At 45.5% G+C, this 56,609-nt stretch carries 58 protein-coding genes, 1 tRNA gene and 1 pseudogene; 30 read left to right on the top strand and 30 right to left on the bottom strand.

Features of this window, described 5'->3' with window-relative positions:
- The first annotated feature begins 91 nt into the window (after window positions 1-91).
- The 8 genes from K4039_RS16380 (at window position 92) to K4039_RS16345 (ending at window position 8,506) form a co-directional block, all read left to right on the top strand.
- Window positions 92-874, top strand: coding sequence for an ABC transporter ATP-binding protein (locus tag K4039_RS16380; RefSeq protein ID WP_265236579.1), 783 nt, complete (start codon window positions 92-94; stop codon window positions 872-874).
- Between the two features lie 121 nt (window positions 875-995).
- Entirely contained in the window at window positions 996-1,370 is a 375-nt protein-coding gene (locus tag K4039_RS16375; protein WP_265236578.1) for a four helix bundle protein, read from the top strand.
- 160 nt (window positions 1,371-1,530) lie between these two features.
- Window positions 1,531-3,057: an MlaD family protein gene (locus tag K4039_RS16370; RefSeq protein WP_265236576.1), complete on the top strand. Its 1,527-nt coding sequence runs from the start codon at window positions 1,531-1,533 to the stop codon at window positions 3,055-3,057.
- A 295-nt stretch (window positions 3,058-3,352) separates the two neighbouring features.
- On the top strand, window positions 3,353-4,108 hold the full coding sequence (locus K4039_RS16365) for a Uma2 family endonuclease (RefSeq protein ID WP_265236575.1): 756 nt from the start codon (window positions 3,353-3,355) through the stop codon (window positions 4,106-4,108).
- 40 nt (window positions 4,109-4,148) lie between these two features.
- The gene (locus K4039_RS16360; protein ID WP_265236574.1) at window positions 4,149-4,736 is read left to right on the top strand and encodes a Uma2 family endonuclease; all 588 of its coding nucleotides are present in this window, start codon (window positions 4,149-4,151) and stop codon (window positions 4,734-4,736) included.
- 87 nt (window positions 4,737-4,823) lie between these two features.
- The gene (locus K4039_RS16355) at window positions 4,824-5,534 is read left to right on the top strand and encodes a Uma2 family endonuclease (RefSeq protein WP_265236572.1); all 711 of its coding nucleotides are present in this window, start codon (window positions 4,824-4,826) and stop codon (window positions 5,532-5,534) included.
- Window positions 5,535-5,744: 210 nt separating this feature from the next.
- Window positions 5,745-6,140 (top strand): tetratricopeptide repeat protein, encoded by a 396-nt coding sequence (locus K4039_RS16350; protein ID WP_265236571.1) that lies wholly within the window; start codon window positions 5,745-5,747, stop codon window positions 6,138-6,140.
- Window positions 6,141-6,181: 41 nt separating this feature from the next.
- A complete protein-coding gene (locus tag K4039_RS16345) occupies window positions 6,182-8,506 on the top strand; it encodes a glycosyltransferase (RefSeq protein ID WP_265236569.1) in 2,325 nt (774 codons plus the stop codon).
- Between the two features lie 60 nt (window positions 8,507-8,566).
- Here the strand turns inward: K4039_RS16345 and K4039_RS16340 are convergent, their stop codons facing one another.
- From K4039_RS16340 to K4039_RS16325, 4 genes are all read right to left on the bottom strand, one after another.
- Window positions 8,567-10,798, bottom strand: a complete 2,232-nt coding sequence (locus K4039_RS16340; RefSeq protein ID WP_265236567.1) for an O-linked N-acetylglucosamine transferase, SPINDLY family protein — start codon at window positions 10,796-10,798, stop codon at window positions 8,567-8,569.
- A gap of 98 nt (window positions 10,799-10,896) precedes the next feature.
- Window positions 10,897-11,430, bottom strand: coding sequence for a type IV pilin-like G/H family protein (locus K4039_RS16335; protein ID WP_265236565.1), 534 nt, complete (start codon window positions 11,428-11,430; stop codon window positions 10,897-10,899).
- A gap of 113 nt (window positions 11,431-11,543) precedes the next feature.
- Window positions 11,544-12,860: a class I SAM-dependent methyltransferase gene (locus K4039_RS16330; RefSeq protein WP_265236563.1), complete on the bottom strand. Its 1,317-nt coding sequence runs from the start codon at window positions 12,858-12,860 to the stop codon at window positions 11,544-11,546.
- Between the two features lie 213 nt (window positions 12,861-13,073).
- The gene (locus K4039_RS16325) at window positions 13,074-13,319 is read right to left on the bottom strand and encodes a hypothetical protein (RefSeq protein WP_265236562.1); all 246 of its coding nucleotides are present in this window, start codon (window positions 13,317-13,319) and stop codon (window positions 13,074-13,076) included.
- 47 nt (window positions 13,320-13,366) lie between these two features.
- Here K4039_RS16325 and K4039_RS16320 point away from each other — a divergent pair, with 47 nt between their 5' ends.
- Window positions 13,367-15,490: a glycosyltransferase family 41 protein gene (locus K4039_RS16320; protein ID WP_265236561.1), complete on the top strand. Its 2,124-nt coding sequence runs from the start codon at window positions 13,367-13,369 to the stop codon at window positions 15,488-15,490.
- A 206-nt stretch (window positions 15,491-15,696) separates the two neighbouring features.
- On the opposite strand, the gene K4039_RS16315 is transcribed toward K4039_RS16320, so the two are convergent.
- The 3 genes from K4039_RS16315 to K4039_RS16305 form a co-directional block, all read right to left on the bottom strand.
- Window positions 15,697-16,302: a Uma2 family endonuclease gene (locus K4039_RS16315; RefSeq protein WP_265236559.1), complete on the bottom strand. Its 606-nt coding sequence runs from the start codon at window positions 16,300-16,302 to the stop codon at window positions 15,697-15,699.
- A gap of 184 nt (window positions 16,303-16,486) precedes the next feature.
- Window positions 16,487-17,074 (bottom strand): Uma2 family endonuclease, encoded by a 588-nt coding sequence (locus K4039_RS16310; protein ID WP_321161619.1) that lies wholly within the window; start codon window positions 17,072-17,074, stop codon window positions 16,487-16,489.
- Between the two features lie 147 nt (window positions 17,075-17,221).
- Entirely contained in the window at window positions 17,222-17,344 is a 123-nt protein-coding gene (locus K4039_RS16305; protein ID WP_265236557.1) for a hypothetical protein, read from the bottom strand.
- Window positions 17,345-17,525: 181 nt separating this feature from the next.
- Here K4039_RS16305 and K4039_RS16300 point away from each other — a divergent pair, with 181 nt between their 5' ends.
- Together K4039_RS16300 and K4039_RS16295 are read left to right on the top strand one after the other, a co-directional pair.
- The gene (locus tag K4039_RS16300; RefSeq protein ID WP_265236556.1) at window positions 17,526-18,143 is read left to right on the top strand and encodes a Uma2 family endonuclease; all 618 of its coding nucleotides are present in this window, start codon (window positions 17,526-17,528) and stop codon (window positions 18,141-18,143) included.
- Window positions 18,144-18,266: 123 nt separating this feature from the next.
- Window positions 18,267-19,439: an AI-2E family transporter gene (locus K4039_RS16295; RefSeq protein WP_265236555.1), complete on the top strand. Its 1,173-nt coding sequence runs from the start codon at window positions 18,267-18,269 to the stop codon at window positions 19,437-19,439.
- A gap of 131 nt (window positions 19,440-19,570) precedes the next feature.
- Here the strand turns inward: K4039_RS16295 and K4039_RS16290 are convergent, their stop codons facing one another.
- Window positions 19,571-20,197 (bottom strand): Uma2 family endonuclease, encoded by a 627-nt coding sequence (locus K4039_RS16290; protein WP_265236554.1) that lies wholly within the window; start codon window positions 20,195-20,197, stop codon window positions 19,571-19,573.
- A gap of 137 nt (window positions 20,198-20,334) precedes the next feature.
- Between K4039_RS16290 and K4039_RS16285 the strand changes: the two genes are divergently transcribed.
- Window positions 20,335-21,510, top strand: a complete 1,176-nt coding sequence (locus K4039_RS16285) for a homocysteine biosynthesis protein (protein WP_265236553.1) — start codon at window positions 20,335-20,337, stop codon at window positions 21,508-21,510.
- A gap of 78 nt (window positions 21,511-21,588) precedes the next feature.
- Here K4039_RS16285 and K4039_RS16280 read toward each other — a convergent pair whose 3' ends face one another.
- Together K4039_RS16280 and K4039_RS16275 are read right to left on the bottom strand one after the other, a co-directional pair.
- Window positions 21,589-22,860: a hypothetical protein gene (locus K4039_RS16280; protein WP_265236552.1), complete on the bottom strand. Its 1,272-nt coding sequence runs from the start codon at window positions 22,858-22,860 to the stop codon at window positions 21,589-21,591.
- 39 nt (window positions 22,861-22,899) lie between these two features.
- Complete coding sequence (locus tag K4039_RS16275; RefSeq protein WP_265236550.1) at window positions 22,900-23,142, bottom strand: hypothetical protein; 243 nt, start codon at window positions 23,140-23,142, stop codon at window positions 22,900-22,902.
- Window positions 23,143-23,577: 435 nt separating this feature from the next.
- Between K4039_RS16275 and K4039_RS16270 the strand changes: the two genes are divergently transcribed.
- Both K4039_RS16270 and K4039_RS16265 read left to right on the top strand, forming a co-directional pair.
- Window positions 23,578-24,510, top strand: coding sequence for a tetratricopeptide repeat protein (locus K4039_RS16270; protein ID WP_265236548.1), 933 nt, complete (start codon window positions 23,578-23,580; stop codon window positions 24,508-24,510).
- 261 nt (window positions 24,511-24,771) lie between these two features.
- The gene (locus K4039_RS16265; RefSeq protein WP_265236547.1) at window positions 24,772-25,656 is read left to right on the top strand and encodes a Uma2 family endonuclease; all 885 of its coding nucleotides are present in this window, start codon (window positions 24,772-24,774) and stop codon (window positions 25,654-25,656) included.
- A 22-nt stretch (window positions 25,657-25,678) separates the two neighbouring features.
- Here the strand turns inward: K4039_RS16265 and K4039_RS16260 are convergent, their stop codons facing one another.
- The 5 genes from K4039_RS16260 to K4039_RS16240 form a co-directional block, all read right to left on the bottom strand.
- Complete coding sequence (locus tag K4039_RS16260; protein WP_265236545.1) at window positions 25,679-25,885, bottom strand: hypothetical protein; 207 nt, start codon at window positions 25,883-25,885, stop codon at window positions 25,679-25,681.
- The gene (locus K4039_RS16255) at window positions 25,882-26,226 is read right to left on the bottom strand and encodes a hypothetical protein (RefSeq protein WP_265236544.1); all 345 of its coding nucleotides are present in this window, start codon (window positions 26,224-26,226) and stop codon (window positions 25,882-25,884) included. The genes K4039_RS16260 and K4039_RS16255 overlap by 4 nt, the downstream gene beginning before the upstream one ends.
- Complete coding sequence (locus K4039_RS16250; RefSeq protein WP_265236542.1) at window positions 26,219-26,464, bottom strand: hypothetical protein; 246 nt, start codon at window positions 26,462-26,464, stop codon at window positions 26,219-26,221. The genes K4039_RS16255 and K4039_RS16250 overlap by 8 nt, the downstream gene beginning before the upstream one ends.
- A 157-nt stretch (window positions 26,465-26,621) precedes the next feature.
- The gene (locus K4039_RS16245; protein ID WP_265236584.1) at window positions 26,622-28,349 is read right to left on the bottom strand and encodes a succinate dehydrogenase/fumarate reductase flavoprotein subunit; all 1,728 of its coding nucleotides are present in this window, start codon (window positions 28,347-28,349) and stop codon (window positions 26,622-26,624) included.
- Window positions 28,350-28,476: 127 nt separating this feature from the next.
- Window positions 28,477-28,791, bottom strand: a complete 315-nt coding sequence (locus K4039_RS16240; RefSeq protein WP_265236540.1) for a hypothetical protein — start codon at window positions 28,789-28,791, stop codon at window positions 28,477-28,479.
- A 411-nt stretch (window positions 28,792-29,202) separates the two neighbouring features.
- Between K4039_RS16240 and K4039_RS16235 the strand changes: the two genes are divergently transcribed.
- The 3 genes from K4039_RS16235 to K4039_RS16225 all read left to right on the top strand — a co-directional run bounded on the left by K4039_RS16235 (window position 29,203) and on the right by K4039_RS16225 (window position 31,001).
- Window positions 29,203-29,928 carry a 1-acyl-sn-glycerol-3-phosphate acyltransferase gene (locus K4039_RS16235; RefSeq protein WP_265236538.1) on the top strand — a complete coding sequence of 242 codons (726 nt, stop codon included), beginning with the start codon at window positions 29,203-29,205 and terminating at the stop codon, window positions 29,926-29,928.
- Window positions 29,919-30,050 (top strand): hypothetical protein, encoded by a 132-nt coding sequence (locus K4039_RS16230; RefSeq protein WP_265236536.1) that lies wholly within the window; start codon window positions 29,919-29,921, stop codon window positions 30,048-30,050. Before K4039_RS16235 ends, K4039_RS16230 begins: the two co-directional genes overlap by 10 nt.
- A 138-nt stretch (window positions 30,051-30,188) precedes the next feature.
- Window positions 30,189-31,001: an alpha/beta fold hydrolase gene (locus K4039_RS16225; protein WP_265236534.1), complete on the top strand. Its 813-nt coding sequence runs from the start codon at window positions 30,189-30,191 to the stop codon at window positions 30,999-31,001.
- Between the two features lie 193 nt (window positions 31,002-31,194).
- Here the strand turns inward: K4039_RS16225 and K4039_RS16220 are convergent, their stop codons facing one another.
- The 3 genes from K4039_RS16220 to K4039_RS16210 form a co-directional block, all read right to left on the bottom strand.
- Window positions 31,195-31,770 carry a DUF2996 domain-containing protein gene (locus K4039_RS16220; RefSeq protein ID WP_265236532.1) on the bottom strand — a complete coding sequence of 192 codons (576 nt, stop codon included), beginning with the start codon at window positions 31,768-31,770 and terminating at the stop codon, window positions 31,195-31,197.
- Between the two features lie 140 nt (window positions 31,771-31,910).
- On the bottom strand, window positions 31,911-32,798 hold the full coding sequence (locus K4039_RS16215) for a hypothetical protein (protein ID WP_265236530.1): 888 nt from the start codon (window positions 32,796-32,798) through the stop codon (window positions 31,911-31,913).
- 136 nt (window positions 32,799-32,934) lie between these two features.
- Complete coding sequence (locus tag K4039_RS16210) at window positions 32,935-33,489, bottom strand: hypothetical protein (RefSeq protein WP_265236528.1); 555 nt, start codon at window positions 33,487-33,489, stop codon at window positions 32,935-32,937.
- A gap of 36 nt (window positions 33,490-33,525) precedes the next feature.
- On the opposite strand from K4039_RS16210, the gene K4039_RS16205 reads away from it, so the two are divergent.
- Window positions 33,526-33,759 carry a hypothetical protein gene (locus K4039_RS16205; protein WP_265236527.1) on the top strand — a complete coding sequence of 78 codons (234 nt, stop codon included), beginning with the start codon at window positions 33,526-33,528 and terminating at the stop codon, window positions 33,757-33,759.
- Window positions 33,760-33,825: 66 nt separating this feature from the next.
- Here the strand turns inward: K4039_RS16205 and K4039_RS16200 are convergent, their stop codons facing one another.
- From K4039_RS16200 to nadA, 5 genes are all read right to left on the bottom strand, one after another.
- Complete coding sequence (locus K4039_RS16200) at window positions 33,826-33,942, bottom strand: photosystem I reaction center subunit VIII (RefSeq protein WP_194063327.1); 117 nt, start codon at window positions 33,940-33,942, stop codon at window positions 33,826-33,828.
- A gap of 57 nt (window positions 33,943-33,999) precedes the next feature.
- Window positions 34,000-34,509: a photosystem I reaction center protein subunit XI gene (locus K4039_RS16195; RefSeq protein WP_265236524.1), complete on the bottom strand. Its 510-nt coding sequence runs from the start codon at window positions 34,507-34,509 to the stop codon at window positions 34,000-34,002.
- 114 nt (window positions 34,510-34,623) lie between these two features.
- The gene (locus K4039_RS16190; RefSeq protein ID WP_265236522.1) at window positions 34,624-35,340 is read right to left on the bottom strand and encodes a TIGR04283 family arsenosugar biosynthesis glycosyltransferase; all 717 of its coding nucleotides are present in this window, start codon (window positions 35,338-35,340) and stop codon (window positions 34,624-34,626) included.
- Window positions 35,341-35,789: 449 nt separating this feature from the next.
- Window positions 35,790-36,407: a TIGR04282 family arsenosugar biosynthesis glycosyltransferase gene (locus K4039_RS16185; protein WP_265236520.1), complete on the bottom strand. Its 618-nt coding sequence runs from the start codon at window positions 36,405-36,407 to the stop codon at window positions 35,790-35,792.
- 324 nt (window positions 36,408-36,731) lie between these two features.
- Window positions 36,732-37,700, bottom strand: a complete 969-nt coding sequence (nadA, locus tag K4039_RS16180) for a quinolinate synthase NadA (RefSeq protein ID WP_265236518.1) — start codon at window positions 37,698-37,700, stop codon at window positions 36,732-36,734.
- Between the two features lie 218 nt (window positions 37,701-37,918).
- Here nadA and K4039_RS16175 point away from each other — a divergent pair, with 218 nt between their 5' ends.
- Window positions 37,919-38,833, top strand: coding sequence for a TIGR04168 family protein (locus K4039_RS16175; RefSeq protein ID WP_265236516.1), 915 nt, complete (start codon window positions 37,919-37,921; stop codon window positions 38,831-38,833).
- Between the two features lie 34 nt (window positions 38,834-38,867).
- Window positions 38,868-38,952: transfer RNA gene (locus K4039_RS16170), tRNA-Ser, on the top strand.
- A gap of 94 nt (window positions 38,953-39,046) precedes the next feature.
- Here K4039_RS16170 and K4039_RS16165 read toward each other — a convergent pair.
- Entirely contained in the window at window positions 39,047-39,361 is a 315-nt protein-coding gene (locus tag K4039_RS16165; RefSeq protein WP_265236514.1) for a translation initiation factor, read from the bottom strand.
- Window positions 39,362-39,462: 101 nt separating this feature from the next.
- Entirely contained in the window at window positions 39,463-39,966 is a 504-nt protein-coding gene (locus K4039_RS16160; RefSeq protein ID WP_265236512.1) for a hypothetical protein, read from the bottom strand.
- Window positions 39,967-40,678: 712 nt separating this feature from the next.
- Between K4039_RS16160 and K4039_RS16155 the strand changes: the two genes are divergently transcribed.
- From K4039_RS16155 to K4039_RS16145, 3 genes are all read left to right on the top strand, one after another.
- Complete coding sequence (locus K4039_RS16155; RefSeq protein ID WP_265236510.1) at window positions 40,679-41,197, top strand: pentapeptide repeat-containing protein; 519 nt, start codon at window positions 40,679-40,681, stop codon at window positions 41,195-41,197.
- 267 nt (window positions 41,198-41,464) lie between these two features.
- On the top strand, window positions 41,465-42,076 hold the full coding sequence (locus tag K4039_RS16150) for a DNA-3-methyladenine glycosylase (RefSeq protein WP_265236508.1): 612 nt from the start codon (window positions 41,465-41,467) through the stop codon (window positions 42,074-42,076).
- A 50-nt stretch (window positions 42,077-42,126) separates the two neighbouring features.
- Window positions 42,127-42,426 carry a hypothetical protein gene (locus K4039_RS16145; protein ID WP_265236506.1) on the top strand — a complete coding sequence of 100 codons (300 nt, stop codon included), beginning with the start codon at window positions 42,127-42,129 and terminating at the stop codon, window positions 42,424-42,426.
- Between the two features lie 120 nt (window positions 42,427-42,546).
- Here K4039_RS16145 and K4039_RS16140 read toward each other — a convergent pair whose 3' ends face one another.
- Window positions 42,547-44,043, bottom strand: coding sequence for a glycosyl hydrolase family 57 (locus tag K4039_RS16140; RefSeq protein WP_265236583.1), 1,497 nt, complete (start codon window positions 44,041-44,043; stop codon window positions 42,547-42,549).
- Window positions 44,044-44,540: 497 nt separating this feature from the next.
- Between K4039_RS16140 and glgA the strand changes: the two genes are divergently transcribed.
- From glgA to K4039_RS16125, 3 genes are all read left to right on the top strand, one after another.
- Window positions 44,541-46,016: a glycogen synthase GlgA gene (gene glgA / locus K4039_RS16135; RefSeq protein WP_265236505.1), complete on the top strand. Its 1,476-nt coding sequence runs from the start codon at window positions 44,541-44,543 to the stop codon at window positions 46,014-46,016.
- 145 nt (window positions 46,017-46,161) lie between these two features.
- Entirely contained in the window at window positions 46,162-46,290 is a 129-nt protein-coding gene (locus K4039_RS16130; protein WP_265236503.1) for a hypothetical protein, read from the top strand.
- 1 nt (window position 46,291) lies between these two features.
- Window positions 46,292-46,663, top strand: a complete 372-nt coding sequence (locus tag K4039_RS16125; protein ID WP_265236501.1) for a DUF4342 domain-containing protein — start codon at window positions 46,292-46,294, stop codon at window positions 46,661-46,663.
- 218 nt (window positions 46,664-46,881) lie between these two features.
- On the opposite strand, the gene K4039_RS16120 is transcribed toward K4039_RS16125, so the two are convergent.
- The 3 genes from K4039_RS16120 to K4039_RS16110 all read right to left on the bottom strand — a co-directional run bounded on the left by K4039_RS16120 (window position 46,882) and on the right by K4039_RS16110 (window position 49,031).
- On the bottom strand, window positions 46,882-48,204 hold the full coding sequence (locus K4039_RS16120) for a serine hydrolase (RefSeq protein WP_265236499.1): 1,323 nt from the start codon (window positions 48,202-48,204) through the stop codon (window positions 46,882-46,884).
- A gap of 272 nt (window positions 48,205-48,476) precedes the next feature.
- Entirely contained in the window at window positions 48,477-48,827 is a 351-nt protein-coding gene (locus tag K4039_RS16115; protein ID WP_265236497.1) for a hypothetical protein, read from the bottom strand.
- Window positions 48,828-48,857: 30 nt separating this feature from the next.
- Window positions 48,858-49,031 carry a hypothetical protein gene (locus tag K4039_RS16110; protein ID WP_265236495.1) on the bottom strand — a complete coding sequence of 58 codons (174 nt, stop codon included), beginning with the start codon at window positions 49,029-49,031 and terminating at the stop codon, window positions 48,858-48,860.
- A 278-nt stretch (window positions 49,032-49,309) separates the two neighbouring features.
- Here K4039_RS16110 and K4039_RS16105 point away from each other — a divergent pair, with 278 nt between their 5' ends.
- Together K4039_RS16105 and K4039_RS16100 are read left to right on the top strand one after the other, a co-directional pair.
- A complete protein-coding gene (locus K4039_RS16105; protein ID WP_265236493.1) occupies window positions 49,310-51,175 on the top strand; it encodes an AAA-like domain-containing protein in 1,866 nt (621 codons plus the stop codon).
- A gap of 301 nt (window positions 51,176-51,476) precedes the next feature.
- On the top strand, window positions 51,477-52,079 hold the full coding sequence (locus tag K4039_RS16100) for a Uma2 family endonuclease (protein ID WP_265236491.1): 603 nt from the start codon (window positions 51,477-51,479) through the stop codon (window positions 52,077-52,079).
- 56 nt (window positions 52,080-52,135) lie between these two features.
- Here the strand turns inward: K4039_RS16100 and K4039_RS16095 are convergent, their stop codons facing one another.
- Complete coding sequence (locus tag K4039_RS16095; protein WP_265236490.1) at window positions 52,136-52,909, bottom strand: 5-formyltetrahydrofolate cyclo-ligase; 774 nt, start codon at window positions 52,907-52,909, stop codon at window positions 52,136-52,138.
- Window positions 52,910-53,108: 199 nt separating this feature from the next.
- On the opposite strand from K4039_RS16095, the gene K4039_RS16090 reads away from it, so the two are divergent.
- Entirely contained in the window at window positions 53,109-55,793 is a 2,685-nt protein-coding gene (locus K4039_RS16090; protein WP_265236489.1) for an AAA-like domain-containing protein, read from the top strand.
- A gap of 416 nt (window positions 55,794-56,209) precedes the next feature.
- Window positions 56,210-56,609: pseudogene (locus K4039_RS16085) on the top strand (IS4 family transposase); the annotation flags it as partial.

Here is a 56,609-nt window from a genome sequence, read left to right as displayed (position 1 = left end):
ATTCTGGCAGTCAATTTAAGTCATTAGTTATCAGTCATGAGTCATTAATGATTAGCTAGACTGATGACTGACAACATAATAGTCGCATTTTATGGCTGAGCCGCTAATCGAACTCAAGGGAGTAAGTAAGTCCTTCGGGGAGAACCCGATCCTCGATCGAGTGGATCTGAGGATTTATCGAGGAGAGGCCCTGGCAATTATTGGCCCTTCCGGGACGGGGAAATCTACGATTTTGCGGATAATCGCGGGTTTGTTGGCCCCGGATGCCGGTGAGGTTTTCGTTCAGGGACAGCGACGGGTCGGATGGGTGGACGACGTGACAGATCCGATCGGGATTGGGATGGTGTTTCAGCAAGCGGCTTTGTTTGATTCGCTGACGGTGGAGGAGAATGTCGGTTTTTTACTTTACCAGCATTCTAAGCTGCCGCGCCGCCGGATTCGGGAATTGGTCGAAGAGAAGTTACAGATGGTGGGTTTGCCGGGTATTGGCGAACGCTATCCGGCGCAGTTGTCTGGCGGAATGCGGAAGCGGGTAAGTTTTGCCCGCGCCATCATGGCGAATCCCGATAATGCGAGGGATAATCCAGAGGTTTTGTTGTACGACGAACCGACGGCGGGTTTAGATCCCATCGCCTCGACGGTAATTGAAGATTTAATCCGCGACTTGCAGGTGGCCCAAGGTGTTTGCAGCACTTATGCGATCGTCACTCACCAAGAGAGTACCATTCGCCGCACTGCCGATCGCATCGTGTTTCTCTATCGAGGAAAAGTGCAGTGGGAGGGAACTGTCAGCGATATTGCATCAACAGATAATTTGTTAATTAAACAATTTTTTAGCGGCAGCGTTACCGGCCCGATTCAAGTGATTGGATAGTCAGTTGGCAGTTGGCAGTTGATAGTTGGCAGTTGGCAGTTGGCCGTTGATAGTTGGCAGTTGTCAGTTGGCAGTTGGCCGTTGGTAGTGGTTAATTGTTTGTATTATTGGGAGATAAAATATGTCACAAACAAATTTTCAGAGGTTAGATGTTTATAAATTATCCGAAAAATTAGCTGATGAAATTTGGAATATAGTTATAAAATGGGATGCACTAGCAAAAGATACTGTCGGGAAGCAAATTATTCGCTCTGCTGATAGTATTGGTGCTAATATTGCTGAAGGAGATGGTCGAGGCAGCTATCAGGATCATCGGCGATTTATCAAAATTGCCAGAGGTTCTTTATCTGAAACAAAGCACTGGTTGAGACGGGCTTATACTAGGGAACTACTAACAAGTACGCAAGTAGAAACACTCAAGCCAATTATTGACGAACTGTCGCCCAGGCTAAACGCCTATCTAAAATCTATAGGCAACACATCACAAAAAAATTAAAAACTGCCAACTATCAACTATCAACTGCCAACGATCAACTGCCAACTATCAACTATCAACTGCCAACTATCAACTATCAACTGCCAACTATCAACTATCAACTATCAACTGCCAACTATCAACTGCCAACTGCCAACTATCAATTGCTAAAGGAGGCAATATGCGATCGCGAACTATGAGGGAAGGTTCTGTCGGGTTCTTGATTTTAGTAGGAATCGGCTTATTTGGCGGCTTAGTGCTCTGGCTGCGGGGCGTGCAGCTAGGCAACCGCAGCTACAAATTCGCCGTAGAATTTGCCAGCGCCCAGGGAATGCAAATAGGCACCCCCGTCAGGTATCGCGGGGTTGCAGTCGGTAAAATTACCACACTAAAACCCAGTTCCAACGGCGTAGACGTGACGCTGGAGATTGCCCCCGGTACTTTAGTTATGCCGCGCGATGTTACGATCGAAGCGAATAAATCGGGTTTAATTGGCGAATCGTCGATCGACATTAGCCCCAACTCAATTTTGCCAGATTCCTTACTTACCGCCAATCCCTTTAGTGCCGACTGTCCCCCAGAAATTATCTGCAAAAATTCGCGCTTAAAAGGTCAAGCTGGAGTCAGTCTAGACGAACTAATTCGCTCCACAGTCCGCCTAGCTAATTTATACACCGACCCCGCGCTCTTCAACAATATTAAATCAATTGCAGAGAATACAGTCAGTACAGCTAAAGGTGCAGCTAAACTCACTCAAGATTTATCAAGTTTAACTCAGACTGCCAAAACAGAAATCAAAACATTGAATAAATCTGTAACGGGAGATGTTGGTAAATTAAGTGAGTCGGTAAAAACCGAATTGGCAACCTTAAATCAATCCTTGAAAGGGGAAGCTAACAGTTTAAATCAATCTTTGAAAGGGGAGGCAACCAGTTTAAATAAATCATTAAAAGGAGAAGTAAGCAGTTTAAATCAATCGCTCAAGGGGGAAATATCAGGAGTCGCCGCAGATGTTTCTAAAGTAGCAGCCACAGCGGACACTTCCACAAAAGCCGTATCCGCAGCCGCGATAAATTCAGCCAATTCAGTAACTCAAGCAGCCAATAAAATTACATTAACAGCCAACGAAGTCAATTCATTAGTAACAACCAACCGCGCCAGCTTAGTCTCAACCCTGAATAACATCAATCAAAGCAGCCAAGAATTGCGGGTAGCCGTCAGCGGTTTAAGTCCAACAATTAATCGCATCAACCAAGGACAATTGCTCAATAATTTAGAGATTTTATCAGCAAATGCTGCCCAAGCTTCTGGTAATTTGCGAGATTTATCCAACCAGGTAAACAATCCCGCAACTTTGCTATTATTGCAGCAAACTCTAGATTCTGCACGAGCTACATTTCAAAACGTGCAGAAAATAACTTCTGACGTTGATGAAGTGACCGGAGATCCGGCTTTCCGCAACAACATTCGCAGGTTATTCAACGGATTGGGAGGCTTATTGGGTTCGACAGAACAACTGCGGCAACAAGTTAAAGTCGCTCAAACATTAGCTCCGATTTCTGAAAAAATAAATGCGAGAACAACTGCGATAACTCAATCAGTCAAGCCGAGATTTCCCAGTTTGCACAAACAAGACAAATTGCCTATTATACCTCCTGATCAAGCTGTAAAATCAGCAGAACCAGTTGCTTCTGAAAATACTCCTTGAGACATGATACAATTGAATAATCACAATCATTACAAGATTCGTGATTTTCTTTATTTATACCAAAAAAAATCAATTCAACAATATTGGTAGTGTCGCCAGAGAGCGTATCCTAAAAAAGACATAAAATCTTATAGCGACGCACCAGTAACAATTTTTGAGGAAACAAACTCAACTAAGAGTGTTGTAGCAACGATTTTTTAAATTGGTATTAGCAACTTGCACATTGCGAACTCCGGGATTAAAGTTTCTGTTCAAATTCTATCAAAAAAAGCCTTTTAGCCGAAACAAAAAAACAATGACGCAAACATTATCGAAACCTGCCGAAACCAAAACCAAGTATAATATCACTTGGGAAAAGTTGCCAGACGACTTTCAATTACCGGATGATCCCGTGGAAAACATCGACCAACCACTTTTAGCCGCCGCCCTAGGAGAAGCCTTGGATCTCGCAGGATTTATCATCGCTTCGATGCTGATAGCTTCCAATTTTGGACTCTGTGCGAAAGTTAACGACAAAACAGTAGTAAAAGCACCAGATTGGGTGTACGTTCCCTCGGTATTGCCAGCAGAACCAGGAGAAGTTCGCCGCAGTTATACGCGGAATGCTGAGGGAGAAGTACCCGCAGTAGTGATGGAGTTTTTATCGGATAATAACGGCAGTGAATATTCCATAAAACCAACGTATCCTTACGGAAAATGGCGGTTTTATGAACGCTTTTTGCAAGTGCCAGTTTATGTAATTTTTGAGCCTAAATTTGGAGTATTGGAAGTGTACAGACTCTCAGAATCGGGAGAGTACGAACTGCAAGAACCGGATGCTAATCAGCGATTTTGGATAGAATCAATGGGTTTATTTTTGGGGGTTTGGGAAGGTAAAAAATCTCAGAGAACGGGTTATTGGTTGCGCTGGTGGGATGCCAATGGCAATTTGTTGCTGTGGGGTGTCGAACGGGTGGAACAGGAACATCAACGGGCCGAAGAGGAACGCCAACGAGCCGATCGCCTAATGGCATACTTGATCAGTCAGGGTATCGATCCTGATGCCATTTGAAGGTCGATTTTTGATTTTTGATTGAGAATTAAGGAGCGCCATGACTGCAACAACATTAGCAGAGAAATTAGATCAACCGTTGCTATTTCCAGGGTTAAGTTGGGAACAATTCAAAACTTTAGAACCGATGCTGGATATTCCAGGAGTTCGGCTGTCATTTTTAGATGGGATACTGGAGATTCAGAAAATGCCTGGAAGAAAACACGAAACAGCCAAGGGACGTATCGGTGCGTTGGTAGAAACTTACATGATGGCGGCAGGAATCGATTTCACCCCTACGGAGTCTCTGACTTTAGAAAATGAATCGCGATTGGTGAAGTGTGAAGTAGATAAGTCTTACGAATTGGGCGTTGACAGAGAACGTCCAGATTTAGCGATCGAAGTAGTCGTTACTAGGGGCGGAATTGATAAGCTAGAGGCTTACAAACGGCTGCGAATCCCCGAAGTCTGGTTTTGGCAAAACAGCCGACTGTCTTTATATGCTCTGGGACAGGAAGGATACGAACCGATTGCGAGTTCCCAATTGCTCCCAGAACTCGATATTGCTTTACTTGTCAGGTGTGTTAATATAACCAGTCATGTTGAGGCAATTAAGGAATTCAAAATGGCGATCGATCTCAATTCTTAGTCAAAAATATTGAGTAACTGTGACATCATTGAAGAATTGGTAGCAAAAAGGTCTATAATAGAACTACAACTCACAGGAAGCACGACCATGAGAACAGTCGTTCCCACCCTCAAATCATCTGAAATTATCTACCCCAGTGCGGATGGAAAACCCGTGGCAGAAACTTACGACCACCTTTATGCAATTCTAACCACTTTAGAAGTCCTCAAGCAATACCTGAGCGGACAGCGCGCTACCGTTTTGGCTAACCAGTTTTTATATTACGCTGAAGGTTTCCCAAAATTGCGTACTGCACCGGATGTTATGGTAATTTATGATGTGGAACCGGGAGGCAGAGATAATTATAAAATCTGGTTAGAAGGGCAAGTTCCGAAGGTAGTTTTTGAAATTACTTCACCGAGTACGCAGTCGGAAGATAAAGTTACGAAAAAAGACTTGTACGAAAGTTTAGAAGTTCAGGAATATTGGTTGTTTGACCCCAAAGGACAATGGATACCCGAAAAATTGCGGGGATATCGACTGTGGGAAGATGGCTATCAATTAATTACTGACAGTCGCAGTGAAGTGCTGCAATTGCGTTTGGAAATAGAGGGAAAACTCATCGGTTTTTATCGGGAGGATAATGGAGAAAAATTACTGATTCCTGATGAATTAGCCTCGGCATTAGAAGCGCAACGCCAGCGCGCCGAAACTGAACGCCTGCGCGCCGAAGCTGAAAGTCAGCGGGCTGCTGAACTCGAATCTTTGCTAGCGCGTTATCGAGATCAGTTTGGCGAATTGCCTGATGGTAACAGCTAAAAAATCAGCGGCCGATCGCACTTCATCGATCTCGATCGCCCGCGTGCTATTCTTAGCTAAATATTCTTGACAAATCTCAGCTTTTTTGTTTTATCTCGAATTGCTGTCAAATTTTAAATGGGAGGGGCGATCGTTTTGCGATCGAACTTGGGCAATCTAGAGATAGGTGCTTCGTGAGTGCCTGGAAAACAGCGACGCTAAGGGTTAGCAATGGAAAGTACACAGAAAAAATCTAGTGATAGTCGGGTTCATAAGGGCGATCGCATTAAGCAGATTTTTGCGTTAGTATCGATGGTTGGTTTTGCTGGTTCGGCGATTTTTGGGATTGTGAGCCTGTTCAGCAGCGGTTTGAGCAGTCAGCACCAACAAAAACAGGCGACGGCTGCTGTTTCTCAGGAGTCTCTGCTGGCGGCGCAGGAACGGGGATATGAGACGGTTTTGCGGCGGGAACCTCAGAATCGGACGGCTCTGGAGGGGTTGGCAAATGTGCGGTTGGGGATGAATAATGCTAAAGGGGCGATCGAGCCTTTGGAGAAGTTGGTGAAGTTGAATCCTGACAGAGCTGATTATCAGGCGCTGTTGGCGCAGGCGAAGGGGAAAAAGTAGAGTAAATAGTTAAAATTTTAGGTGAGAGCAAAGGTTAATATATGACCCCAAAATTAGGCGCTATGCCTGTGCAATGCAAAATTTGTGAATCAGATAGCCGTCATTTTGCGATCGCTAAAATAATAAATAAATACGATATAGATTATTTTCAATGTTCTAATTGCGGATTTGTTCAAACCGAGGAACCTTACTGGCTTGACGAAGCTTATTCTCAGGCAATAGCAAGTAGTGATGTTGGCTTAGTTTATAGAAATCTTTCATTTTCACATTTTACAAAAATTCTGCTTTTTAACTTCTTCAATCATCAAGAAAATTTTCTTGATTACGGAGGCGGCTACGGTTTATTTGTCAGGTTGATGAGAGATGCGGGATTTGATTTTTACTGGTTTGACAAGTTTTGTCAAAATCTTTTTGCTCAAGGCTTTGAGATTGATGAAACAGAAAACAACCCATTTGAATTAGTGACTGCTTTTGAAGTGTTTGAGCATCTAGTTCACCCAATTTGCGAATTGGAAGACATATTAAAAAAATCCCGAAATATTTTATTCAGCACCGAATTGCTGCCAGAAAGCAATCCTAAGCCTGATGAGTGGTGGTACTACGTGCTCCACGAAGGTCAACACATTGCTATTTACACAGCTAAATCTCTGGCTATCATTGCCGCTAAGTTCAATCTCAATCTTTATTCTAATGGTTCGTCTCTACATTTGCTGACTGAAAAAGAGCTGCCGGACAATGTATTTGAACAATTGGCAAAAGGAGAATTAGCAGCGGTTAATAAAGTGTCGCTTTTACAGAATGATTACTTAAAAGCTGTTCAAAAATTCACTACTAGCCAGCATTCAGAAAATATAAATCCTCGTCAAATCGAGAATGATAGCGACGAGCCAAACCCGGTGAATATAATTGTAGACGGTGTCTTCTTCCAATTGTACAGAACAGGTATCGCCCGCGTTTGGCAGTCACTCCTAGAAGAGTGGGGAAAAAATGGTTTTGGTAAGCATATAATTGTGCTTGATAGAGCGGGAACATCTCCCAAAATTGCAGGTATTAGATACCTTAATATCCCTCCTTACGACTACGAAACAAGGGAAACGGATAGGGAAATGCTACAGCAAGTCTGCGATCAAGAGGGTGCCGATATATTTATCTCCACTTACTACACAACACCCCTATCAACTCCTTCTGTATTCATGGCTTATGACATGATTCCAGAAGTATTACGGGCAAATTTGGATGAGCCGATGTGGAGGGAAAAACATCATGCTATCCGCCATGCTTCTGCATATATTTCAATTTCAGAAAATACAGCGCGGGACTTGACAAAATTTTTCCCAGACATTCCCCTAGAATCTATAACGGTAGCTCATTGTGGAGTGGAAAATCTTTTCGCGCCAGCGAGTCAAGAAAAAATTAATAGTTTTAAAATAAAGTACGGTATCTCAAAACCCTACTTTATTTCAGTCGGAAGTGGGTCTGATTATAAAAATATTATCTTGTTTTTTCAGGCTTTTGGAAAACTTGCTAGTCAACAAGGATTTGAGATTGTTTGTACAGGGACTGGAATTTTATTAGAAGGAGATTTGAGAAATTATACTTTGGGAAGTGTTGTGCATAAGCTACACCTCAGCGATGATGAATTGAGATTAGCTTATGCAGGTGCTGTAGCTCTGATTTATCCGTCAAAATATGAAGGTTTTGGGATGCCTGTGTTAGAGGCTATGTCCTGCGGTTGTCCGGTTATCACTTGTCCCAATGCGTCGATTCCTGAAGTGGCGGGGGAAGCAGCTTTATATGTGAATGATGAGGATGTTGAGGGTTTAGCCGATGCACTGTGCGAGGTACAAAAGCCGAAAATCCGTAATTCATTGATTGCGGCTGGTTTGCAACGGGCGCAAAAGTTTTCTTGGTCAAAAATGGCGCAAACTATGAGCGCTGCATTGATTAATGCGACTCTCTTACCTTTCAATCTGAGAGATATTAATTTGATCGTTTTCCCAGATTGGTCGCAACCAGAAGAGTCTTTGGGTTTAGAATTAGAGGGAGTTGTCAGGGCGATCGCAACTCACGCAGACAAAAGTAACATAACTCTTTTGGTAGACACGACCAATATTTCTGATGAAGATGCTAATCTCGCTTTATCTAGCGTGGTGATGAATCTTTTAATGGAAGAAGATTTAGATGTTTCCGATGGGCTGGAAATTTCCCTGATTGGACAGTTGAGTAAAATTCAGTGGTCAGCTTTGATACCTCGACTTCACAGTCGGATTGTCTTGGAGAATGAGAACACAGAGGCGATCGCACAAGCTAAAGCAGATCGCCTTTCCTCATTTGAACTAGACCGTTTTATGCAGGAGAGTAACTGATGAATGCAGCGAATTTGTGCAGCCAGTTGCTCCACAAACTACTCATTCGTATTAGCTCCATCAATGATTTTTGTCAACATATATCTGCCACATTTGCTCGTAAGCTTTTTCCATCTCTCGCGTAAATTGCTTGCCATTCCACAGCGGCGCAGTTTGTCGTGATTGCCGCAATTTCCAAGATATTTGCTGCCGCAAAGCCGCATCTTTTCCTAAACGAATTCCCCATTCTACATACTCTTCGTCAGTCCAAGCAATCCCTTCAGAAATACCTGCATTCATCATCATCGTGTAGCTGTTGCGAGCGGCAAACTGCTGCCCCACACGGGTTACTATCGGAACACACATCCATAGCGTCTCCATTGTAGTTGTAGCTCCGTTGTAGGGGTAAGTATCGAGTACCACATCTGCAATGCCCAAATTAGCTCTGTGTTCTGCCTCCGATCCTGCCAACGGTAAAAATCGCAGCCTGTCCCCATCCACCCCCTCTGATTCGGCAATTTCGACAAAAAACTTTTTGATTGATTCTTGCTCCGCCAAACCTTTAATTAAGAAATAACTATTCGGTACTCTTTTAAGAATTTGCATTTGCAGTCGTGTGGTATCGGGGTGATACTTGTATCCCCTCTGAGCGCTAAGATAAATCACAGCATCACTGCCGATATCCAAACTATCGCGTCGCAGCGTTGGCACCCCAACCTCAAAACCATCGACTGCTATGTAAGTTTGAGGCAAACGCCAGATTTTTTCCGCATAGTAGTCCTGAGCAGATTCTGGTAAAACGTAAGGATCGGCAATATAGTAATCAATAGTTGGTAGGTTCGACGCATCCCAACCCAGCCAAGTCACCTGAACAGGTGCTGGTTTAATGGCCATAGTTTCACAAGTAGTTGTCAGTGTGATGCTATCAAGATCGACTAAAATATCGATTTCATCTTCGGAAATTTTCTCAGCAGCTTCCTGACCGTTTAATCCTAATTTATAAGCTTTATCAACTTTGCTAATATACCAATCTTCTAACTTGTCGCGGTTCATTTCAGAGCCAAACAGGTAAAGATTTACTTCAAATCGCTCCAAATCGCGGTACTCAAACACCCACCGGGCTAACCACCCCACAGAATGGTTGCGTAAACAATGAGAAATATATCCAATTTTTAACCGTTTTTTAGGCTCACTGTTTAGTATAGGCGCTCGCCACTTACGGCACTGAGCTATCTTTTCCTTAGCGTAATTTTCAACGTTGAATTTAGCAAGCTGGGCTATTTGACGGCGAATTTGTAGATTTTCATCGGGTTTATCCTGAAAGTATGGGAAAAAAAAGACTGCTGAAAATAAGCGAGATGTGGCGGTTGAACCGAGGGAGTCCGGTTGCTGCTCCAACAAAGACACTAACAGGGATTTGTTTGTTTCCAACGCTAAACAAAATTCATCCCAATAGCCACCAGCACTCATTAAACTTCGCAGAATCAGGAAATTAGCATAAACTTTATTTGCTAAGCCTTCCATAACTGAATAGCACAACTTAGCAGTTTCTATTCCTTTGGTATACTGGGCAGTATCTTGATAAAAACAAGACACAGCAGCCAGTAATTCTGGATGTTTTGGAGCCACAATCAAGGCTAACTCTGTGAAGCGTGCTGCTAACTCCACTTGCTTTGCCGAGTAAGAAATCTTATAAACAAATGGTATTAAAATACTTAAAAAAGTTAGGGTTTCTTTGACGTGGGCTGTACTAGCTTCCGTAAAGTCAAAGGATGACTGATAAAACGGACCCCTGTCTAAAACATTCTTCAATACTTGCATTAATAGCTCAAAGTCTACGCTGTTTGCTGGTTCTGACTTGAGCAGCTCAATGACACCTATATCTACCAATTCCTCTCCTGTATATGTCTCAAGCATGGTAGACAGCCCGATCGAATGCAACAGGTTATTGATATCCGTAGGATTCATTTCCCTGATGTGCTGCCGAATTGCCCAAGCCACTGCATAGTCACCCAGATCCCGCTGTCTATCCGCCTCTGTTTGCAGAACCTGTATTAGTTCCTGGGTCCAACACTCTATTTCTTCAGGTTCTCCCTCTGCCACTGCCAACAGCCAAGTAGTCTGAGCTTCTACCTCTTGTCCCTGCAATAGCAACATCAACCCTAACTGCCAGTAGTAGGACTTGACACTTGGTTCCTCTTCAATAGCCTGTTCGTAGAGCAAAGCCGCCTGAACATAATTTCCTTGGAGCAGAAATTGATCAGTTTTTTGCTGCCAATCAGATCCTAAAGCCGATAAATCACTAGAAACCATATACTAAGCTGTTAAAAACCGTTTTTACAGAATAGAGCGGGTAGGACTCTGTGTTCTACCCGCTCTCGTCAACAAGCCATGCTTGTTATGCCGAACAATTACTTGGTAACTTGTTCCATGTTAGTTCCACAGCTGAGTTGAGTTCCATCATTAGTAGGCGGATTAGCATTACCAACACCCGCACCCGAAACCTGACAAAGTATGCTCTGGGTGGTTTTTGCCTCGCCAGCAGTAACCAACCCTACCCCCCCAGCATATCCTTTGAGAGCGGTAGCCGCCGTAGGAACCGGGTTTCCAATGGTCGTAGCTCCCGATCCATCTGCTAGAACTCCCACTGCGTAAGTATAGTTAGATGTTTGAGTTTTGATACCTAGACCCAAAATGGCAACATCACTCCCAAACTTAGTATTCTCTGCGTAATAAGCCTGCTGACCCTTGTTAATTGAACTGACATACTGCTTGGCTTCAGACTGCTTGGCTTTGTTAGCTTGGCTGAGGAACGCAGGCAAAGCAATAGCAGACAAAATACCGATGATGATGATAACAACCAGCAGTTCAATCAGGGTGAAACCTTGATCCTGTCTTCTTTTGTTGATGTGTTGCAGGAACTTGGCTTTAAATTCGGTCTTCATAATTTTTGTCTCCTTGAGGGGGTGGAATGCTTGTTTCTAACTCTTATATGTAACTTACCCAGTTTCCCGGGCTTTGCTATCATCCCCTCCATTTTTTTTAATTTTTCTGGCGACTAACGCTCCAAAAGCACGTACAGAAAGACTTCTAGGCTAGTCAACAATTCCTTGACTTGATCGAAGGCTGTCTCCTGGGCTGCGGGTTCTAGATTAACAGCAGACTTGGCTGGGTTCTGCAACCACTTTTGGACTAGGGACAACGCAGACTGTGGCCCATCCCACAGAGGTAACAAGCAAGCAGCAATTTTACTGTCGATCGCCACCGGTGCTAAGGTTGGCACAATAATATAACGACTAATCTCAAACGGTGTATCGCTGGCAATGCAATTACTCAAGTCTTCCCTCGCCTCGGAAGTCCTGAGTTGAGGATGCAAATGCACCTGCGCCGACTGCCAGTCAGCCTCCGTCCATTCCGCAACAGGCACAAAAGCCTCAGTGCCGGGATTCCCGCACCAGAAATCAAACAAGCGGTGCTGGGGATGCAACAGTTCAAATAAATGCAGCCGCTCTTCCACAGAAGTTTCTGGCAGACTCATCGCCAAAAACGCGGGTAAATCATCTGGATCTTTAAACAAATCCATCAACTCCCAGCGCCGCCACGCTAGCATACTTATAAACTCTAGATCGGCTGCTCTCAAAAGTGCAAACAGTTCAGGCACGCTACAGCCTTTGTCACCCAGCAATAGATAGTTTGACAGAATCCACGTCTCATCGTTTGCGCGAGCGGAATTCCAACTAACTGCTTTGAGCCATATTTCATCTTGCAGCGCGTCCATAGTTTCCCGGACTATTTCAATCTCCAACTCGCCTGGGGTTCCATTCATCAATCCCATTGTTTTGAAAGCAGCTTGAGCGCGAAATACTCCCGCCCTACCAATGGAACTGTGCAGGTTAGTCCGAATAATACCATCAGGTTTGAGAACCGATTTCATCGCCTGCAATCCTGCAACAGCGTCGGGCAATAAATAAAGCACTTCGTCAGCATTAATGTAGTCGAACTGCAAACCTAAACTGGGTAATTCTTCTATTTGCATCGCATGAAATTCGGCATTCTCAAATCCGTGATATTGCAAGCGGTGGCGGGCTAATTTGACAGATTCTTCTGATAAATCAATGCCCACAATTTTAGCTCCCGGATTAGCGGCAGCCAAAATTAAGGATTTGTATCCGCTACCGCATCCCGCATCCAGAATAAATTTTCCTTCTGTATTGATAACTTTCCGATTTCTGAAGTAGTAAGCAGTTACGAGGTTGTGCAGGTAAAGCGACTCATACTCAGAGTCAGGAGATTTTTCGAGGGGAATTCTGGGAAAAGGGGCATAGTCAAATTGCTGGCGAATTTGGTCTATTAAATCAGATTCTTGATTTTTCATTTTGAATTATTTTTGATGCCGTTAAATTTTCCGGTGGAATCCTCTATTATAAAACACTACGGTTCAGTTAAGCCAGATCCCCCCTAACCCCCCTTAAAAAGGGTGGGACAAAAAGTTGTTCAAAGTCCCCCTTCTTAAGGGGGATTTAGGGGGATCTCCGGGAAACAAATAGCGTTAACCCAAGCGTATTGTATTATAAAATGGAAAGGCATTTCATCCACTCGATCGCCCAACCAGCACATCCATGAACACCAACATCAGCCCCATCCTCAAAGTATTCTGCTTCTCCGCCGCCCTTTCCCTTGCCATCAAATACGCAGGGCCCAGCCTATCCATACCCTCCACCGACTTAAACGCCCTCATCGCCGTGGTTTCCCCCAGTATCATCCTAGCTGCGATCCTAGGCTGGCGGGCATGGCAACAGCAGCCGAGATAGCTGGTGAGGAACGTATCGCACAAAACAGCAAAAGCCCCACAATACCCAACAATACAGGACAGACTATCAAATGGATCTAACCACCTTAAATCTCAAACCATTAAACTTGCTCATTTTCCCCGATTGGAGCCAACCAGAAGAATTGCTATATTTAGAGTTAGCAGCAATCATTAAAAGTATTATAACTCATCCCGATAGCCATTATCTAGCACTCTTAATAGACATCACCGACATTATAGAATCATCTGAATTAGATGCTAATTTAATTTTGTCAGGAATTCTTATGGATCTCTGCATGGAAGAAGATTTAGATTCTAGCACAGAACCGGAAATTATTTTATTAGAAAACCTCAGTCAAAGCCAGTGGGAAAATATTTTGCCACAAATTAAATATCGAATTAAGTTAGTGGCGGAAAACCAAACAGCACTAGCCGAATCCGGGGCTGACAAAATTCCTGTATTGCAACAGGATAAACTTAGCGATATAACCCTTGAATCCCAAGCATCACGGTTAATAGACTTTGGCAACACACTCTACCGTCAAGGAAGATATGAAGAAGCCATTAAGCACTATCAAAGGTTTTCACAATCCCATATAGGAGATGTAGAACTATTTGTTAACTTCAGCGATTGTTGGCGAAACCTCAGCCAAATTACAGCAGCGATCGCAATCGTTGAAGAAGGAATTCGCCATTACCCGACAGCCGGAAAACTGCACTTTGAATTGATTAAAATTTTCCATCTAAACGGACGTATAAAACAAGCTCTTTCAAACTCCGAAATGGCTGCCAATATTCTGCCGAATGAATACGTTTTTAAACTTTTAAAACACTTAACATTGCCCATAATTTACAATACACTAGAAGAAATTAATTTTTACCGAGATAGATTTGTCATAGAATTAGAAAAATTAATTAGTGAAACATCTCTAATAACTCTAGAAGACAAAATAAATGCTTGCATCGGTTTGAGGAGTTTTACTAATTTTTACCTAGCCTATCAAGCCCACAATGTTGTGGAATCACAATCAAAATATGCCAATTTAGTTCATCAAATCATGGCAGCCAACTATCCCCAGTGGGTACAACAGCAACCCATGCCTCCACTGCTGGAAAATAGCAAAATCAGAGTCGGTTATATTTCTAGTTACTTGTATTCTTACAGTGGAACTTTATGGTTAACTGGCTGGTTGCGTTATACCGATACACACAACATTGAAATTTACTGTTACCACACAGGTAATTATACCGATTTAATTACAGAACAATTTCGCGAATATAGTGATGTATTTCGCCACATTCCTCATGACTTAGAAGCTGTAGCCAAACAAGTTATTGAGGATAAATTGCATATTCTTGTATTTCCTGAAATTGGCATGGATGCACCAACGATACAATTAGCAGCTTTGCGCCTCGCGCCCGTGCAATGTTCGGCATGGGGACATCCTGTAACCTCTGGTTTGCCAACCATTGACTATTTTATTTCCAGCGAATTGATGGAACCGGAAAATGCACAATCGCATTACTCAGAAACCTTAATTAAGTTGCCTAATATTGGCGTTTCTTACCCAAAACCCACCGTCGGAGAATTAAACAATAGTCGCTTAGATTTTGACCTTCGAGAAGATGCAGTCATTTATTTTTGCTGCCAAGCGCCTTTCAAATACTTACCGCAATATGATTTTATTTTAGCAGAAATTGCCTTGCGGGTTCCGCAAGCTCAGTTTATTTTTCCGCGTGGCGAACTATTGCGGGAACGGCTCAAGCGGGCTTTTGCTGCTGTTAATCTCGATAGCGAAGATTACTGTGTATTTCGAGCGATTGCAACTCGACAAGAATATATAGCAATTAACTTTCTTGCCGATGTTTTCTTGGATACTTTCACTTGGTCGGGGGGAAATACGTCTTTGGAGGCGATCGCCTGTAATTTACCTATAGTAACCTGTCCGGGAGAATTTATGCGGGGACTGCACGCTTATAGCTTTCTCAAAATGCTGGGAGTAACCGACACAATTGCCCAAAATGAAGAGGAATACATTCAAATTGCTGTTAATTTGGGTTTAGATTCTGAGTGGCGGCGAGATGTTGCACAACGCATGAGTCAGCGACACGATCATTTGTTTGACGATAAAATTTGTGTGACAGCTTTAGAGGGTTTTTATCAAAAAATTGTTCGAGAAAGACTTGAAAGTTAAAGCAATTTTAATAAATGTTTTTGAGAATGTTGGGCGGAGTGAAACGGAGGGTTGTTTCCTAATCCCTTGAAAATAACAGGTGCGTCGCTATGAGATTGTCGCTCTTTTTTGAGGATAGTCGATAGCGACGCACCCTACGGCTACTAGCTGCTGTAGAGATATAGATGAAAACACCGCCCTGGCACTAAAAGAGATATCCTAGATTTTTAAGTCGGCATAATGTCGTCGAGTTTCAGTTGTAAATTTGGAAACAAGTAAGAAGAAATAGTATCTCCCAAGCGATATTGTTGCTGCTGGTATGCACCATTAACTAATTGGCAGACTGTGAAAGTCGGTTGCTTTGGATTGCCGATAAATTGCCAACCACCCAAGCCCCGAAAGTCCACAATCCAATATTCGGGGATATTCAAAAAAGCGTACTCTTCCACTTTTCTTGCATAATCATCTTGCCAATTAGTGCTGACCACTTCAGCAACAAGCTTAATGGTACTACCGTTACAAATAACTGGTTCTTTTTGCCAAAGTGGTTCTTGACTTAGTTCTGCTTTATCTAAAATAATTATGTCAGGACGCAGCGCTGTAGCTTCAGCATATAGTGGTTTGATTAGACAATTTTTTGGCACCAACCAGTTGAAGTTATCCCGAAAAATTTCGACATAAATTCTACCCGCAATGCTCCCGGCAACAGCTTCGTGAGGACCAGTAGGTGACCTGTCTCTGAGTTCTCCATCAATTAGTTCATAGCGTGTATTATCCCCATATTGGGAGATAAACTCCTCAAAGCTAAATAATTTTGGTGTAGTGTAGGTCATTGATCGTGTTTTAATGGGATGTAATTTAATTTTAAGTAATATGCGATCGCACTCTCAGATTGACAATTTCGCCCGATCGCCCTTATTGCCCTGTTTGCCCCAGTATCATTATAGATGCACTTCTAGACTGGCGAACCCAACCCACTCAAACCGACTTAAGCATAACAAAATAAGCCCGATCGCCCTAACCAGCAATTCCCCTCCTAAACTCCCTCATCGCTTCCACACTCGAAGCCATCAGCAAACAGCGACACAGTAAATTAATATCTAAATCTGGCAAAACAACACTTGCAGAAATTGTAGCATAACCCTCAGAACCCAAGCGATACATAGCCAACACACCATCCTCCCAGAACCAAACCTCAGCAACTCCCAACACTCGATAGCGCTCCAATTTTCTGACAGTACCGCTCGTGAAAACAACTTCGATACATAAATCTGGAGGAGAATTTTGGGTGATGCGTCTGCCAATAAAATAAGATTCATCAGCTTGTACAGACACTATCCCTTCATTTTCTTGAGTAAAGCTTCCCGTAGGTGCAAACTCAATTTCATTTTCGGCGCAGTAAATAGCCAGCAGCGTACAAATTGTCCTACTAAAAAATTCGTGTTCCGGGGAAACTGCCAAGATTTCTACTTCTCCTCTGCAATAAAACAACTTGATTCCAGGGGAGTCAGAAAACCCCTGTTCAATTAGTTTGAACTGTTCCCAGCTAATCCCAGAATGAATGAACCGTTGGTCTATTGGCCGTAAAAGTGTCTGTGTCATCATGCCACTCTCTATTAAACTACTGAAATTATATTAAACAATTATGATTTACTTCTGCCGTAAGCTATAATGTTTTTGGCAATCTCCTCATTCATTGCATCTTTCCTGTCTGAAGAACAGGCAAGATGCCTGTTCCACAAAATATCAAGTTTATTGTGGGGTGTCTCGCCCGCCCTTGAAAAACTGATTAACAATGGTGCAATATCTAAGTTCGATCGCCCTTTCGTTACCTTCCAACCCCAACCAAGCCTCACAGTAGAGAGTTGGCATCATAGTCTCAATGCCTAATTATACAACTCAAGGTCAATTCTAGGGACAAGGCTGCCCTCGAAAGAGCGATCGCACTTCTGGGCAGTAGGGACACAATCAAGAAGCGCGATCGAGCTACACTTATCTAAACGCAACTAAATCCCTGCCCATCACAACCGTCGCAACCAAACTTGAGGCCATCACCATGATTCAAGCCCTACCAGAATTTGTAACATTCGATGAATTTATTGACTGGTATCCTGAAAACTCAGAACACCACTACGAATTGCACAATGGAGAGATTGTTGAGATGCCAAAAGCCACAGGCAAACATTCTAAACTGACAGGTTTTCTCGTAGCTGATCTAAATTTTGAAATCAGACGGCTACAATTGCCGTACTTCATCCCCAAAGAATCTGTCATCAAACCCATCCGCGAGGAATCTGGGTATGAACCAGATATTATTGTACTCAACGAGCAAGCAATGGGAAACGAGCCTCGATGGGAGAAATCATCAATTATTACGATGGGTTCATCAGTCCCGCTAATCGTAGAAGTAACTAGCACTAACTGGGCGGATGATTATGCCCGCAAACTAGAGGCCTACGAGTTGATGGGTATTCAGGAATATTGGATTGTAGACTATTTAGGATTGGGTGGTAGACGGTTCATTGGGAATCCTAAGCAACCAACTTTTTCGGTTTACCAACTAATTGACGGGGAATACCAAGTTAAACAATTCAGAGGGGCTGAGGTAATTGAGTCCCCAACTTTCCCAGAATTGAACCTGACAGCGCAGCAGGTGTTTGCCAAAGGGAATTGAAGAGGCTGCGTTGTAGGAGTATATTGTAAAGGTGCGATCGCATTTAAGGTATCTTGTAGAGACGCGATTGCAACAGCCCCTAAAGCAACGCCGGCAATTCCCCGTTATAATATTTAAAATCTAATGAAGCTAGGACAGTGGATGGGCTTATTAGCCCTCATCGCATCTTGTTACATCCTCTGGCAAATCAGGCAAGCCCTACTGCTGCTGTTTGCCGCCGTCGTCTTAGCCACGGCCTTAAACAGACTAGCACGCTACTTACAAAAAAAATTACGACTCAAAAGGTCGATCGCCGTACTGTTCTCAATTAGCTTTTTATTCCTCGTCTTCGTAGGAATGTTCCTGATAATTGTACCGCCCTTCGCCCTGCAATTCCAGCAACTGACCCTGAGAGCCCCTCAAGGAATAGAAAGATTAAATGATTGGGTAAATCAAATCGAAAGTCGCTTCTCTGGACAAATCGGTAAGCTGCCCAATCTCAATGTTAACGACATTATGCAACAACTGCAACCTTTAGTCAACCAACTTGTTGGCGGTGCAGGAGCCTTTGTCGGCAACACATTAGGCGTTATCCTGAGCTTTTTGCTAGTCTTAGTTTTGACATTGATGACCTTAGCAGATCCCCTCTCTTACCGCAAAGCATTTATACAACTATTTCCCTCTTTTTATCGGCGGCGAATCGATAGTATTTTAGATGAATGTGAAGTAGCTCTCGGCAGATGGGTCATCGGCGCTTTGATTAGCATGAGTGTGATTGCTTTATTGAGCTTAATTGGCCTGTCAGTTTTGCGAGTTCCCCTACCCCTAGCTCATGCTGTAGTAGCAGGATTTCTTAATTTGATTCCCAATATAGGCCCCACTATGAGCGTCATTCCGCCAATGACTATCGCACTTTTAGACTCTCCTTTAAAATCAGGTTTAGTCCTCATCCTTTACTTCTTAATTCAACAGTTTGAAAGCAACATTCTCACCCCCTACGTCATGGCACAGCAAGTATCATTGCTGCCAGCAGTAACATTAATAGCGCAAGTATTCTTCGCCACATTCTTTGGATTTTTAGGCTTGTTGCTAGCCCTCCCTCTCACCGTGGTCGCTCAAGTTTGGATTAGGGAAGCCTTAATTAAAGACATTCTCAACCAGTGGGATGCGAGTCCTAAAACCTTGGCAGCTATCCATTCTGCTATCCACGAAGAATATGAATCTATAGGAGTCACCGAAATCAGGTCAAACCAGTTACCTGAAAACAAATCAGAGATTGCCGATCGTGCAGAAAATGATGATTCTGAAAATAAATAATTCAGGTTTGTACTAATCCTAAATCTGGCTTAAATAGCAGCCTTTTTTTAGTCCGCGCAGACGTAATTTGTTTTTATAGGAGCGATTTTAATCCTTGACTCTTATAAATCGCTATTTTGTAGTCTAGAATTTTAAACCGCATCTTGTCCAGCGCTAAAAATCTGTTGCACAGTCAAATTTAACTCTGGAAATGTGGGCGAAACAATTCGATCGCACCCTCGGAACAGACTGACTTGATACTCGCCGTCAACCAAATGGTGAACAAAAAAAGTAGGTTGTTTAGGATTGCCAATATAGCGTCTGCCACCAAGTGCCAAATAGTCTGCAATCCAGTATTCGGAAATGCCTAAAGCTTCGTAATCAACCAATTTGTGCCCGTAATCATCCTGCCAATTGGTACTGACAACTTCGACAATTAGCCGGACAGAACTACCCATTGTAATGATAGATTGCTTTTTCCATCTCGGTTCGCTGTTCGTCCCTTGTCTGTCCAAAACGATCGCATCCGGTTCGTAACCAGAGCGCTCGTTATCAGCTTTGACAACGCATTCCTTGGGTACGAAGTAGGGCAACCCCAGCCTCTCGATTTCCATCCCTAGCTTCAGCGACAGGTAGCCAGCTACTTCTGAATGTTCTCCGGTGGCTTTAGGCATCTCAACAATAGCTCCATTATGCAGTTCGTAACGGTTTTCGGAATTTTCAGGATACCAGTCAATAAATTCATCGAACGTGACTGGTTTTAATATCGCTTGAGTCATGCCGATCGCTCCTTATGTTATTTATAAGATCATCCCGATCTCTGTTATAACATTTGGCTGTGTTCTCAAGCCGAGACCGATCGACATTACCTATTCCACCAAACTAAAATCTAAAAACTAAAATCTAAAATAGTCTTATGCGATCGATCGACGAAATCAACGATAAAATCAGCCAAGGCAAAGCCACAGTCTGGACAATTGAAGAACTTAAAAGTAGAGTCCAAGAAACCAGCATTAGCCAAGCAGCCAAAGAAGTCGATGTGATCACCACCGGCACCTTCGAGCCGATGGAATCCTCCGGCGCCATCATTAACCTTGGCCATACCGATCCCCCGATCAAAATCCGCCAGTGCTGGCTAGACGGCGTTTTAGCCTATTCCGGCTTCGGTGCAGTAGACCTGTACCTGGGAGCCACCCAAGTAGCCGAAGACGGCGAAGAATCGCGGGAACGGGGCGGCGGACACGTCATAGAAGACTTAATCGCCGGCAAACCCGTGCAGTTGCGAGCTTTGGGGCAAGTCACAGACTGCTACCCCCGCGCCTCCTTTGAAACCACGATTACCCGCGATACCATCAACCAGTTTTATTTATTCAATCCCCGGAACGCATATCAAAACTTTATTGTGGGAGTTAACGGGGGCGATCGCCCGCTGTTCACCTACCTCGGCCCCCTGCAACCAAACCTCGGTAACGCCGTGTATTCGAGCCTGGGAGCCATGTCTCCCCTGCTCAACGACCCCCACCTCGAAATCATCGGCATCGGCACCCGCATCTTGCTAGGAGGGGCTCAGGGCTACATCACCTGGGAAGGAACCCAGCACTTCCCGCTGCAAAAACGGCAGCCCAACGGCACTCCCATCGGGCCGGCTGCCACCCTCGCACTCATCGGCGACGCTAAACAGATGAACTCAAAATGGGTGCGCGGCTGCTACTTCAAAAACTACGGCCCATCTTTGATGCTGGGAGTAGGCATCCCCTTTCCCGTCTTAAACGAAACAGTCGTCGCCCACTGTGCAGTATCAGACAAAAAAATAGTAGCGCCGGTGGTAGATTTCTCTATCCCCCGGCGCGTTCGTCCCACATTCGGTTTAGTTAGTTATGCTCAATTAAAAACCGGTCGTATTCTGATCGAAGGCAAACCCGTGCGGGCTGCCCCCCTTGCGAGTATGTTTCTCTCGCGGCAAGTAGCATTGGAATTGAAGCAGCAAATTGAAGCTGGTCAATTTACCCTCACGGCCCCAGTTGCTCCCCTACCCACCGACAGAGTGTTTCTCCCGCAAGATTTGTGGGGCGCCCAAGTCAGGATTGAATAAAGGATTTGAGATTGGCGATTTGGCGATTTTAGGTTAGTACGTTCAAGACTAATCCAAAATCTCAAATCTCAAATCGCCTTATTCATCGGGCTTAGGCTTCTTGACCGGCTTAGGAAGGGGTTCCTTGGGGACAGCAGGTGCTGCTGCTGCGGGCTTGATGTTAGGGCGTTCTATAGGAGTACCGTCACCGCTAGGCCTAGGAGTAAAGGGACGCTTGTTTCCCCCTCCTTTGTAGCCACCACCGGGCGGCTTGCTGCCAGGGGGGAATTTCCGTTTTTTAATCGGTAGGGCACCAATATTATTGGCTTGCTCAATCATCAGACTGTCAGCTTTCAATTTGACGTGGAAATCCCAAAAAAAGCCGATCGCCTTTGTTCCTACATCCCCCTTGAGTTTCAGCTTAAAAAACTTCATCTTGTCGTCATTCTTGCGGGGAGCTTGCTTGATTTTGACGATGAGATACTTTTCTTCATCTAGCGATTGATAAATCACCTCGCCTCGAATCGAAAAATAGCCATCTTCAACATCAGCTTCCGAGGGCGGCAAAGATGCTATCGATGCTTCGTCGCTAGTCTCAATCTCCCCTGCTTCCTGATTTTCCTCATCAGAGGGAGGTTTCTTGAGCGTTTCCGGCTCCCAAACTCCCATAATCTGGGCGTGCAAATTGCCGTCTTCTTGCCTGGTGCGGGGATAGACCACCCACAGGTGTTCTTGTTCGAGATCCAGGTGGTTTTTGACTAAACTCATCACTCTACCGAGCAAAACTGCGTCGATGGCAGTTCCGTCGGCAGCTATCAACATACCTCTGGTGAATTGCTCTTCAGATTGCGTGTAGCGGCCCCGCACCAAACCAACAGCTCGGTACTGTCTGGGTTCGCTGGGAGGGGGAATGGGATGTTGGCGCATGACGGAGGGTGTGTCATCATCAGCCTGACTTTCGTTAGTGGCAGGCTTGGGGGTTGGGGGCGGTGCGACTGTGAGTGCGATCGTATTACTGGTAGATTTCGCAGGCGCTGCTTGCTCGGAGAGCGCAGGAGCATCGCTGGGCGTGTTTTTTGGCTTTGTTTTGTCCTGATCGAGGGCAGAACTGTAGCGTGGTCGTTGCAGCGTATCCTTTGGCGCTAGGGCGTCCGTTGGGGCGTCTGTTAGCGCTGGGGCCTCTGTTGTCGCTGGTGGTTGATTTTGGTCAACAGGTGCAGCCGACGACGGCGAAGCCACGGGACTTTCGTCTGGTGTATCGGGCACGGAGGCTGTAGTTGTGGGCTGATTCACGGCTGGCTCGCTTGGCAGGGCCTTGCGAGTTGAAGTAGATTTGGACGATTTGGAAGACGGGTTGGGAGAGGGGTTCATAAAAACTCCTTGCAGCGGAGACACATCCCTTGAGGGAAATTAGGAATAAACTGAAGAAACTGATTTAAAAACTACTAGCACCAAACTTGAGGCTTGCACCGGAGAGTTTGGTTTTGACCCGTCAACGCCAACTTTCAACTGCGCTACGAGCGATCCCGGATTGGCTGGCTGCTCTAATCCTTGTTGGTAAAGAGTTTGAGAGTTTGCTAACCCACGGATCGGTCGATCGCCCGAAAGCTGGCGTTGCTGGCTAATAGAATTTAGGATATTCAGATACTTCAAGTCCGGACAATCTAGGATATATCCCGACATAGCGTGCTGAATACCTAAGCATCCAACCCGGCAATATCTCGCAATGGTTTGAGGAAAATCCCCAAAGCGCCGTTCCAATCTCTCTGGAGTAGCTTGCCTATTTTACTTAATCCAATTACCTAACGGGCTGATCCGCCATATTTTCGGTAATTTTGAGCTTGACCACCCTCTAATTGGACGAAAGCCACATTCCTTGGGGCTGCGGGTCTTTGTGTCCAAAATAGTTTGGCTAGCGGGGAGTTGCGGGTCTGTTACCATATTAGCTGCAAGCAAAAGACTGGTTTCTGAATTGGGACTTTGAAGTTAAGAACTTTTATGGTTGCATGGATCTGTTAAATCGAGATGCCCCTAGGCGATGCGTTAATTCTTAGAAAATAGTAGATTTTAAGTTGGGATAGTTGAATTATGGAAAAAACAAACAAGGGTCGCGGGTTAATTAGTGTGGTAGTGGTGCTTGCGCTCATCGCTTTTGTGGGATTTTCTCTGGTTCCAATTTTGGACAGTATTCTTAAGAGCAGCCAAGCCCAAAGTCGATCGACTCCAACGCCAACTCAGACAGCGGCATCTAACGATAAGCAATCGCAGTTGCTGCAAGATCAGGTGAGGGGGTACGAATTGGTTTTGCAGCGGGAACCTGACAATGTAACTGCTCTGCGGGGGCTTTTGCAGGTGCGGCTGGAGTTGATCGGACAAGGAGTGGGGGCGATTAAGGATGTGGTGCCGACGTTGGAAAAGTTGGCTAAACTGAATCCTGAAACTTCTGAATACGGGATTTTGCTGGCTCAGGCTAAGGAACGCACGGCAGATCGCGAAGGGGCTGCTCAGGCTTATCGGTCAATTTTAGCGTCTAAGCCTGGGGAAATTAAGGCTTTGCAGGGGTTGGTGAATTTGCTGCTGGTGCAACAACGGCCGGAAGCTGCGATCGGACTACTGCAAGATACGCTGAAGGCTGCTCCGGGTGCGAATCAGGTGAAACCGGGCAGTATTGATACAACTTCGGTGCAGTTGATTTTGGGGCAGGTTTATGCTGTGCAGAAGCGCTACCCAGAGGCGATCGCGATTTACGACGAATCAGCTAAGGCGAATCCGAAAGATTTTCGTCCGACATTAGCTCATGCGATCGTATTGAAGGAACAGGGCAAAAAAGACGAGGCAAAAACGCTGTTTGATAAAGCTACAGAGTTAGCTCCTCCTAACTATAAAGACCAAATTAATCAGTTAGCTAGCGATGCTCCAAAGCCTTCGACTGCGGCTACTGCGAGTCCCGCACCGGCTGCTGCTCCTAGTCCTGAGCCTGCTGCTTCTCCTAGTCCTGAAGGTGCGCTACCTACACCTTAAGGAAAGTTTTGAGCGGATACGGGGCGGTGTCTGTGAGTGCCCGCCCCAGACTTTTAAGTGAAAAACTTGATACTTAAAACTCAAAACTACTCGCTTTCTTCCCAAATACGCAGGACTTACGAAAAGAAACCCGGTTTATACGATAAATCTTGGTTGAGCAAGGATACTTGAAGAAACCGGGTTTCTAAGCCCTCGCGCGGAGCTTCCTGTTACCGATTACCGATTACTAATTACCAATTAGGTAAGACCTCGGAGGGAATTATGACCCAAAGCGTCGATCGCGTTGTTCTACCTCCTGCTTTTGGCGACCACACTCAATTACCAGAGTCGGATGGTACTTTTGTGAAAAATTTTCAGGAGCACCCGCAAAGCTTAATTTTAACAGATTCGATCGGCCCGATTTTGCAGCAGCGGCATCCTGACGGACAATATGCGATCGGTCAAGACTGCGGTATTTACTGGCGAGAAACCGAGCCGGCGGAGAAAGGTGCAGAAGCTCCTGACTGGTTTTATGTTCCGAATGTACCTCCGAATTTAGACGGTCAAATTCGCCGTTCCTACGTGCTGTGGCGGGAACACATAGCACCGTTAATTGCGTTGGAATTTGCGAGCGGGAATGGCGATGAAGAGCGCGATAGCACTCCTTTATCGCGCACCGATGAAGGGCTGTTAACGAAACCGGGAAAGTTTTGGGTTTACGAACAGGTGATGCGAATTCCCTATTATGGCATCTACGAAATTAACAGCGGCAGATTAGAAGTTTATCGGTTAATTGACGGGTATTATCGGCTGTTAGAACTTAACGAGCGGGGTCATTTTGCGATCGTACTTTTAGGCGTAGAATTGGGACTTTGGCAAGGAAGTTATCAAAATCAAGAGATGCTGTGGCTGCGCTGGTGGGATGAGGAAGGTAATTTGCTATTGATTGGCGATGAAAGGGCAGAATTGGAGAGATTGCGGGGAGAACAACAGCGGGAAATAGCCGAGTGTGCAGAACAAGCAAGACAGCAAGCAGAACAGGCGCGACAAGCTGAATTTCAAGCAAGAAGGGCTGCAATTCCCCGGTTGTTGGGAATGGGTTTGAGTGCCGAACAGGTGGCGGAGGCGTTAGGTTTATCGGTGGAGGAAGTTGCGGAGGATGCTTGATAGGGATACCAGTTCCAAACCACTAACTTTCTGACTCCGCAGGCTGAGGCACAGACTTGGCTTTCCCTAAACGATAAGCTGTGAGAGGACTATTCCGAATATCTGCTTCTATCTGGGCAATCAGTTCATCAAGTGCAAAATTAAGACTATCAAACTGCCGACAGACTTCGCGCATTTTAGCAACTGTCTGCTTAACTTTTTCTGGTTCTGGTTGCGGTTGTTGAGTCATAGTAGGTTCCAATCACTTTTAGCTTCTCGGACAGTAGCTTCTCCGGCCTCGGCTGTAGCTTCAGCTTGTTCTATCGTTTGAGTCAGTAGTTCTATGGTAGCAGTAGGAGCGATCGGCTGAAATTCAGAAATTCGCAGCAGCAGGTTATAAAGGCGAGAATAGGAAGAGGTAGCTCGTTCTCTGATGTTTGTCAGTTGTTCTAGTACAGAAGCAGTTGCCTCGGTTTCTCCAAATATTTCAAAAACAGATAGTTCTGTTGCTCCTGCTTGATTGATTAGCTGCACAAGTCGGCGCTGTAATTCTAGGATAATTGTAATAGTTTGATTAGGCAAATCAGCCATGCACTTTCTCCTCACTCTCATCCAAATCAACCATAAAATCGGCTGTCAAACCAAATTTAACATCGCCTTCAGCATACTCTTGACGAACTTCTGCCACTTCTTTGAGTAATTCATTTCGTCGCTGTTGTCGCAGACGATTCTGAAGAATATCGAGAAGCATGGCTTGATCTTCTAGTGATAAAACTTCTACAGCTTCAAGAGCTTGCTGGAATTGAGATGTCTGTGTCGTTTTACTCATATGTTTTTAGCTACTTAGAATTACGATAACTTTTTTTAGCCTAATTTATGATATGTTAGCACTTATAACTTATAAAATCAACAGTAAGTAGGGTGCGTCAGCCATTGAAAAATCATGTAAAAAACAAAATTTATTGAGGGCTGACACACCCTACAAATTAATACTTCCGCTCCTGCGGCTCAAACATCGTAATCGCCACCGGCATATAAGCCAAATCGATTCCCGCAGGCGAATAATAGGCCAGCGTATGCTTCAAAAACTTCTCATCATCCCGCTGAGTAAAATCTTCCCGCGAATGAGCACCCCGACTTTCCTGCCGGTTCAAAGCAGAAGTTAAAATCATTTTTCCGACAATTATTAAACTCCGCAATTCCAAAGCTTCTACAATTTCCGTATTCCAAGATTTACCCTTGTCATCCAAGTAAACTTCTTGATATTGTTTTTCCAATTCCTCCAATTTATGCAAACCTTCCTGCATCAATTCGGCGCTGCGAAATACTCCGCAATACTCGGTCATCGTATCTTGGAACTTTTGCCGCACTTGATTGATGCGGTATTGTCCGGGACGGTCTACAAGTGCTTGAATTTGCTCTTGGGCTTCCTGGATATAACGCTGTTCATCTACTGCGGGCAACTTGCGATTTTGGACAAATTGTGCTATAGTTGCGCCAGTAACTTTGCCGTAAACTACGCATTCCAATAGCGAATTGCTGCCCAAACGGTTTGCGCCGTGAACTGAGACGCAAGCTGCTTCGCCGGCTGCAAAAAAACCGTCTACCAAACTGTCAGCACTGCTGCGAACTTGCCCATCAATATTAGTTGGAATTCCGCCCATTGAATAGTGAGCAGTCGGGCGGACGGGCATCGGTTGGTTGACAGAATCAATTCCTAACAAGCGGTGGGCTTCTTCCCAAGCAAAAGGTATTTTGCTCATGATTTTTTCGCGTCCCATGTGCCGCAAATCGAGGTAAATAAAGGGGCCGCCTGCACTACCATCGAGATTAATTCCTCGGCCTGCACGAATTTCTAGGGAAATCGATCGCGATGTAATGTCCCTAGGCGCTAATTCCATCCGCGACGGGGCATAATTGGCCATAAATCGATCGCCCTCGGAATTAATCAAATAAGCCCCTTCACCCCGCACAGCCTCGGAAATCAACACTCCCACCGGATACAAACCAGTCGGGTGAAACTGCACAAACTCCATATCTTCTAGGGGCAATCCAGCCATCGCCGCCATCGCCAAACCGTCACCAGTGGAGGCGTAATCGTTCGAGGTGGTGTTGTAAACCCGACCGTAACCCCCCGTAGCAAACATCACCGCCTTCGCGCGCACAACGGCAATTTCGCCGTCTATTAGGTTGAACATAACCACGCCCTTAGCTTGGCCTGCTTCCAAAATCAGGCGCGTGACGTACCACTCCTGATAAATGTGAACTCCACAGCGGCGCAGATTGTTGACTAATTCGTGGAGGATAGCGTGACCGGTTTTGTCGGCGGCGTAGCAGGTGCGGTTGTGGGAATGTCCGCCGAAAGCGCGCTGGGCAATTCTGCCGTCTGGAAGGCGGGAGAAGAGGACTCCCATGTGTTCTAAATCTATGACGACACCGGGTGCTTCGCGGGTGAGGATTTCTACCGCGTCTTGGTCGGCTAAATAGTCTGAACCTTTTACTGTGTCGAAGGCGTGGGCTTTCCAACTATCTTCGGGATCGACATTTTGCAGGCTGGAGGCCATGCCGCCTTGGGCTGCGACGGAGTGCGATCGAATGGGGTGAGTTTTGGCAACAACAGCTACCTTTAAACTGGGGTCAGTTCTGGCAATTTCCACGGCTGCGCGGCAGCCTGCTAAACCGCCGCCTACAATGATTACGTCGTGTTCTAGCATTTTTTGAATAATGTTGAGTGTTCTCCTCAACTTATCGTGACGCAAAAAAAAACTTCCTACCAAAAGATCGGGAAGTTTTTAACTTTTGATTGGGATCGAAAATCCAAGTCTAAAATTTCAAATTGAACTAGCCGAGGAGTTCGACAGACCTCTGATTCGACTGATTTCCCGTTGCAGAAGGTTGATCTTCGGTGGCGGGGTCTACCGAAAGCACTTCAATGTTATTGAGCAGAGTGGTAACGAAAGCAAACAGCAAAAAGGGCAGAGAAAGCACTAAAATCAAGCCGACGGTAGCCAAGGCGTAGATTTGGCGGGCGCTGCTCCAGAGGGCGAGTGCTGACGCTAGACTCAGGAAGATGACTATCAGCCAAATAATGATTTGACCGTAAATGTCGCCAAAGGTGAGGGTACATTTAAGGCGATAGTTCTGAATGTTATCCATTGATGCCTCGGGAGATTGCTATTACGACTTGTCGAAAAATACTTTGACAGCCTGTCAATACTGACTGTGAATCTATAATTTTAGCTGCTGCAACTTGCTTTTGGCGCTGTTTTAAACATTCTTTATAGAACTTGCAACAAGACTTTATGAATTTTTGTTTCTGATTGGAAAATTTTGCCCAAACAAGACTTACGCACTCCGACAAAGAAACCGGGTTTTTTACTGTTTTGGCGGGCTATACGAAGTATTTTCGCAAAAAACCCGGTTTCTGGCAACCCGTGCGTCGAGGACTACGAAACCAAGGTACAAGGGGAAAGTCTACTTTTTGACCGATCGCCGTTTTTGTAAAGTAATGTTAAGCTGCATGGGTATGGAATAAATTTTTGTAGCGTCGCACCTGTCTTTTCGCCCATGTCTTCCGATCGCACATTGCTGATTTCGCGCTGTTTCCTGGCTGGTGTGGGAACACAGATGTTTGTACACCACCAGCAGCGGATTCCGCAAGAGAGTCCGGTACTGGTAGTGAGCAATCATCGCAGTTTTTTAGATCCTGTGCTGCTGACGGCGGCTTTGGGTCGATCGATCCGGTTTGCTTGTCATCACTACATGGGTCAAGTTCCGGTGATTCGGGAAGTTGTCACGACTTTTGGGGCTTTCCCGTTGGAAGCACCGGAGCAACGACAGCAGCATTTTTTCTCACAAGCGACAGCCCTGCTACAAAGTGGGGAAATGGTGGGGGTGTTTCCAGAGGGTGCAGAACCGATGGTGAATTTTACTCAACCGAATACTATGGGGAAGTTTCAGCGGGGATTTGCTCATTTGGCTTTGCGGGCGCCGGTGCGGGATTTGGCGGTGTTGCCGGTGGCGATTGCTTCGATGGAGGAAGAGTCGGTGCGATCGGGTTTACCGCTGAAATTACTGAGTTTGTTCGATCCTTCGGAACCTTTGTTCGATCGCCCTGGGTGGCATCCTGTGATAGTTTATCAACGAGTTAATGTTTTAATCGGCCGCCCTTACTGGATTACAGTCGATCGACAGCAGCAGTATCGAGGGAAACAAGCCAAAGTAGTTGTGGCGGAACTTACAGAACACTGTCAGGGAGAAATTGCACAATTACTCGATCGAGGGTGTTTGTAAAGAAGGAAGAAGGAAGAAGGAAGAAGGAAGAAGGAAGAAGGAAGAAGGAAGAGGGAAGAAGGAAGAGGGAAGAAATTTTTGATTTGGGCTTGCATTTTCCTTGTGTCGCCGTCCTCGGCTGATTCTTAGTCGCTTCCTGGTTTAAGATTCCAGATTCGTCTGATGTTTTAATTGATTGTTCTTGCTCTCTGATTATCCCCTATTTTTGACAGCAATCCCCGACTGATAGAGTTCATACAATTTAATTTCTGATTTTAATCATGCCAAATGCTAACAAGGTTCGTTTTCTAACCCCCAAACCGCCGAAAGGCGATCGCCCTTTATTTGTATTTTTACCGGGTATGGATGGTAGCGGTTTACTGCTGCGGCCGCAAATTGCTAAATTAGCAAATCATTTTGACATTCGCTGCTTAACTTTACCTGCTGACGACATGGCTAGTTGGGAGGTACTTGTGACGGAAACAATTGCCTTAATTGCAGCAGAAAAGGAAGCCAATCAGCGGTCAGTTTATCTGTGCGGCGAGTCCTTTGGGGGCTGTTTGGCGATGAAAATTGTTTTAGAAGCGCCCCAATTGTGCGATCGACTAATTTTAGTCAATCCAGCTTCTTCCTTCCGACAGCAGCCTTGGGTGCAGTGGGGTTCGTACTTGACTCAGTGGCTGCCGGCGAACCTTTATCCGCTGTCGGTAATCGGTCTGTTGCCGATGTTAGCATCGTTGGGAAAGATTGCGCGCGACGATCGGCGCGCTTTGCTAGAGGCGATGCAAGCAGTACCGCAAAACACGTCTGTGTGGAGATTGGCGTTAGTGCGATCGTTTGATGTTGACGAAAATCAGTTGCGTGCGATCGAACAGCCGACGTTAGTAATTGCTAGTGGTGCCGATCGCCTGTTGCCTTCTTTAGCAGAAGCGAAGCTTTTAGTCAAGGTAATTCCGAATGCTGAAATGGTGATGCTGGCTAACAGCGGTCATGCTTGTTTGTTAGAGACAGATGTAGACCTTTATGCGATCGTGCAAGCTCACAATTTTTTGACTGAATCTGAAGAAAATCTGTCATTAGTCAGCAGTCATTAGTCATTGGTCTGTAGTCAGTAGTCATTGGTCTGTAGTCAGTGGTCAGTAGTCATTAGTCAGTAGCGACAAAATTACAGAGTGGGCTATCGGTAAAGTTTATATCTAAATATACCCCTCTTACAGTCATTAGCAAGTATCGGGAGACAAGCTACTAATGACTGATGACTAATGACCAATGACTAATGACCAATGACTAATTAAGATTCAGCCATTTTTGAGCATTAAGCCGCTGGACGACACCAAAGACCATGAGGTCTAACGTAATCTTGCGTTCATCAATCAAAAAAGGCTCTAAAGTGCTGGTTTTTGTGTTATTTTCAGCGCAGGAAAACGCTCTTTGACTTTGAATATTTTCTTGAGGAAAATACAGGTTAAATTGGCGCTGACCTGCTTGAAATTTACCAATTACCTGCCAGCAATCTCCGGCGGAACTCATGCCAGCAACGGGGAGTTTTTGCTTAGCAAAATTTACCTCTAAATCCTTAACACCCTGTTTAGTTAAAGCAGTTTGCAAGGCGGGCAAATAATCTTGTTGAATAAATTCCGCAAAGGGCTTGTCTTCAACAGCAGGTGCTTTTTCCTTTTTAGCTTTAGCTGGGGGCTTGTCGCCGTCAGCTTTGGCTGCGGGCTTTTTAGCAGCAGCCGCAGGTTTGTCAGCGCTTGGTAAGTCGCCTGTCTGCGGTGCGTCGGAACTTGTCGGGGCGTTCTCGATCGCATCACTGGGAGTTTCGGAGTCGCCAGCGGTAGGATTTTTCGGTTCTTCTGACATTAACGCTTCCTTTTAAAATTGATGAGTAGAGCAGTCAGTAGTCATTAGTCAGCAGTCGTGCCGTCTCAAGCTCTCTCTTCGGGACGATCAGAGGCTCTGACTAATAACTAATGACTAATGACTAATGACTAATGACTATTCTAAATCTCAGCGACAGCCCGTTCAACCAAACGGCGGGCGAGAGTTTGAACACCAGTGTGTTCGTAGTAGTTGGTAGTCATGTCGAGGAATGCGCCCACGTAGTCCACCTTGTCAGCAGAAATTTCGACAAAACTCTGTAAATGACCGAGTACGTTTTCGGGAGTCAAACCTCGATCGCTCACAAAAGAGCCCATCCAGCCAGAAACCGAGTTAAAGCTTTCGCCGATAAAGCCGAGTTGGCCAGCGGGATTACCACCAGGAATCATGCCGCTGATCGACTTAAACGCCGGATTTTCTTGCATATCGCTGGGGGAGAGCTTTTGAATCCAAGACTGAGTAGCCATGATAAAGTCTGGGCCCAGGGGAATCAAACCATCGAAACAAACCAAAGCAGCCATCCGCATCAGGGATTCACCGCCGTAGTCGCCCAAAGCTCCGGCAAAATCGCCGATGCTATCGCCCGGAAGCCCATTGATTTGGCAAAAAGCCAGCAATTCGGTGACTAATTTCAAAGAAAGGTCGATCGTCTGAGCTTTTTCTGGCTTCGGGGTGAGATTGCCGAGGAAGCCCAAAAACGGGACATTTTGGGAGACTTTGTTGGCCATAGCAGCCGCGCCTAGGGCACCGGAGGCACTGTCGATGGTTTGGTAGAGCCAGAGAGCGCGTTGGTAGCCTTCCGATTTATCGTTGTAGAGGGTGATCGCCCGATCGCCAATTTGCTGGATCAGATCTTCGTCTGTTTCGCCAGTAACGGTGCGAATCGTATTTTCAAAACCAACTAAATTGTTCCACTCGCCGGGAACCACAAAGTCAAGGGCTCGGAGGGCTTTGACAGTCATGTTGTCTTTAGGTAGTTGATCGACTAATTCAAAGACTGTTTTGCTCACAAAAAACTCCTTGTTGAACAGAAATCAAAGGTATTACTTTTGGCAGATGACAAAAACTTCACAGTCTCATTGTGGGAGACGCAAGTTGTGATAGCGCCAGACTGTAGTCGAGCGCGGAGTTTGACTAGAGACATTGCTATTTAACGCTAGCGAGGCCGGCGAGGTTAAATTTTGACAGCCAAGCTTCGCGATCGCTAGCGGTAAAAGAGGGATCGCGGGATTGAACTTTCACCTGATAGCGATTTGCCACTAACACAGCAGTGATATTAGCACCCTGATTGACGGCAGGATAGCCGCCAATTTTCTTGGTACTTTGCTGGAATTTTGTCCCTGCTGAGGTGTTGCCGGCGATGTCGTTAATCGAGAGCATGGCGACATTTTTACCGCCTTTGTTCAACTTAGCTTCAGCAAAACCTGATTTTTCTTGAGCAAAGACGCGATTGAATCCGCCGCCGGATGACGGGAAGTATTTATTTAACTTGCTACCATCTACAGCCTTCTTGGGCAGGTTGGGATTTTGAGCAGTTGATTTATCAGCAGTTGTCTGCTTGGCTTTACCAGGTGTTTGGGTGCTTTCCTGCTGAGCTTTGTCCCAGCGGGATGGGGCTTGGGTTTGACCGCAGGCGGTTACTAACAGGAGTACCGACATCAGAAATGGAGCTAAGATTTTGCGCGCGGATGGAAATGGCATCGTTGTCTCCTTATCAGATACTTTCCGATTACAATTGTGACTCACGACTTCGCAATTTGTCTTGTGCGATCGGGTGATTTGTGCCTGCGGGATAAAAATATTTGTAAAAAAATCCTCTGCCCGCAAGGCAGAGGATTTTTGGCAATGGCGAATTCAGATGGAAGAAGACAGAAGGATTGCTCCAGACAGTCGAGTCTGGGGGTTGGGGTAAAGAAAGCAAATTTCCTAATTACCAGCAATCTCAAAACAATTTTTTCTGATTTTCCCTAGATTTAGGAGAGAAGTTTCAGAGCAGTTGTCTGTCTTCCAACTTCGGTGTTGCTCAGCAGGTAAAGCTCAGGCGTCGCTTTCAATGTGGATAAACAACAAACCCATTACCACAACTGGCATCAGCCAGCAAACGACCGGAATCAAAATCCAAGGCAAGAAAGAAGCAGCGTAGGTACCTGTCATGTCAAATTCTCCAAACTAAAGTTAGCGTGTTCCAACAGGGATATCGAGGAGTGGAGTCTAATTGTTGACTAAACCCCGGAAAATGGCATCAACGCCATTAAAGTTTTCGAGCAAGAAGTAGGCAGCAAAGACGCCGCTCATGCCGCCAATGAAGAAACCAGCGGTCAATTGGCTCCATCCTTCAGCATTTCTGAGGGAATCGGGAGTCATGGGATTAGCACTGGGGTAGCTGATGTTGTCTTGCTGGAAAGAGACCAAACCGTAGGCAGACATACCTAGTGTGCCGAGCAGAACTATCACGAGGGCTGTAATTAGTCCCCCGAGATTAGCTGCTTCTGGATAATCCCGCAGGGGTCCGAAGACGATTTCGGGGCCGACGAGGAAATAACCGTGTGCCAAACCGATTTCTAGACCTCGAACTAGGGGCGAGAGTCCTTTGCGGTAGATTGGCAAGTTCCCGATAAATGCTTTTGTGAAATCAGAAGCACTGATGGGAGTTGCTAGATGACCCGTGAAGGGGTCGCCGTTAAAGGGTTTAATAAGTTCTGCATCTCTGGGATCGGCCATATTCTCTTTTTCCTCGCTGTGCGTAAATTTTGAGGCGTTCAAGTCATATTTTACGCAGGGACGGGTTTCCTATTTGCATAATTGGCAGCTAGCTTTAGAAAAGTTCACTATTCTTTAGTTTTCGGAAGAATTTTTCTTTTGTCTCTTATACCAGAAAGCGAGTCGATCGGGCGGTACTCCGAAAAAATAAGCAATAATTACTATTTGATTGATGACGGTGGTTTGGATGACCCCAAGCTGCTGCCAGCGGCGGGCGGATGTGAACAGGGGCTGTGGCACTATTTCGATGCGACCTTGTTTTTTCAATCGGCGCACGAATTCAAAGTCTTCCATCAGGGGTAAGTCGGGAAAACCGCCGATTTTGTCAAAGGTAGCTGCGGTGAGGAAAATGGCTTGGTCGCCGTAGGGCATTTGCAGAAAGCGCGATCGCCAGTTTACCCCTATTTCTACCAGCCGCAGACAGTGCTGAGGGGCATCAATCTTGAGTGAGTAAGCCCCCCCTACTGTTTCCGGTTTTGCTAGTGCGAGGCGTGCGCCAGAGTCGTACCCACAAGGCAAAAGAGTGTCGGCGTGGAGGAACAGCAGAATATCACCAGTAGCGGAGGCGGCACCTGCATTCATTTGAGCAGCACGACCTCGCGCGGTGGAGATAACTCGCACGCCTAAAGATTGCGCTATATCTGCGGTGCGATCGCTGCTACCGCCGTCGGCGACAATGATTTCAACATTTTTGGCATTTTGGGCGGTGCAGATGACAGAGGCGATCGTCGGTGCTTCGTTTAAGGCTGGAATGATAATGGAAATTTTGAGATTGAGATTTTCGGGCGACATAGAGAATTGATCACCACTTGAAAGAGAAATGGCGGGTTTTGTACAAAGCTTATCTGTTATTTGCTAATTTTTTACGCTTAACCCGCCCTCACATTCAGCATTAACGTGCCAGGGTAGACTTTGTACAAAGCTGATCGTTCAGTTGACAGTTGACAGTTGACAGTTGACAGCACTTTACGTGGAAGAAAGAGGATTGAAGCAATGAAGAGTCTGATTTTAATTTCTCCCGATCAGGGTTCAGGCTTTAAACCAATTCTTTCTGGTAATTTTTTGCTAATTATTTGCTTTTTCTCGCGCCTGCGACTATTGTCGCAAGCGCTGTCTAACCAGTGCATTTGGTTAGACAAATACACTTACTATATTATGACCTTGTGGTTACACAATCAAGTATTTTTAATCAATTAACTATGAGAATTTCTGATTTATTAAATCCATTAAATATAGTTTAGTTATTTCAAGATATTCATATCTAAACCGAGTAAATCCTCTGGTAGATCGATATCTGCAAGAGTGGGAAGATTAGCAATATTGAGATCAAGATTTTGGGCGATCGCCCGCGTAGCAGCAAATACCTCACTGGTTCCCCAGTTAATGCCCCTGAACAATTCCGGTATTGATCGCCGCAGCCCGATCAGATAATAACCGCCGTCTTTTGCTGGGCCCAAAACTAAATCGTGCTGGCTAAGTTTGTCAAAAGCTTGTGCGATGATTTCTGCTTTCAACGCAGGACAATCAGTGCCGATAATTACAGCTTTGTCAACCCCTGAATTAAAAGACTTTTGAAACGCGGCTGTCATTCTTGCACCCAAATCGCCGTCTATTTGATTTTGATAAATAATATCGCTTCCCAACCAGTCTTGCATCTGTTGTTGGCTGCCGCCTGTGTGGTGAATTTCAACGGATAGTCGGCGGGAGTTTTGGAGAGAGATGCTACGGGCGATCACCTTTTGGGCCATCAAGCGGTGCAGGTTGGCAGCGCCTGTTTCTCCCAGCACGGGAATTAGTCGAGTTTTGGTTTTTCCCGGTTCGGGATAGCGGGTGAAAACCATCAGTTTTTCTGGAATCATACCATTTGACAATTGGGAATTGGGAATTGGGAATTGGGAATTGGGAATTGGGAATTGGGAATGACTTATCAGTTAAGGGTTTGGTTCTTGCCTAAAGTTGCATTTCCTTGTGAAACTGGAATCATTTATCGCTCCTAATTTTTCAAGGAATGAACCGCTTTCGTTGCAGAGGAATAGAAAATGAAAAATGGACAAATGATGCACGGATTGCTGATGAATATTGGTGTGTTGGGCGCGGTTTAAGATTTGTTTTTTGGTGACTTAAGTTAATCGTCGCGCCCAATACACCCTACAATAGATTAACTAAAAATTACTTATTGACGGTTAGCTCATTTCTAGCATTCGTTGGATGGGTTGCAACGCCGCTAGTTGCAGCTCTTGGGACATGGTAATTTCGGGGGTTTTATTTTTCATAGCTAGATACAATTTTTCCAAGGTATTTAATCTCATGTGCGGGCATTCGTTGCAAGCACAACTATTATTGTTGGGAGGAGCGGGAATAAAGCGTTTGTGCGGTGTTTGCTTTTGCATTTGGTGAATGATTCCCGGTTCAGTCGCCACAATAAAAGCTTGGCTGGAACTGGATTGAGAATATTTGAGCAAAGCTGTGGTGGAACCGATATAATTCGCGTGGCGAAGTACGGGAGGTTCGCATTCTGGGTGGGCGATGATTTCGGCTTCGGGATTTTCGATTTTGAGTTGAACTATCTTTTTTTCTGAGAAGTTTTCGTGGACGATGCAGGCTCCTTGCCAAAGTTCCATGTGTCTACCGCTTTGTTCCATGACGTAGCGGCCGAGATTGCGATCGGGCCCAAAGATTATTGGCTGATTTTCGGGAATTTGGTTGACTATTTTGACGGCGTTGGAGCTAGTGCAAATTATGTCGCTCATTGCCTTAATTTGGGCGGTACAGTTAATGTAGGAAATAACTAAGTGTTTTGGTCGATCGGCTTTGAATGCTGCAAAGGCTTCGGGCGGGCAACTGTCGGCGAGGGAACAACCTGCATTTAAGTCTGGCAATAATACTAATTTGTCTGGATTGAGGATTTTGGCGGTTTCTGCCATGAAATGAACTCCGGCAAAAACTATGACATCGGCGTTGGTGTTGGCGGCTTTGCGGGCAAGTTCGAGGGAGTCGCCAATGAAGTCTGCGATGTCTTGAATGTCGGAGTCTTGGTAATAGTGGGCGAGAATGACGGCGTTTAACTCTTGTTTGAGGGCGTTAATTGCTGCAAACAAGTCGTCGGGCAGTCTGGTTTGAGTAAAATTCGGAGCTGGTGCGGTGGTAAACACAGTTAGAATATTCCGGGGAAGGTGGCGGCTAGACTCAAGTGTATTTGAATTATAGTTGAATTCACCAAAAATGGTGGTAAGCGGGTGGTTGGGTTGAATTAATCTAAAATCTAAAATCTAAAATCTAAAAATGGCTGGGGGAGAGTGCAAAAATTGGTCGCTGTTTCTTATGCTGATAATAAGAAGGGGCTAGGGATCGATCGCACATGACAAATCAAATGAATCAGACTAAATCTATCAAAATTGCCGTGGTGGGGGACGTTCACGATCACTGGGAACCAGAAGACGGCGAGGCCCTGAAGCATCTGGGCGTTGATTTGGTGCTGTTTGTGGGGGATTTTGGCAATGAGTCGGTGGAGGTGGTGCGGGCGATCGCATCTTTGGACATTCCGAAAGCCGCAGTGTTTGGGAACCATGATGCTTGGTACACGGCGACGGATTGGGGCCGCAGTCAGTGCCCTTACGATCGCACTCTTGAGAATCGAGTCAAACAGCAGTTAGATTTAATGGGGGAAGCCCACGTCGGTTACGGGAAGCGAGATTTTCCAGAATTGGGCGTAACTGTGGTGGGAAGCCGCCCGTTTACTTGGGGGGGATCGGAGTGGAAGTACGGGGATTTTTACTCGGAGTGGTTTGGGGTAGAAAGTTTTGAGGAGTCTGCCAGACGCATTGCAGGGGCTGCGGCGGATGCTGACTGCGAAAATGTGATTTTTTTGGGTCATACGGGCCCGAAGGGGCTGGGAGAGGCTCCTGAAGACCCCTGCGGGCGAGATTGGAAGCCGTTAGGGGGGGATTGGGGCGACCCGGATTTTGCGGAGGCGATCGATCGAACTCGGAGTTCGGGAAAGCACATACCTCTGGTAACTTTTGGTCATATGCACCACCAACTGCGACACATCAAAAAAGAGTGGCGGAAGTCACTGGTGAGTGCTGAGGGTACGGTGTATTTGAATGCGGCCAGCGTACCGCGAATTGTGGAGAGAGAGTGCTCGAAACTGCGCAATTTCTCGATCGTCCTGCTAGAAAATGGAGCAGTGTCGGAAGTATCTCTGGTGTGGGTAGGGGAAGATTTCGCGGTGGAAAGAGAACAAATTCTTTATCGGCCGACTGGATCTGCAACTACTTGTAGTTAGGGGCAAGTCCTGGTATGATAAAATTTATGCGCCGGGAGAGGTGGCAGAGTGGTCGAATGCGCCTGACTTGAAATCAGGTGAACCGCAAGGTTCCGTGGGTTCAAATCCCACCCTCTCCGTTTTTGAGAACTAGCAAAAAAATTGGCAAAAAAAAACACCCCCGCAGGGGTGATGTTGCTTACCGGGTAATTTTTCTAGCTAAGTCGCTCAAACTCAAACTGTTTCCTCATCAGCCGGGTCGCCGTAGGGGTCTTCGCTGGCCGGACGCACGTTGCCGAACTGTCCGGCATCCGCTACGTTGTCGGCCGGGTCGCCATAGGGGTCTTCGCTGGCCGGACGCACGTTGCCGAACTGTCCGGCACCCGCTACGTTGTCGGCCGGGTCGCCATAGGGGTCTTCGCTGGCCGGACGCACGTTGCCGAACTGTCCGGGATTTTGGCGATCGTCATAATTGGCATCAGGATCGACTTGCTCGTTGTCTGGCCCGACGATCGCATCTTTTAACTTCCGCAAAAATCCATCTACCATGATCAAGTTCCTCTTTATTTATGTGTTGAAAAACTGCTGTTGTAGATTGGGAATTCCAGATTTTATGGAAAATCTCAAATCGGCAATCTAAAATTGTTTGATTACTGTGCCGGAACAGGACTTGTAGCTTCAGGTAAGCTTTTGAGGTCTCGGCCAGTAGTTTGGTTGTTGTACCCCTGGAAATCGCGGTAACGCGCTGCCTCGGACTCTGGAACTTTAATTCCTTCAGGCGGGGGCGTTACCCAGTGAGCGCGATTCTGGGCATCGCGGTAGTAAACGCGACCGTTTTTGGAAAGGTAATATTTTCCCTGCGGCCCCTGTTCTTGCTTGTTTTGGTGCTGGCGGTAGAGGTAGTAAAGGGCTGCTGCTCCTACTAAAGTAATCCCTACTTTTTGAGCATTGTTCAAGCCTTTTTTTGCTTCGGGCGTAGGACTAGGGCCGCGATTAGTTTGCACTGAGCCAGCGCGAGTGTCGTCAACAGGAGGCGGGGGAGTGGAACTTTGCTGGCTAGAACCGCAAGCACTCAAAAACGGAAAGGTCAGCAGCGTTGTCAGCAGCAGAGCCATGAAGCGCGATCTTTTGGGTTCGAGTTTGATTGTGTTCATTGCGGCTCCGAATGGTCGGGATTACAGGTGGGTGTGTTCTGGCGAGGTTGAGGAACCTGAGCTGCTGCCAACCGTTTTGTAAGTAAATGAATTTCTCAAAGCAATTTTGACAAAAGTAGTTGCTGAGAACTTATAACAGCGCAGGTACGGTATTGCATTTCTCTTTAATCATCCTCAAATTTTTCTAAGATTTACTCATGCCAGGGATATAAATAAAGTTTCTGTTATTTCAGTCCGCAGGTATATGTAAATGCGCGCTCTCTGGTAAAAATAAATTCCGTTTGTGGGTAGACGGCTGAAAGCGAAGTGAAGCAGGCGGACGGGGCGAGTCCGAAACCGAAAGCAGCACTGGCGAGGGAGAGAAGGCGGGATTTAATTACCAGAAAGAATTGGTTTAAAGCCGGAACCCTTTGAGGGATAAATTAAAAGAAGACTATTCATTGCTTCCATCCTCTTCCTTCCAGGTAGAGGTAGCTGTCCCAGGTCAACCATTCGGCTTGCTTCGGCTCCCTTCGACTACGCTCAGGGCAAGACGCTCAGCACAAGTCGCGAGCGGGCGAGCTGTCAACTGTCAACTGTCAACTGTCAACTGAAGCTTCCCTGCTTGTCTCAGATGCAGGCAATTTTTTTGTGGAAATTCTGGAGATGTCGATCGCACTCCTGTATTAATAATTAACCGCAAGAGAAAGCCGCCGGAGCTTTTCGGATATTTATGAAATTAAAAAATTTAGTTACTGTTGGATTGTCGATCGCCCTTTTATTAGCTGCCACCAAATATATACCAGATTTAAACCAGCAAAACCAAGTCAAGCAATTGCTAGAGACAAAACAGTGTCCCGAATGCAATCTCAGCAATGTCAACTTGAAGGGAATGGACTTACAAGGATTTAACTTGCAAGGAGCCAACCTCGAAGGTGCCAACTTATCAGGAGCAAAATTGGCCAATGCCAACCTCAAAAATGCCAACTTGAACAAAGCCAACCTGACTGGTTCTGATTTAGGCTGTAGTGGCATAAGTTTCAATCTTGATACCAATGGTCAAGCAGCAAATATGGATTTCAAGGTAAGTGCCGTTCCCGAAAAAAATAACCCAGAAAATGCAGTAGTTGGTTTCAACATAAAATCAACAGATCGAGGAGCCACAATGCGTTTCAACCTGCCGGGATGCGCCGAATTTGAGAATGCTAAAATGCAGGAAACTAAAATGCCCGATGGCAACATTCACCCTTAATTTGTTAACTTTTTCTCTTTCTTTTCTCTTTCTCTGTGTCCTCTGTGGTCTCTGCGGTTCATTCAAAAAAAAACCGCAGCCTGAATAACAGGCTGCGGTTTTTTTAAGCAACTAATTGCCAGCTAAAATTAGTGAGCAGAACCGTTACCGTGATACTTGTCGCTGTCGTAGAATCCGTTTTTTGTGCCGAAGAACAGACAGCAAACGGTGAAAACTGCCGTCAAGACTGCTAAAACTAACTTAACGTCCATAATTTACTGTCTCCTATTGAGTGCAAATACTCAGATTGTAGAATCTTTTTGGCTGGCGCGGCCATCTACCACCGTAGCGCCTGATTTGCTGGGCTGTACTCTGGTGCGGCAGTTTCCCGACGGCGAGACGATTCGGGGAATGATTGTTGAAACCGAAGCTTACGGGCCGGGAGATCCCGCTTGTCACGCTTACCAGCGGCGCACTCCTCGCAATCAGGCGATGTTCGGGCCTGCCGGTATGAGCTACGTTTACTTAATCTACGGGATGTATCACTGTTTTAACGTGGTGACGGATGCAGAGGGGGTTGCTAGCGGTGTGCTGATTCGAGCTTTGCAGCTAGATGCGTTTCCCAAAGCGTTCGCTGGAATTCCTCAGAAGAAGCAGTTGCGCCTCGCTGCGGGGCCTGGGAAGCTGTGTAAGGTACTGGAGATCGATCGAACTTTCAGCGGTTTACCCTTGGATGGAGGCCAACCGCTGCGGTTGGAACACCGGAGCGAGGACTTTCGTGCCGCTGTCGAGGAAGGTACAATAAATCTGGTGCAAACTACGCGGATCGGGATTACTAAAGGGATTGATTTGCCTTGGCGGTGGTATTTGGGGAACTGTACGGCCGTGTCACAACTCTAGTAATCTCAAAGGTGTCAGTGTAAATTTGGTAGTTTAAACTTAGTGAAATTATGGCTTACTCTTCTGAAAACCCGATCGTACAACTCAAAAAATGCCTGACACTCGCTCAGGATGTTGGGAGTCACGCCGAAGCTCACCGAGCTTTCGAGCAATTGTGCGGGATTATAGATGCTGAAAATCCGATGGCGGCGCAACTTTTAGAGATGTTGTGGGAAGACGCAATTCTGGCGAGGCGTTCAGCTTTATTTTGGCAGCAAATGAGCGAGGTTGAGAAAGATATGGCTAATAGAATGATGGAAAATATGACGCAGATGAGACAAAATTATTTGCGATTGATGCAGGAAATGTAGGATTTGGGTAATTGGTAATTGGTAATTGCCGGACTTTGCCAACAGGTGTAAGGTGCGTCAGCCCAGAGATTTGACACCGATCAAATAGTTGGTTTCTGACGCACCCTACCATAAATTTTGTTACTGCATTAAAGCAGCGCCGCGGTTGTAAAGTTCGCGGGCGTAATCAGTCCAAGTTCCCTGTCCCCAATACCGGAAACAGCTTGTTTGTAACAGCAAGTTGTAAAGCAAAGCTTGCTGGTATTCAAACTGCTTGGTAACAGTAGCATCTTGCTGCACCAGCGGATCATATTTTTTGTGAAATGCTGCGCTGAGTTGATTCATCGGTTCTAAGACATTTTCGTAGCCTTTCACCCAACTCAAATCGTTAGTCCAAGAGGCACCATCCATGTGAAAATTGTGGTCTGTTTGCTTGATTTGGGCGATCGCACTTTCGACTTTTTCCGGTGTTGCAGTATCTGGATCGACTAGCTGCCAAATTTTGTGCTGGTTGATTCCTTGACAAACAGGATAATCATCAGGATTAACACCAGCAGCTTCAATTATCTCCAAATATTCAGTCCCATTTAAACCAACAACACCCGATTTTCCGCCGCCATTTTCCCGGTTTTCGTGCCAAGCTTTGACAAAAGCGCTGGGAAATTCATTCATCATCACGCCGCCATTTTCGCCGTCAGCAATTTGAGTCACCAAAGAAGGAACTGTGACATTGCCAATTTGCTGTTTATTACGTCCTTTTGCTTCGTAGTAAGGCTGCATTTGACCAACCAATTTTGTATCAGAACCTTGGGTTTTAATCAAAGCCGTAATGCTAATTGTTTCGCCGCGAGAATTGCGCGCCATCAAACGGTTGGGAATATATTTTTGGTCTTGCGACAATCCCGAACCGTCGGGATTTTCTACAGAATGTTCCTGCACCATCAGCCAGCGATAGCCGCATTCTTTCAAAGCTTTGATGTATTCGTAAAGTGTGTCTGGGTGATTGGGAAAGTGCATTTCTGGGGGCGAAAAACCTTTAACCCGCTTCAAAGCATCCAAGCCAAAAATTGCCGCAAAATGATGTTGCCATGCTTGAATTTGAAGTTTGATGTCGGGAATGGGAGTTGAGGGAATGACGGCATGACTCCACATTGTCCCCAGCCATTCTACATAAGGTTGGTATTCAGGTTCGCAGGTAATCCGCTTGAGATTGTTGAGGACATCATCGCGTCCCATTTGACGCAATCCCCACAATAAATTGCCCGAATAATCGAGCATAATTCGCGGGTTGCAGCCTTCGGCAATCAGTTGGGGAATGAATTCTCCCATGCGGGAATAGCACCAAGCAAATACTCCGGCGTTGTGGTTGTCTCCTTGGTTGGGATTTTCAAACATATTCTGCAAATTGCAGATAAGTTCGCCGTTTGCACCTGCTGGAATTGTGGGTTGGTGCATATGCAGGGCGCAGGCAAATCCGGCTTGAATGTTTTCCAGGCGCAGATTTGTTGTAGGTAAAAAGACTGGTTCGTTGCTGTTGGCTGCGGCACTGATTTCTGCTTCGGAACCGCAAATGTTGGGCAATCCTGAGTTGATTTCTTCTAAAACTGGTGGGTTTGGGGATGGTGCGATCGCAGACATAAGTTTTTCTCGCATAATTGTGGAGCGGCATTGTCTGCTATTCCTAAGATAGCTAGATAATTTAACATTAGCAGAGTCGCCGTACAAAAGGTCGGAAGCAATGCTATTTCATTTGTGAATTAGATTGATTTTTTAGCTAACTGCTTGCATGGCGCAGAGGAAGTGAAGACAGATAAAGAGAGTAGTTGTAGAAGGTTACAGGGAATTGTGCGATCGATATTTGCAACAAGATGATACAGCGAGTTGCCTCTTTCCTCAGCAGCAGAAGGCGCTGTGCGCGTTTCTACCTGTATTTGAAGCAGCAGGGACACGAGAGTGCCGTGTCCGTACCTATATTTTAAGCAACAGCCCGATCGCCCGAATCGACCTCAACTTGCGATCGTCGGCGCGTATTTTTCCTGTATTCCCAATGGCCGGCTTGCTTATCTGCCGAGAAATCATATACTTTGTCAAGTTAAGAAAATATTTTTGGATTCATCTAGGAGTAAGCAAAAAAAATGTACATCGTACAAATTGCCTCAGAATGCGCCCCCGTCATCAAAGCAGGGGGTTTGGGGGACGTAGTTTACGGTTTGAGTCGGGAGTTGCAGAATTCCGGCCATGCTGTCGAGATTATTCTGCCCAAATACGACTGCATGAGGTATGACCACATTTGGGGGCTTCACGATGCCTATCGAGATCTGGCGGTGCCCTGGTACGGTGGCGAAATCTTATGTGATGTCTACTGCGGCTGGGTGCACGAGGTTTTGTGTTTTTTCATCGAACCTCGATCGCAAGATAACTTTTTTAACCGCGGCTGTTATTACGGTTGCAATGATGACAATATGCGGTTTGCATTTTTTAGCAAAGCTGCTTTGGAATTTTTGCTCAGAAGCAACAAGCGCCCGGATGTGATTCACTGTCACGATTGGCAAACTGGTTTGGTTCCAGTCATGCTGTTTGAAATTTATAAATACAATTGGATGGAAAATCAGCGAGTCTGCTATACCATTCACAATTTCAAACATCAAGGTATGGGCGGTAGCGACGTTTTGCAAGCAACGGGTTTGAATCGAGATGATTATTATTTTCAGTACGATCGCCTGCAAGACAATTTTAACCCTTTTGCCATCAATTTTATGAAAGGTGGCATTGTGTACTCGAACTTTGTGACGACGGTTTCGCCGCACCACGCTTGGGAAGCTCACGTCGGCGAGTTCGGCTACGGTTTGGGCCACACTTTGCATATATATCAAGACAAGTTTCGCGGGGTGCTCAACGGCATCGATTATGATGTATGGAATCCTGAGAGCGATCGCTATATTCCGCAGCACTACACTGACAAGGATCTGGCAGGAAAAGCCAAAACTAAACAAGCTTTGCGCGATCGGCTTTTATTGCGCGATGCTGACAAGCCTATGATTACCTTTATCGGTCGTTTGGACGATCAAAAAGGCGTTCACCTCCTCCACCACGCCATTTATTATTCTCTGAGTAAAGGCGCGCAATTCGTGCTTTTGGGTTCGGCGACGGAAGCGGGAATTAACGATCATTTCCAGCACGAAAAACAGTTTTTAAATGATAATCCAGACTGCCATTTAGAACTAGGTTTTAATGAGGAACTGTCGCACTTAATTTACGCGGGTGCGGATATGATCGTGGTGCCGAGCAATTACGAACCCTGCGGGCTGACTCAGATGATCGGGTTGAGGTACGGTACAGTGCCTGTGGTGCGGGGTGTGGGCGGTTTGGTGAATACGGTGTTCGATCGCGATTACGGCACCAGCCACCCCCCCGAAGAGCGCAACGGTTACGTATTTTACCAAAGTGACTACTACGCTTTAGAGTCGGTGCTCGATCGGGCGATCGGATTGTGGTATGACTACCATGATGACTTTGAAAAACTCATGATTCAAGGTATGAATTGCGATAATTCGTGGAAATATCCAGCTAAAGACTATGTGGAAATTTACGAGCTAATTAGACATAAATAAGGCGGAATTAGTCAGTAGTCATTTGTCATTAGTCATTGGTCATTAGTCATTGGTCAACTGTCAACTGTCAACGGGTTGTTTCAAAAACAGCCTCTCTACCTTTAGGAATAGATAAACCCGCCCAGCTATAGCCAGAGATAATGTTTTGAGTAAAAATGTGGGGGTGGAAAGTACGATGCAGATTGTAGGGTTTTCTTGCCTGTCGTTGCGAAGTGCGATCGCAGAAGATAGGAGTATAGAAATTAAACGGCTGGTGTTCGCCCGCCCTACATAAAATGAACTCACAACTAGAACAACAAGTAACAATCCTGCAAGACGAAACAGCAGCGGCCGGAAATTCAGACAACCCAACAGTTGAAACACCTTTATTTGCCTCAGAGTTCGTAACAGAGGAAAAAGTTAGAGTCGAAGAATTTAAGATTAGCGCCGACAGTTTAATTGGTAAAGTCAAAGAACTAATTCAGCAAGGAAAACTGCGCCGCCTCGTCATCAAAAACTCAGAAGGGCGGACTTTGGCAGACATTCCGCTGATGGCGGGATTGGTAGGCGGCGTTGCAGGGAGTGTAATCTTTCCAATAGCTGCTGCACTTGGGGCAGTTGGGGCAGTTGTGGCTCATTTGACTGTAGCTATCGAGCGGAAAGAGTAGTAATTAGTCCGCAGTGATTAAGTCATTCAATAATCTAATTTTTCATTACAAGCGAAAAGAAGCAATCCCAGAGTCTGAGATTGCTTCTTTTCGCTTGTAATGGCATTACTCTCGTTACCAGGTTCTGCGAAAGTAACGCATATCTAGAGGCTCTGTCTCGCTGTTTCTCGTCTCAGTTTACCGGAGGCAGAGCCTGGAAACGAGAAATATGCAACAGCTTAATTCGATGCTTTCACCCCAGGCTGGTCTAAATAATTGTAAACAATCCGCGAAATTCGACGCACAAAATCTCTGACAATCGGGTCATTGTAAGGACGTTTTACAAAAATTGCTGCTAAATAACGCTTGCCATTCGGCATATCAATAATCCCCGCATCGCCAACTACAAAACCGATATCTCCGGTTTTGTCAGCAATCACTGCTCCCGCCCCCAAACCAGAAGGCAACAACGTTCTAGTTGTGGTGCGCCGCAGTAATTCTAAAGCTTGTTCTCGACTAGATTCAGAGACTAATTTATCGCGAGATAGCATGGATAACAATTTTACCATATCGACAGAACTTGTGGTATTTGTTCCTTGAAAATCGCCGAGCCAATTGCGAATTCTGGTGTCAGTTAATCCCCAAGTGCGAAAACGCTCGTTGACTTTAGCAATTCCGCCCAAACGTTCAATAATCATGTTGGTGGCTGTATTGTCGCTGATGGTAATCATTTTATCTACGGTTTCTCTGATGCTAAACCGAGTGCCATCTGGTTCGTCTTGCATAGTTCCAGAGCCGCTGGCTACTAAGTCTGACTTCATAACTAATGTTTCGTTGAGGCTAATTTTGCCTGCGTCTACATCTTGATAAAATGCAATTAGGATTGGTAATTTGATTGTACTCGCTGCTGGAAATACTCGATCGCCTTTTATGTCCAAATAGTCTCCGGTGTCTAAATCCAGAAAGAACATTCCGGCGCTGAGGGATTTGTATTGTGCGATCGCACTTTCGACTTGCGGCTTGATCGCGCTCATTTCCGAACCCGCCCGCATCGCCAAATCAGCGGCATAGTTTCTTGGACTTGCTGAAGCAACAGTTAGGGGAACTTGACCAGATTTTTGTTCTACTTGGGTAATAGCTGCTGGTGGAAAAGACTCGTTTGCTGCTATTTGTTCGGGATTCGGTAACTGAAACGACCAGCGAGTGGCAGATTCTCTAATTACTCGGACTTTTTGCGGGTCTAATTTATAACCGGGAGTTAATTCTATTACTAATCTGGTAGTTTCGCTATCAAATTGCCCGACTCTAATTTCTTGAATAGCTGAGTTGTAGCTTTGAGGACTTTCGGGATATTCTAAGACTATTCCGGGCAAGTCAATTACTAAGCGGGTGGGATTGGCGATTAGTTTAACTTGCGGCTGGACTCCTGAATCGGTGGTTAAGTTGAGTTGATTTTGGCTGGCGTCGAAGTGCCAGGATGTTAGTGTATCAGCTTTTGCAGGTAGGGCGATCGACAAAACACTAATTAAAGTTGGCAACAGCCATCGCAGTTTTGGAGTCATATGTGAGGAGTAAGAGTTTAACGGCTGCGACAAGGTGGCTGAAACAACGTTTTCAACCGCTTTCGAGGCGAACCACCTAGCATCATACAGTTAACTCTTGCCCGCACCCGTAATTTTTATTATTTTCTTTGAGAATATTCGGTTTCCGGGAATTATATCGCATCCGGTTATATTAAACCTTTTTATTCTAGTCTCGCGTAGATCGGAAAGTTCATTCAGTCGGGAATTATCTTCGCATAATTATTGTTTCCTCGACGCGAATTGTATTTGTTTTAGATAGCAAATTCTAATTGTCTGATCGCCAGATTTCTCGCATCTTCGATCGAGTCGATCGCACTTTTGGCAAAAACTTGGCTTTTGGCGACAAATCGGCGATCGCTGAAATGGTCGTAAGCTTCCCAATTACCGCTAACTTCGCGATCGTGCCACAGAAACCAGCCGCGGTAGATTTCCCCGCTATCAATATCATCGCACAGAACCAGCCAATCATCACCCGTGAGAGCGTTGCCATCTAGGGCTACCAATTCAACCCAAGCAAGGGCTGTGCAGGCATCGATCGCATCAGCATCAACTAAGTCAGATTTGGTGGCGGTAGCTGTGGGCGAGTAAAGTGTAGACTTCATAATTTCTCCTTGATTAAAGTAACAAATTTCCTATTTATGGAACTGACTAGGTAATGCAACTGGAAAAACTGTGTTTTGATGAACTTCGGGTTGGTCAAATTTACCAGCGGCCGATGCTTCGGTTAAATTGTTAAGTGTATTAATTGTGAAAATCGCTGCGGTTCCTAAAGCTGCCATTGCGAGTCTGTGTAAGATTTTACTCATGGTGATGCTCCTTTTTGGCTTGATGTATCTACTCTAAAAAAAATCAGTGCTTACTCGCAGGGGAGATTGGGGAGTTAAGAAAAGTTTTTTATTTTCAAATATATTCAAAGGTTGAAGCCGTTATCAGGACAGAGTTTGAGGAGATCGATCGCCCAAAACCCCGGGCGTAGTAAAATTCCTTAAATTCCGGCTGGCTGACTATCTCCCTTAAAATCGCTTAAGATAGGCACTTAAGGCGTTAAACCTCCTAAATTCCTTCCCCTTTCAGTGCAACCGAAGTGCTCAAGTCAAAACGCGATCGCGGTCGAATTCTCACAGCCCCGGGCTTAAAGAAGCTCAACGAGGCGCTCCAAGAATGGTCTGACCGATATAACATTAGAGGTACTCTGACGGAAATCGAGGCAGAGTCGGGCGTTGGCGCAGATACAGTCAGTAAAATTAAGCAGGGTAGAGAAGGTGCGGATTTAAGTAAACTGCGGCAGTTGTTTGCGGCGTTTGAGCTGACTCTGACGAATGGCGACCATCGATCGGCTAAACTAGACGATGCCGGAGATGTCGGCGAGTCGGACAATTTGCCCGCAGCGGAAGATACAGCCAGCAGCAGAAGTGTTAAAGTATTTGTGAGTTATCGCAGCGCTGAACCCGATCGCGAGTTGGGAAAACAGTTGGAAATGGCGTTAAGTGCGATCGGGCATACAGTCTTCACAGCAGAAAATAACATTAGATTGGGAGATAATTGGTTCGATCGCATTAACTTCTTCCTCAAAGAATGCGATTATTTGCTGTTGCTACTGCCACCAACAGTCAGCCAAAGCGAAATACTAACATATCAAGTTCAGCAAGCAAAAGAACTGCAAGATTCCCGTCCTGACAAAAAACCGATAATTCTCCCGATCCGCGTCGGTTTCCCGCTAAACGCGCCTTTAAACCACGACTTGCGGGGCTATCTGTACCGCATCAAACAAAGGGAATGGAAAACCACCGCCGACACTCCAATTATTATCGAAGAAGTGCTAAATTTGCTAGCAGAAACTCCCGCACCAGTCCCAGAAGAAGCGGAAGACTTAACGCCAAACCAAGTATTAGAAATTAGCAGCGACGAAATACCCCAACCAGTCGCCGAACCGGAATTACCGGGAGGACAAGTCGATGTTGCTTCTCAATTTTATGTAGAACGCCAGCCCATCGAAGAACGCTGCTATCAAACTATTGTACAGCCCAGCGCTTTAATTAGAATCAAAGCCCCCAGACAAATGGGAAAAACTTCCTTGATGGCAAAAATTTTGCATCACGGAAGCCTTCAAGGTTATTGCACGGTGCCGCTAACTTTTCAGTTAGTAGATAAAGCGGTATTCGCCAACTTAGATAAATTCTTAAAATGGTTCTGTGCTTATGTCGGGCGCGAGTTGCACTTACCAAATCAATTAGACGATTATTGGGACGAGATTTTTGGCAGCAAAGTCAACTGCAAAGATTACTTTGAAAAATATATTTTGCCGCAAATCGACAGTCCTTTAATTTTAGGATTAGACGAGATCGATCGCGTTTTCCAATATCCAGATATTGCCGAAGACTTTTTAGGACTGTTGCGGGCGTGGCACGAAGAATCAAAACGGCGCGATATCTGGAAAAAACTGCGCTTAATTGTAGTTCACTCCACCGAAGTTTACATCCCGATGAACATCAATCAATCGCCTTTCAACGTCGGACTACCCGTGGATTTGCCCGAATTCAACCATCAGCAAATTCAAGATTTAGCAGCGCGCCACAATTTGCATTGGTCAGATGCCGAAGTTGAGCAACTGACGGCAATGGTCGGCGGTCATCCGTATTTAGTGCGAGTTGCATTATATCACATTTCGCGATCGGATTTGACCCTTGATGAATTAAAAGAAACTGCTACCAGCGATGCGGGAATTTATAGCGACCACCTGCGCCGCCAACTGTGGAATTTAGAAGAATATCCAGAGTTAGCGGAGGGAATGAGAGAGATTGCAGCGGCGGACATTCCTGTTCAATTAAAGTCGATGCAGGCGTTTAAATTGGATAGTTTGGGGTTGGTGAAGTTGCAGGGAAATGAGTGTGTTCCGAGGTGTGAATTGTATCGGCAATATTTTCGATCGCACTTGAGCGCGATCGGGTAAGTTCGATCGCTCTGTTATCATATAATTCCAGATATTGTAGGGGCGGGTTCACCGAAAATAATGGCCTAAAACTGACAATTTCATAAACCAGCCCCCACCAAACGACAAATCACAATCTACCTCTTTTTAGATTAAAACAGCCCATGAACGATATTTTTTTGATAACTTCCGATAATTGGCTAGACTGGATAGCGGTGTTTGGCTATCTCGGTTTGACTGTTTTTATTATGTGGCGCATTATGGCTGCAAAGTAGCTGTTAAGATAGAGGTATAATCAGAAAGTAATCAACTCCCGCAGACTATGATGTCGCCTGTTGAAAGTGTCGCAGCAATCCCGAACGATTTGATTTTGCGCTTGAGCGTCGAGCAGTATCATGCTATGATTCAAGCTGGCATTTTGGCGGATGACGATCCAGTAGAACTGCTAGAGGGATGGCTTGTTTTCAAAATGCCCAAAAATCCGCCCCATCGAGTAGCAACTCGCCTTGTTAGAACAGCTTTAGAGAATATTTTACCTCCCGGATGGTATGTTGATTCTCAGGAACCGATTACGCTGCAAAATAGTGAACCCGAACCGGATATAGTGGTGGTTCGAGGCGATACGCGACAATATCTCGATCGCCATCCGGGCGCTGAAGATGTTGCTATTGTGATCGAAGTATCGGATACTACGCTTGGGCGCGATCGCACTATCAAGAAACGGACTTATGCCCGCGCGGGAATTCCGGTTTATTGGATTGTCAATCTGGTGGAAGGACAGGTTGAGGTGTACGATCGACCTTTGGGAGATTCCGAACAACCGGATTACGGGCAAATGTTGATTTACGGGCGATCGGCTGTTATACCGATTATTATTGAAGGGATAGAAATTGGGGCGATCGCTGTAGATGCTCTTTTGCCTTAATTTTGATGGAATTTTACAAATGAACATTACATGGGGAGGGCTGATTTTGCACTCATCTACTGGCTTTTCTCATAAATCCTAAGCTGAACCCGCCCCTGCAATTTGCGTAAAATAGGAATATTTTCTAACTGTTCCGATCGCAATTCTTCCCAATTTAACCCAATTGGACGCGGATACATTGTATTAGTTTCAATTACCTCCTCGGAAGTTACAATCCAGTTGAGCGCCCAATCGTGAGGCTGCATTGGCAAACGCGAATCTGCGACAATTTGCAAAGGATGCACTGTTGTGACAATCGGAGTATCATTTTTAACTAATCCAAATTCCGCCAGCATCGCCAGTTCCAAATCCGCAAATCCTGCTCCTTTCCCCGTGCGTCCACCGTGGCGCCCCGCGGCTACGCAACCGACTATTGCTAAGTCAATTGGCTGCATTTCTGCAAAACTCACTAATCGGCCGCAGGTGACTGCTTTGCGGGCGATCGCAGCTTCGGCTAGGGGGATATTGCGATTGTGCAAGTTTTCGGCGGTTAACTCGACAAAACAGCGATCGTCTGTCAAGCGCGGTACAGCCATATACAAGCGTTTTCCATCTTGCAAAGCGCGCAATCGCACGGGATTTTGCGGTGAATCTGGGTTGCACTTGATCGATTTTGCCTGTTCCCAAATTGGTAAATTTGTAAGTCTTTCCGCCGCCTTTTGGGTGCCGACAAAATTGGGGATGTGGCCGAATGGATCGTGAATTGATGCGTTATTTTGTTTCAGAGATGACCAAATTTCCGATCTTAATTGGTCTTTGTCGTGATGGCGGCCGCTCCACTCAGTATTCATACCTATAAATTGGTTGATTTTTTGAGTTTATTGTACAATGAAAGAAGACTGGGCGGTTGAAACCGTGTCTATACAAACCAAACTCGCCTCCGCGGGTTGAAGAACGTTTCATGGTTTTTTCTTGAGTCCGCGGAGGCGGACTTCGTTTTTGTAGACGCGGTTTCAACCGCCGTCTTATCTTTATGTAAAAAAATATGTAATGAGCACAAATCCCAAACCATCATACTATCAAGTAGGCGGCAGTCTCACCAATAACTCTCCGAATTATGTGAAGCGTCAAGCAGATGACGATTTTTATAATGGATTGAAAGGGGGGGAATTTTGCTATGTTTTGAATTCCCGACAAATGGGCAAATCTAGCTTGCAGGTGCGGACAATTCAACGGCTGAGAGATGAAGGAATTGCTTGTGCTGCGATCGACATTTCGGAAATTGGCAACCGCAGCGTGACTCCCGAACAGTGGTATGCTGGGTTACTCCGCATTCTGGAAAATAACTTTAATCTGTCGGATGTTGTCAACGTGCGGACTTGGTGGCGCGATCGCAATTTTTTAACTCCGGTTCAAAGATTGAGCGAATTTATCGAAACCATACTGTTAGCCAACATTTCCAGCAATATTGTCATCTTTATCGACGAAATCGACAGCATTCTCGCCCTGGATTTTCCCGCAGACGATTTTTTAGCCTTAATTCGATCGTGCTACAACAAGCGCGCCAATAACTCAGAATTTGATCGCCTGACGTGGGCTCTGTTGGGCGTAGCATCCCCGACGGATTTGTGCCGCGACAAGAATCTCAGCAGCAACACGCCTTTTAATATCGGTAAGGCGATCGAATTAACTGGTTTTGACGAAACAGAAGCCCAACCCCTAGCAGCGGGTTTGGCAGAGCTGACAGACAGCCCTCAGGAAGTTTTGAGAGAGGTTTTGTATTGGACGGGCGGCCAGCCATTCCTGACTCAAAAGCTGTGTAAACTTCTCTTTGAAAATGCCGGATTAATCCAAAATCCCAAAGAGTGGGTTGAGAAAGTAGTACGCTTGAAGATTGTGGAAAATTGGGAATCTCAGGATGTGCCCGAACATTTGTCCACAATTCGCGATCGGCTTTTTAGAGAAAATCAGCGAATTATCAGAAGACTCGGATTATATCAACAAATTTTACAGCAAATTGAAATCGTCCCCGATGGTAGTGCGGAACAAATGGAATTGCGATTAAGTGGATTAATCGTCAAACACCGGGAAAAACTCACAAGTTCTAATCCTATTTATCAAGCTGTATTTAACCAAGACTTAATCGCCCAAAAATTAGAAAAACTCTCGCCTTATTCGGAAGCAATCAAATTCTGGCTGAATTCTAACTCTCAAGATGATTCGCAATTGTTGCGAGGGGAAGATTTGCAGTCAGCATTGGTTTGGGCGGCAGATAAAAGTTTGAGAAACGAAGATTTTCAGTTTTTGACAGCTAGCCAAAAAGTGATTTTGAGCGACCAAAATCAACTGCTGCTGGCAGCTACACTCGAAACTAAAAAAGCTGTGAGTGATGCAGCAAAAGCCTTAACGGAAGCTAACGCAGCCAAGCGAAAAGCCAAACAGTGGATAGGAATTGGTTCGGCGGTACTGGCCGGATCGTTGATTGGGGCGATCGGCTTTTCAACTCTCGCTTACCAGCGGTTTAAACTCGCACAAGCAAGTATTGAGATCGAACAAAATGGCAGCGATGCTTTACTATTGGCGGTATCTCAAAAGACCGAAAACACCCAAGCTTTATCAGAAGCTTTGCTAAGGGCGATCGCCTCCGGGGAAAAATTAAAAACCCTGGTTAATAATAAACCAAATTTAGAACAATATCCAGCTACAAGGCCGCTGCTAGCATTACAAATAATTCTCGATAAAATCAGCAAAAAACAGCAAATAAAAGCATCATCATTTCCGCAAGTGGTGAAGTGGCAAGCTCATGTAGGTGCAGTTACCAGCGTCAGTTTTAGCCCTGACAGACAAATTTTAGCAACCGCAGGTATAGACGATAGAGTTCGGATTTGGAACTTTTCCGGGTCTAAAATTGCTGAATGGAAAGCTTTGCAGCAGTCAGTTAATATAGTAAGCTTTAGCCCGGATGGCAAGTTTTTAGCAACGGCAGGAAAGGACGGCACAGTTAAATTTTGGAACTTATCAGGGGAAAATATTTCTAGTTTTCAAGCACTTGAAGGCTCAGTTACCAGCATCAGTTTTAGTTCCGACGATAAATTTTTAGCAGCGGCAGGAATAGACAGCAGTGCTGCAATTTGGCCGCTATCAAAACAGCCAAAAGTAATATCATCTACTGTAAAACTTCCCGGTCATAACGGCTTAGTTAGAAGCGTAAATTTCAGCCCTAACGGAGAGTTTCTCACGACTTTAGACGGCAAATCTACAGTGCGGATTTGGAATGTGTCAGGACAACTAAAAAAAACACTGCCGGTGCAGGCAATCGGTATCAGCTTCAGTCCTGCTCAACAGCAGTATCGCTTTGCTACAGTAACATTGAACGGCAAAGTCGGGCTGTGGAACCTGTCAGAAAAACAATTAATTAATGAATTTCAAACCTTGCATTTTGATGCCAAATCAATTAGTTTTAGTCCAGACGGAGAAAGGCTGGCTACTGTGGGAATTGACAAGACGGTGCGGCTGTGGAATTTAGCGGGGCGACAGGTTGCTCAATTTGAGTTTGAGGAGAATGTTGTTAGTGTGGGTTGGAGTCGAGACGGCAAGCAAATTGCTGTAGCTGGAAGCAACGGCACTGTCTGGCTGAGACAGGTTGAAGGGTTGGAAGAATTGCTGAAGCAAAGCTGTAATTTTCTGGGCAGTAAACCGGAGTATGTTAGAAGGATTTCAACTATCTGTAAGTAAGAAATACGGACACGGCAATGCCGTTTCCCTACCAGTGGTTTTTTTACCATGTTTGTAGGGTGTGCACTGCGCACCGGTTGAGTTTGTCGCCCACCGGAGAACCCCGATTTTGCTCGTTACCAAGCAAAGCGCCAGGGAATCGGTTAAACCAATTAAACTGCGCCGGTGCGCATTGCGCACCTAGCCCTGTCAAGGTGTGTGCTGAGCTTGGTCTGGAAGTCCTGTCAGTAGGTTAGTCTGGATGGTGTATTCGGAAGAACACTTGCGCAGACTGGGAATAGGATAAGCGAGGAAAAAGTTGATGCCGGAAACAATATTTGACAGATTTGTCCAAAAAACTCCCATCACCCTCATGGTGCGAGGTGTAATGGAGCGTATATTGGCGAGAGAGCAAATGGACATCATCTTTGAGAAAAATGCTCTCTCGCCAATATATGCGGGAGTTATTGTTCTCCAATCTCGTAGATATGATGAGCCTGGTAATTTGTGGCATTCATCCTTCCGTCCATGCTGCATACAAAGCAAATGCTACTAAACTCAATGTGAGTCGCACGGCTATTTATAACAAACTGTTGGGAATGGAAGTGGGAGTCAGCGCAGCACTGTTGAGAGAGACATCGGCAGAGATGGCAACTTTAATGGAACTGATTGGAGCCGTTCCTAATCCCATATTATCAGGTTATCCAGTTAGAATCATTGATGGTAATTGTTTGGCACCGACTAATCATCGCCTGAAAGTTCTGAGACCACGTGCAGCAGCAGCATTACCCGGAAAATCTCTAGTTGTGCTCGACCCTGATTTAAGATTAGCAATTA

The organism is Lyngbya sp. CCAP 1446/10, from assembly GCF_026130175.1.
Taxonomy (GTDB): domain Bacteria; phylum Cyanobacteriota; class Cyanobacteriia; order Cyanobacteriales; family Microcoleaceae; genus Microcoleus.
Note: the sequence above shows the minus strand (reverse complement) of the source record. Positions and strands in the feature narration are given on the sequence as shown.

What these genes read in the sequence shown, in the direction of transcription:
- K4039_RS16380 (WP_265236579.1), top strand. Translation starts at nt 92, where the DNA reads ATGGCTGAGCCGCTAATCGAACTCAAGGGAGTAAGTAAGTCCTTCGGG.
- K4039_RS16375 (WP_265236578.1), top strand. Translation starts at nt 996, where the DNA reads ATGTCACAAACAAATTTTCAGAGGTTAGATGTTTATAAATTATCCGAA.
- K4039_RS16370 (WP_265236576.1), top strand. Translation starts at nt 1,531, where the DNA reads ATGCGATCGCGAACTATGAGGGAAGGTTCTGTCGGGTTCTTGATTTTA.
- K4039_RS16365 (WP_265236575.1), top strand. Translation starts at nt 3,353, where the DNA reads ATGACGCAAACATTATCGAAACCTGCCGAAACCAAAACCAAGTATAAT.
- K4039_RS16360 (WP_265236574.1), top strand. Translation starts at nt 4,149, where the DNA reads ATGACTGCAACAACATTAGCAGAGAAATTAGATCAACCGTTGCTATTT.
- K4039_RS16355 (WP_265236572.1), top strand. Translation starts at nt 4,824, where the DNA reads ATGAGAACAGTCGTTCCCACCCTCAAATCATCTGAAATTATCTACCCC.
- K4039_RS16350 (WP_265236571.1), top strand. Translation starts at nt 5,745, where the DNA reads ATGGAAAGTACACAGAAAAAATCTAGTGATAGTCGGGTTCATAAGGGC.
- K4039_RS16345 (WP_265236569.1), top strand. Translation starts at nt 6,182, where the DNA reads ATGACCCCAAAATTAGGCGCTATGCCTGTGCAATGCAAAATTTGTGAA.
- K4039_RS16340 (WP_265236567.1), bottom strand. Translation starts at nt 10,798, where the DNA reads ATGGTTTCTAGTGATTTATCGGCTTTAGGATCTGATTGGCAGCAAAAA.
- K4039_RS16335 (WP_265236565.1), bottom strand. Translation starts at nt 11,430, where the DNA reads ATGAAGACCGAATTTAAAGCCAAGTTCCTGCAACACATCAACAAAAGA.
- K4039_RS16330 (WP_265236563.1), bottom strand. Translation starts at nt 12,860, where the DNA reads ATGAAAAATCAAGAATCTGATTTAATAGACCAAATTCGCCAGCAATTT.
- K4039_RS16320 (WP_265236561.1), top strand. Translation starts at nt 13,367, where the DNA reads ATGGATCTAACCACCTTAAATCTCAAACCATTAAACTTGCTCATTTTC.
- K4039_RS16315 (WP_265236559.1), bottom strand. Translation starts at nt 16,302, where the DNA reads ATGACCTACACTACACCAAAATTATTTAGCTTTGAGGAGTTTATCTCC.
- K4039_RS16310 (WP_321161619.1), bottom strand. Translation starts at nt 17,074, where the DNA reads ATGATGACACAGACACTTTTACGGCCAATAGACCAACGGTTCATTCAT.
- K4039_RS16305 (WP_265236557.1), bottom strand. Translation starts at nt 17,344, where the DNA reads ATGATGCCAACTCTCTACTGTGAGGCTTGGTTGGGGTTGGAAGGTAAC.
- K4039_RS16300 (WP_265236556.1), top strand. Translation starts at nt 17,526, where the DNA reads ATGATTCAAGCCCTACCAGAATTTGTAACATTCGATGAATTTATTGAC.
- K4039_RS16295 (WP_265236555.1), top strand. Translation starts at nt 18,267, where the DNA reads ATGAAGCTAGGACAGTGGATGGGCTTATTAGCCCTCATCGCATCTTGT.
- K4039_RS16290 (WP_265236554.1), bottom strand. Translation starts at nt 20,197, where the DNA reads ATGACTCAAGCGATATTAAAACCAGTCACGTTCGATGAATTTATTGAC.
- K4039_RS16285 (WP_265236553.1), top strand. Translation starts at nt 20,335, where the DNA reads ATGCGATCGATCGACGAAATCAACGATAAAATCAGCCAAGGCAAAGCC.
- K4039_RS16280 (WP_265236552.1), bottom strand. Translation starts at nt 22,860, where the DNA reads ATGAACCCCTCTCCCAACCCGTCTTCCAAATCGTCCAAATCTACTTCA.
- K4039_RS16270 (WP_265236548.1), top strand. Translation starts at nt 23,578, where the DNA reads ATGGAAAAAACAAACAAGGGTCGCGGGTTAATTAGTGTGGTAGTGGTG.
- K4039_RS16265 (WP_265236547.1), top strand. Translation starts at nt 24,772, where the DNA reads ATGACCCAAAGCGTCGATCGCGTTGTTCTACCTCCTGCTTTTGGCGAC.
- K4039_RS16260 (WP_265236545.1), bottom strand. Translation starts at nt 25,885, where the DNA reads ATGACTCAACAACCGCAACCAGAACCAGAAAAAGTTAAGCAGACAGTT.
- K4039_RS16255 (WP_265236544.1), bottom strand. Translation starts at nt 26,226, where the DNA reads ATGGCTGATTTGCCTAATCAAACTATTACAATTATCCTAGAATTACAG.
- K4039_RS16250 (WP_265236542.1), bottom strand. Translation starts at nt 26,464, where the DNA reads ATGAGTAAAACGACACAGACATCTCAATTCCAGCAAGCTCTTGAAGCT.
- K4039_RS16245 (WP_265236584.1), bottom strand. Translation starts at nt 28,349, where the DNA reads ATGCTAGAACACGACGTAATCATTGTAGGCGGCGGTTTAGCAGGCTGC.
- K4039_RS16240 (WP_265236540.1), bottom strand. Translation starts at nt 28,791, where the DNA reads ATGGATAACATTCAGAACTATCGCCTTAAATGTACCCTCACCTTTGGC.
- K4039_RS16235 (WP_265236538.1), top strand. Translation starts at nt 29,203, where the DNA reads ATGTCTTCCGATCGCACATTGCTGATTTCGCGCTGTTTCCTGGCTGGT.
- K4039_RS16225 (WP_265236534.1), top strand. Translation starts at nt 30,189, where the DNA reads ATGCCAAATGCTAACAAGGTTCGTTTTCTAACCCCCAAACCGCCGAAA.
- K4039_RS16220 (WP_265236532.1), bottom strand. Translation starts at nt 31,770, where the DNA reads ATGTCAGAAGAACCGAAAAATCCTACCGCTGGCGACTCCGAAACTCCC.
- K4039_RS16210 (WP_265236528.1), bottom strand. Translation starts at nt 33,489, where the DNA reads ATGCCATTTCCATCCGCGCGCAAAATCTTAGCTCCATTTCTGATGTCG.
- K4039_RS16200 (WP_194063327.1), bottom strand. Translation starts at nt 33,942, where the DNA reads ATGACAGGTACCTACGCTGCTTCTTTCTTGCCTTGGATTTTGATTCCG.
- K4039_RS16195 (WP_265236524.1), bottom strand. Translation starts at nt 34,509, where the DNA reads ATGGCCGATCCCAGAGATGCAGAACTTATTAAACCCTTTAACGGCGAC.
- K4039_RS16190 (WP_265236522.1), bottom strand. Translation starts at nt 35,340, where the DNA reads ATGTCGCCCGAAAATCTCAATCTCAAAATTTCCATTATCATTCCAGCC.
- K4039_RS16185 (WP_265236520.1), bottom strand. Translation starts at nt 36,407, where the DNA reads ATGATTCCAGAAAAACTGATGGTTTTCACCCGCTATCCCGAACCGGGA.
- K4039_RS16175 (WP_265236516.1), top strand. Translation starts at nt 37,919, where the DNA reads ATGAATCAGACTAAATCTATCAAAATTGCCGTGGTGGGGGACGTTCAC.
- K4039_RS16165 (WP_265236514.1), bottom strand. Translation starts at nt 39,361, where the DNA reads ATGGTAGATGGATTTTTGCGGAAGTTAAAAGATGCGATCGTCGGGCCA.
- K4039_RS16160 (WP_265236512.1), bottom strand. Translation starts at nt 39,966, where the DNA reads ATGAACACAATCAAACTCGAACCCAAAAGATCGCGCTTCATGGCTCTG.
- K4039_RS16155 (WP_265236510.1), top strand. Translation starts at nt 40,679, where the DNA reads ATGAAATTAAAAAATTTAGTTACTGTTGGATTGTCGATCGCCCTTTTA.
- K4039_RS16145 (WP_265236506.1), top strand. Translation starts at nt 42,127, where the DNA reads ATGGCTTACTCTTCTGAAAACCCGATCGTACAACTCAAAAAATGCCTG.
- K4039_RS16140 (WP_265236583.1), bottom strand. Translation starts at nt 44,043, where the DNA reads ATGTCTGCGATCGCACCATCCCCAAACCCACCAGTTTTAGAAGAAATC.
- glgA (WP_265236505.1), top strand. Translation starts at nt 44,541, where the DNA reads ATGTACATCGTACAAATTGCCTCAGAATGCGCCCCCGTCATCAAAGCA.
- K4039_RS16125 (WP_265236501.1), top strand. Translation starts at nt 46,292, where the DNA reads ATGAACTCACAACTAGAACAACAAGTAACAATCCTGCAAGACGAAACA.
- K4039_RS16120 (WP_265236499.1), bottom strand. Translation starts at nt 48,204, where the DNA reads ATGACTCCAAAACTGCGATGGCTGTTGCCAACTTTAATTAGTGTTTTG.
- K4039_RS16115 (WP_265236497.1), bottom strand. Translation starts at nt 48,827, where the DNA reads ATGAAGTCTACACTTTACTCGCCCACAGCTACCGCCACCAAATCTGAC.
- K4039_RS16110 (WP_265236495.1), bottom strand. Translation starts at nt 49,031, where the DNA reads ATGAGTAAAATCTTACACAGACTCGCAATGGCAGCTTTAGGAACCGCA.
- K4039_RS16100 (WP_265236491.1), top strand. Translation starts at nt 51,477, where the DNA reads ATGATGTCGCCTGTTGAAAGTGTCGCAGCAATCCCGAACGATTTGATT.
- K4039_RS16095 (WP_265236490.1), bottom strand. Translation starts at nt 52,909, where the DNA reads ATGAATACTGAGTGGAGCGGCCGCCATCACGACAAAGACCAATTAAGA.
- K4039_RS16090 (WP_265236489.1), top strand. Translation starts at nt 53,109, where the DNA reads ATGAGCACAAATCCCAAACCATCATACTATCAAGTAGGCGGCAGTCTC.